We start from the raw sequence: 57,671 nt of genomic DNA on the forward strand, positions 1-57,671 counted from the left end.
TTTGCAGGGCCATGTTCTCCCCGATTGTGTAGTCCAACACAAGTCCATGTTTATGGCGATCCTGCGGAATGTGCCCGACGCCTGACTCGGTAATTTTTCTCGTCGGCATGTTTATGAGCTCTTGTCCACGGAGGCTAATGGAACCTGATTTGGATTTGCGCAACCCCGTGATCGCTTCAATCAACTCTGTTTGTCCATTGCCCTCCACACCGGCAATTCCAACGATTTCACCAGCATGAACAGTCAAACTCAATCCTCTTACTGCTTCAACGCCGCGTGTATCTTCTACAACTAACTGATCGATTACAAGCACTTCTTCTTGTGGAGTTGCTTCCTTCTTAGCAGTCCGAAAGTGAACTTCACGTCCGACCATTAGGGATGCAAGTTCATCAGGATTAGTCTCCGATACATTGACCGTTCCAATCCCTTTTCCTTTTCGAATAACCGTACAACGGTCACATACGGCCATAATCTCTTTTAATTTATGGGTAATCAGAATGATTGATTTACCTTCTTCTATTAACCTTTTCATGATGTGGATTAATTCCGTGATTTCTTGGGGTGTCAAAGCCGCTGTCGGCTCATCAAAAATCAAAATGTCTGCACCCCGATACAACGTTTTTAATATCTCGACTCTTTGCTGTATACCAACCGAAATATCTTCAATTTTTGCATAAGGATCTACGGCCAGGCCATATTTCCTTGAAAGCTCTTCAATTGTTTTAGCCGCTTCTGTAATATCAATTTTCCCTGCCTTTGTCGGCTCGCTTCCTAAAATGATATTTTCCGTGACGGTGAAGTTTTGCACCAACATAAAGTGCTGGTGCACCATTCCGATTCCAAGACGATTGGCCACATTCGGATCGGTAATCTTCACTTCTTTTCCGTTAACTTTAATTTGGCCCCTTTCAGGTTGATAAAGGCCAAATAAAATATTCATGAGTGTAGACTTTCCAGCACCATTTTCGCCAAGCAGCGCATGGATTTCTCCTTTTTTGACCTGGAGCGTAATGTTATCGTTCGCAACAATGCCCGGAAACTCCTTGCGAATATTTAACATTTCAATTACATATTCCAACCTACTCACTCCTCCGAGGCTTTTTATCCGAAATTTGTTGTACAAGAAAAACCTTCTTAACCACGGCTAGCCCGACGGTAAAATTCGCATAAAAAAGCGCCTCTTTCGCTAAAATAGTGGTTTCATCAACTAATTAAACGGAAAAGGCGATTTTTTATGGTTGCCCTCTGCGCGTTTCGAGCGCTTTAGGGAAAACCTCTTTGCTTCCAATGATTATTTTACCGAAAAGCTTGCAAATTCTTTGTCCGTTGTCGGAACTTTAACATCACCGTTTAAGATTTTTTGCTTCCATTCCTCTACTGAGCTTAAATCTTCCTTGTTTAGGTTATCGGTAGTCGGTGCAATGCCTATTCCGTTTTCTTTAAGGCCGAACACAACTTCTTTGCCGCCCGGGAAATCGCCTTCCATTGCGCGTTTTGATACGTCATAAGTTGCAACATCTACACGCTTAACCATTGATGTTAAGGTCACATTTTCCGGCATGCCTTCTTCATGTTGGTCACGGTCTACACCAATCACCCACACGCCTTCCCCATTTTTCTTACGGTTCTTCGCTTCGGTGAATACACCGTTTCCAGTTCCGCCTGCTGCATGATAAATAATATCTGCTCCTCTGTCATACATCGTTGAAGCAATGGTTGCGCCTTTGTCTGGAGCGGTGAAACTTCCTGCATATTGGACAAATACTTCCGCTTTCGGATTAACCGCTTTTACACCTGCTTTAAATCCATTTTCAAACTTTTTGATTAAAGGTGAACTCACCCCGCCAATAAAACCGATTTTGTTTGATTTTGTATGTTTTGCCGCTATGACACCTACTAAGAATGACCCTTGTTCTTCTCTAAATGTAATGTTTGCAACATTATCCATGAAGACAGGCTTGTTGTTTTCATCAAGCAATAAGCTGTCTACTAAAGCAAAATGGGAATCAGGATATTGCCCGGCGATTTTTTGGACAGCATCTTCCAAGAAGAAACCAATACCGTATATTAAGTTATAATCCGCTTCCGCGAATTTGGTTAAGTTTGGTTCATATTCCGCCTGTGAAGTTGATTGAAGATACTTATATCCTCTGCCTTCCTCTAAATTGTTTTCTTTACCAAATTTTTTAATACCTTCCCACGCAGACTGGTTGAATGATTTATCATCAATACCTCCTGCATCCGTAACCATCCCTATTTTAAAATCTGCAGCTTTTCCACCGCCTCCATTTTTATCCGATTCATCATTATTTGCTCCGCATGCACTTAAAAGTGTTCCTGCCGCCACTACAAGCGATAACATCAATCCGGCTTTTTTCTTCATTTTTAATCCTCCCTAAATGACTCAAGCTGTCTTTTAAATAACTTAAGTACCATACAAAATATTTCATTTGACATATAGCTTTTACCATATACCTGCTTTTTATCCTTTCATATCCTATCAGGCTTGCTTTCTGCCCAAACAAATCTGATATCTGATGTCTGACCTTCAAAAAAAGAAATCACTACTCCCGTAAAACCTTATAACGAGTATGTCCCATGCCTAATTGCATAAAAAATAAAAGCCCAGGTCAGGATAGGTTTCAACTTTTCGTGACTACAAAGTGAAATCTATCCGCCTGGGCTTTTTATCCCTTCGGTATCATAATGTTTTATACATGAAACATTATGTAAATCGCTTGGACCATACCTTTACTACTTCAGCAAAGGGGGAACCCGGATTTATTTTCACTCATAGTCCCGCAATTTAAGGTTGCAGGGTAGAAACTCTCAGGCCGATTCCCGAGGATATATGAGTATTAAACTATTTGATTCAGTGAAATGAAAACTTATTTTGTAGAATACTCTCGTAATATATCAATATAACAATTATGTGTCAAGAAGTTACTGAATCCCTTCGTTAAAAAATTTTGAAACTCATACACACAAAGATTCCGGGGTGAAAACATTTACTAGAAAACTACAGAAAACAGCGGATCATTCTATTGTTTATAACACTCTTAAAAACATGATCATAAAAGCATGCAGGAAACTTTAATCGGCTAAAGGGAACTTACGTTTATGTAACAGCATAACTCTTATCATCTTCAACTTTATCTAACACTTTCATTTCATAGATACAAAGCCGTGTTTATCATCAGGAATTTCATGCAACAAAAATCCTCCGGCGGCCAGAGGGCGTTTGTCCGATGCAGGCATGTGTCTACTCATTCCCGCATTTGGATAATATTCGCAGAATATTAAATACAAAGCGAATACTTTTTGCTGTATATCCTGATTTATTGAAATTGCCAATGATATAAACATCCATAGCAGGATTGTAAAGCATAAAGGAACCACTCGACCCTAAATGTCCCCATACATTATATTTCTGAATAATGGGAAGCATCCGGACCCTTATTAGTCCATAGCCATAATCTACGCCTATCCACAATTTCGTCCATTTTTGCATGGTTAAAAGCGATTCATGTTGGATGATATTATTTCCTACCAAAGCTTTCATGAATACAAGTAAATCTTCAGACGTGCTGACCGTTTGCCCTGCAGCATACAAACTCGTGAAGGTTCTTCAAGCAGAATCTCCAAAAATGATTTGCCCTTTTTAGGTCCCTTTTTAGGTTTATCCTCATAATAATCCGGTAGTCCTGATGTATTACTTACTAAATGTTCGATACGAATGTATCGTCCGGAACCCACTTGTTAATTCGTTTTAATAGTCCAATCGTTTTCACGTCATACCTCCACATCAAAATCCGACTGTACCATTAATGGTAAGAATCTCACTTTCTATCATACATATGTATTCCTGAAAATTCGAAAAATGAGAAAATTAAATCAATAACTATTCTATCTGAAATGTAAAAATTGCCTCTTTTGTCGAGAGAGGCAATTCTTTATCATGGGTAAGCAGGGTTTGTTAATCCGGTCATTAGCCTTTGACATGAAACAGGTAATTCGCCATATGAAAGATAGATTATTCGGTTTAAGTCTTTTTTCAATTTAATGAAACTCTTTCCAGTTAAACTTCAATAATTATAGGCAGGATCATTGGCTTTCTCTTAGTGTGAGTATATAAATATTGTCCTATCGATTTTTTTATATTTTGTTTCATGACATTCCATTGGTGTATATTCGCTTCTTGCAAGTCGTTAACGGTTGTTTTAACAAGACGATTAACGTCTCTTAGGAGATCCTCGGAGTCTGGTGCATACACGAATCCACGGGAAATGGTGTCAGGTCCAGAAACAATTTTTCTTTCCGTTTTACTAAGGGTTATAACAATCACTAGCATTCCGTCCTCAGAAAGCTGTTTGCGGTCTCGCAGCACAACGTCCCCAATATCTCCGACACCCACCCCGTCTACATAAATATTCCCTGCCGGTATCTTCCGGGTCTGACGGGCAACCGAGTTGTTGATGTCAACAACATCCCCATTATTAATGATAAACGTATGATCTTTCCCCACTCCAACGGATTCGGCTAACAAACGGTGCTGGTGCAGCATTCTAAATTCACCGTGAATCGGGATAAAATATTTCGGTTTCATTAATGTGAGCATCAGTTTTAAATCTTCCTGATAGCCATGTCCGGAAACATGCATTCCTGTTACACTTCCCGATCCATAAATCACTTTGGCTCCAAGTGAAAATAAGTTGTCTACGATACGCGAAACATTTCGTTCATTCCCGGGTATTGGGCCTGCTGCGATAATAACTGTATCTTCAGGTAGAATGTCCACATCACGATAGTTTGAGCTAGCCAGGCGGGAAAGGGCGGCCATCGGCTCTCCCTGACTTCCCGTACATAAAATAGCTACTTTTTCAGGCGGCAATTGGTTGATTTCCTTGGCATCGATTAACAGCCCGTCAGGAACGTTCAAATAACCGTGCTCCATCGCAACAGAAACCACGTTAACCATACTTCGCCCAAGCAGCGCCAATTTTCGATTCGTCTTTATGGCGGAATCAACTACTTGCTGAACGCGATTAACATTGGAAGCGAAGGTAGAAATAATGACTTTCCGTTTGGCTTTCATGAAAGCATCTTCAATATGATCGCCTACAATTTGCTCTGATGGGGTCGAACCTGGACGTTCTGCATTGGTACTTTCAGATAATAGAACCAAGACATCCCCCCTTCCAATTTCAGCCATTTTATGAATGTCCGAATATTGATTATTAACAGGAGTTAAATCAAACTTGAAGTCCCCGGTATGGACAACATTCCCTTCCGGTGTATGAAAAACAATGCCTAGGCAATCTGGAATGCTGTGGCTTGTTTTGAAAAACGATACACTTATTTCCCCTAAATCAAATTTCGAATCTGAATCAATAAGTATCAATTCGGTCTCTCTAAGAATCCTATGCTCTTTTAATTTTAATTCAATCAAACCTAGCGTGAAGCGTGTCGCATAGATGGGTACATTTAATTTTTTTAAGATGTAGGGAATACCCCCTATATGGTCTTCGTGTCCATGTGTAACAATTAACGCTCGGATTTTATCTTTATTTTCTAGTAAGTAGGTAATGTCAGGGATAATCAAATCAATTCCTAATAAACTTTCATCCGGAAACTTAGCACCACAGTCGATGATAACGATATCGTTTGAATATTGGATTGCATACATGTTTTTGCCGATTTCATTTATGCCGCCTAAGGCAAAAATGGATAATGTATTCTCTCTTATGGTCAAATTAATACCCTCCGACTTTAGAATAGGTATTATTATCATTCCATTTTGAGGTTTTTTTATGAATGGTGTTGCCCTTACAACATATCAACACCAGTTCGGTTAATAGGTATTACCCGTTCAACATGGTCAACTGTAATATTTGGGCAAAAACAAAAGGCAACCAGCCGTTTGGTTACCTTTAATGCCTTCAGCTTATCACGTTTTCTTGACTTGAGGTTTCATTGAAGCCAATACCCGAAGTTGTTGTTTAGCCTTCTTCAAGCCAGTCTTGAAGTAATGTTGCAGCAGCATGAGAGTTGTATCGTCAAAATGGTGTTGTTCCAATACATTCTCCCATGTCTTACTCTTTATAAATGTCTCCCATGTCAGCTGGGAATGTCTCCTTTTCTTCAACTCTTTGAATATCCATCCCTTCATTTTTTTTCTCCCTTTTTCGGTTAGGGAACCATCTTTGACAAACACGAGTTCTGTGCTTCTCCTATACGGCTTGTGGATATCTTTTTGCCTGGCGGCTGTCAGGAAAATGTTAGCGGTGTTCTTGGCATCAGCGAAAGCCCGATGCTGTTCTCCTTCCCATTCCAGCCCAAGCTGTTCCACTGCGAATTTCAAACCTGGTTGGTGCGGGAATAATTGTTCATATGCATTAAATACAAATCGCTGTAAATCAAATCTCCTTTCTTTTCCAAGATCAGGGCACTCTACACCATGCCGTGTACAGTCTTCCGTCAGGAACGCATAATCCTCCTTCCCCCATGTAACAAATATATAGTCTTTCCCGACAAATTCATGGAATCGTTTGATGACGCGGGGGAATTTTTCTTCACCTTTTAGCTCCTGCTTTGAGATTCCCGTCAACTTCGTTGCATGACGGGATAGGGATGCGGTCGGTTTGACAAGTGAAGAGAATACTTCAACGATACTCATTGTGCTTGCATCAATCTTGATAGCTCCGATATCAATGATTTCCGTTGGGGCATCCGATTGGTATGGCCTAAAATTCCGTTCAATGTCAAATACAATATAATACTTGGGTTCATGCATATTATATCCCTCTTCCTTCTCTCTTCTTACTATTATGTCCCCAATTTCTTCTATGTATTGAATTTTCTTTATAAAGAATACTACTGACCCAGCGACACGAAAAGAGCTGATACTTGCTCGCACCAGCTCTTTTTCTACCGATTTCTCTATTGCTGCTTTACCTTGGTTTTAGCTTCAATAATCAAACTATTTTCACTTTCATTCCCAAAAGCATCTAACGCCGTAACCTCAATCACATACGCTGTATCAGCTTTTAGCCCTTGAACCGGCAGTGTTAGTAATGCTAGTACAGGATCATGATAATATTCAGAGAAAGCCTTATATTCTTTCACCGTTTCACCGGTTTCTTTTTCCTTAGCGGTTACTTTATAAGAATGCAGCAGTAAATTGTCAACAGCCTGTGTAAACTTGATTTCCAGACTGCTCGCTGTTGTCTTTTCCTCAGCTATTGAAATACTTGCATCCTTCGGAAAAAATGGTTTGATTTGATCTCTTGTTTCTGTATAGTCAAATTCGTCATCCTTTACCGGGTAGTTAATCTCCCACGGTTCGCCTGTCCAATCATGTTTGTGGAAGTCGCGGCGTTTGATGACGACTTTGTTTTTATAAACCTCTACAATTAGGCCCTGGCTGATGTTTTGATAGCCCGGGGGCAGTTCTCCTTGAAGATAGCCGGGCCCTGTCCATATATAGCTTACGGAAGAAGTTCCAACAGAGGTGAAATCTTTTTGATGAATCGTTCTCAGGTCATCCAGCGGGAAGTGAGTATGACCGGAAAAAGCAATAACTTGCGGATAATTTTTGATCGTATGATAAAGAAGTTCCCCGTTTATTTCGGTACTTCCTCCACTGCCGAATACCGTATTTTTTATTGGTTGGTGCAAGAAGACAAAAATCGGTTTTTTCGGGTTATCTTCTTCGGCCTGCTTTAGCTGCTCGCCGAGCCAGTTGATTTGTTCGTTGGAATAATAACCTTCTGTTAATCCGCTCTCCGGGCCAAGGATGATGAAATGGCAGCCTTTGATGACCTTATGATAATAAATGGACTCCATTCGAGTTTCAGCTAGAAACCTTTTTTGGGCATCGGCTTCGGATAAGCCGTTCCGGTAATCATGATTTCCGATTGCGAACAGGGAAACAGCTTGGGGTTGTTTTTTCACATCATAAAGAGAAAAGAAACGGTCATATTCTTCCTGTAACCCGTTATCTGTTAAATCACCAACTACCACAAAAGCATCTTGTTTTGGGGCTTGCTCATTTAACTGCTGCAGGGCATCCTGAAACTTTTGCATATCAATGGTCCCGCTTTTCTTGATATGCACATCACTAATAACAGGAAACACAAGTTCAGGTTCCTTTCCGTGCCTGCTTTTTCCGTTCTTTTCCTCTGCTTGTACATTCCACAACAAACTGCCTGCAACAAAACTAATTACGATGAGAGCTAACCAACATCCTTTCAGTTTTTTTAGGAATTTTCCTCTCATAACCATTCCCTCCTGTTTGGTAGATTCGCTCTCATCACTGCGAATGGGTTTTAAGATCATTCAGCTGCTTTTTAGTCCTTCCTTTTTCTATAAGTTGTTGTTCATTTATGTTTATTTTACGTCATTTTTTACTATCTAATCGAATGAATATTGATAAAGCCATCAGCCATAATGGTCAACCCGGCAGGAAATCCTTTTCCGTCAGGAAACCATTCAACGTTTGTTTACTCATGAATAATGTTTATTTTGGAAGCAGCTTCTTCTGCACGTTGGCGTGCCGTTTCTATTGATGCTGCCGAGTTCAGAACAACAGCCATCCGACGGCCAACCTTTGTTTCTGGTTTTCCAAAAACCCTCACCTGTGTATTTGGAATGGATAAGCTCTCTTCCAATCCAGAAATTTGGTACGATTTACTTTCCTCCCATGCTTTAATCGTACGACTGGCACCCGGAGTAATGAGCTGAATATCCGGAATAGGAAATCCTAAAATCGCCCTTACGTGAAGCGCAAATTCTGAAAGATCTTGAGTTGCTAAAGTCACCATGCCTGTATCATGCGGCCTTGGTGATACTTCACTAAAATAAATGCGATCTGGTGCAAGAAATAATTCTACGCCAAAAAGGCCGTATCCACCAAGAGCATCGGTGATTTTTTTTGCAATTTGCTGGGCCTCTTTTACTTGCTCTTCTGTCATCTCGTGCGGCTGCCATGATTCAATATAATCGCCGTCTTTTTGAACATGTCCAATCGGGGCACAATACGCTGTTCCTGAAATGGAACGCACTGTTAACAACGTAATTTCTGAATCAAATTGAATAAATTCTTCTACGATGACTCTTGCTTTCTTGCCTCTTCCTCCTTGAATCGCCTCATTCCATGAGTTTTCTGCATCTTCAAATGAACGGCAAACCGTTTGTCCTTTTCCAGAGGAACTCATAATTGGTTTAATCACACAAGGGATGCCGATTTCTTGAACAGCTTCTTTCAACTCTTCTAACGTATTGGCAAATGCATACTTTGCGGTCGGTAGCCCGAGTTCTTCACTGGCCAGCCTGCGAATTCCTTCGCGGTCCATCGTTAAGTTCGCTGCAGTTGCTGTAGGTACAACTCGAAATCCTTCTTTTTCAAGCTCTATTAGCGTTTCCGTTGCAATCGCTTCAATTTCCGGCACAATAAAATCAGGTTGTTCCTGTTCAATAATATTGCGAAGTTCTTTTCCATCCAGCATGTCTATTACATAAGAACGGTGTGCAGCCTGCATGGCCGGAGCATGTTCATAACGGTCCACAGCAATCGTTTCAACTCCTAAACGCTGTGCCTCAATCACAACTTCCTTTCCTAACTCTCCCGAACCAAGCAGCATCATTTTCTTAGCCTGTTTGCCATAAGGTGCCCCAAACATATGTAACTCCTCCTCATTATCCGTTATTTCAACATATTAACTTAGAATAAGCATTGTTTCAAGATTAATATTCATTTAATAACGAATGTTCAATTAATCAAAATAAATAATAATTCGCTTTTGCGATAAAAGGATTGCTGCAAGAATACAGGATTTCTTCCGGGAACCTTGTCTCCGCTTCTCAAGTTTATTTCTTTGAGAAGAACAGCAAAGTTTAGTAAAATATAGAAAAAATCAAAGAGGTGTAGCCATCTTGAATGAAGTGATCAAAACATTAACAAGCCATCGTTCTTTTCGTCATTATCTGGATAAACCGGTAGGTGAAAAAGAACTTGAGACAATCGTTCATGCTGCCCAATCCGGACCGTCCTGGATACATGGACAGCAAGTTTCCATCATTGTCGTAAAAGATCCTCATCGAAAAAAGAAGCTGGCGGAACTTTGCGGAAATCAGGACCATATTAATCAAACTCCTGTCTTTCTTGTCTTTTGTGCCGATTTTTACCGTGCAAAACTGGCCAGTAAAATGGAAGACGAATCTTTTGAAGCCGCAGATGATGTAGATAGTCTATTAGTTGGGGCAACAGATGTTGGGATAGCTTTGGGAAACGCCATTGCTGCAGCAGAATCTTTTGGGTTCGGGACAGTGCCGATCGGTGGGATTCGCCGTACACCATTAGCGGTCATTGATCTCTTAGAATTGCCGAAGTATGTGATTCCGATTTCAGGATTATGTATCGGTTACGGAACAAATGATCCAGGCCTGAATCCTCGTCTGCCGAAAGAAGCATTTTACCATGAAGAAACATACAACCACGATCAGATAGAGATCCTTCATCAATATAATGATGTGATGAAGGAACATCGAAAGAAAACAACGAATGGAAGAAGCGACGCAAACTGGACGGAACGCATTGCGAGCTTTTACCGCAAGTCTCACTATAATAATGCATATCCGGATGTACCAAGTATGCTGAAGCAGCAAGGGTTTACGTGTGAAGATATGAAGGACTGAAAAATAGGTTGTAAGTTTATGACCCATTACAGGAAATGATAGTATGGCCGCCTAAAAAACAGGCGGCTTACTGTTTTCTGATTGAATTGAACAGCCTCCAAGCCATTCATTTTGATTAAGTTAATGGCAATCCGATCACGACCAATGTATATGGTTTAAGAACAGGTATCCGCTATGATCAAACGGATACGTGCTAATTGAGAAAATGAGAATAAAATTGAGAATGGATATTGAGAAATAAAACTTAATTTCACGATCACTTTAATGTTTTTTAATCTCCCTTACACTTCTGGCGGTACGGATAAACCAAGTCCCTTTGCGACACGTGTTCCATACTCTGGATCTGCTTTATAGAAGTGCTGAATTTGTCGAAGTTTAATTTCTTCTGTTGTAACGGGTTTCATAGAGTCAACAATATTTTGAACAAGACGTGTACGTTCTTCTTCACTTAATAGACGATATAAGTCACCAGCCTGAGTATAATGGTCATGATGATCATATGAAACGCTATCGGCCACACCGGATATCGCGTAAGCAGCCGGCTTATTTTCAGGTGATTCTGTCGGTCCGCCGAAGCTGTTTGGTTCGTAATATACGGAACCTCCGCCATTATTGTCAAATCGCATGTGTCCGTCACGCTGGTAGTTATGAACTTCTGCCTTTGGACGATTGATCGGCAGAAGATTATGGTTCACGCCAACACGATAACGGTGTGCATCTGCATATGCGAATAGACGGCCCTGCAGCATTTTATCCGGAGAAACGTCGACACCAGGTACTAGTGTTCCGGGAGAGAATGTCGCTTGCTCCACTTCAGCAAAATAGTTTTCTGGATTTTTATTTAATACCATACGGCCTACTTCGATTAAAGGATAGTCTTTTTGAGACCATACTTTCGTTACATCGAACGGGTCAAAACGATACGTATTCGCATCTTCTAAAGGCATGATTTGAACATATAGTTTCCACGCAGGGAAATCTCCATTTTCAATCGCATTAAATAAATCTTCTGTATGATAATCAGGATTTTCACCAGCAATCTTTGCCGCAACATCTGAAGTCAGGTTTTTAACGCCTTGTTCTGTTTTAAAGTGGTACTTGATCCATACGCCTTCACCTTCCGCATTCACCCATTTGAATGTGTGGCTTCCGAAACCATGCATGTGGCGTAAAGTAGCAGGAATACCGCGGTCAGACATTAAGATCGTTACTTGATGCAATGATTCAGGTGATAGAGACCAGAAATCCCAAACTGCAGTTGGGTTTTTCAAGTGTGTTTTTGGATCTCTTTTTTGTGTGTGAATAAAATCAGGGAATTTGATTGCATCGCGAATAAAGAAAACAGGTGTATTATTACCGACTATATCGTAATTCCCATCTTCCGTATAAAATTTGACTGCGAATCCGCGAGGGTCACGAACTGTATCAGCAGAGCCAAGTTCACCCGCTACTGTAGAGAAGCGAATGAATAACGGTGTGCGTTTCCCTACCTCTGATAAAAATTTCGCTTTCGTGTATTTCGTTACATCATTTGTTACTTCAAAATAACCATGTGCTCCGGCACCTTTAGCGTGAACCACACGTTCAGGAACTCGTTCTCTATTGAAATGTGCCAACTTTTCTAGAAGGTGGACATCTTGAATTAATGTTGGACCGCGTGAACCGGCTGTCATTGAGTTTTGGTTATCCCCAACCGGAGCACCCCAGCTAGTAGTAAGATTGTTCTTGTTTTTACTCATAATAGAATCACCTCATAAAATTTTTTGTTATAAAAATAATAACATTTATCAATAAAAAATCAATCTTTATTTATAATTATTATAAATAAAGATTATAATAAAAAATAATAGACAGATTTGAAGATGTGAATCAACCTCCTTATCTAAATTTATGAGGAAATTTCCGCCAAATCCCTTTTTATGATAAAATTCTCTTATACAACGCACAATTACTACTCACCTTGATGCTGTAAAAATAAAAAGTATGGAGAATTATAATGATGGACTACAAAATTTTATTCCTTGACATTGATGGAACGATTTTAAGGCCTGATGATACAATTGAGGATTCCACTAAAAGAGCTATTGCCCAAGTACAGCAGAAAGATGTGGAGGTTTTTCTCGCAACAGGCAGGCCGCTGCATGAAATATCCCATATCGGGGATGAGCTGAACATCCGCTCTTTCATCGGTTATAACGGCGCTTATGCCATCCATAAGGGGAAAGATGTATTTAAAGAACCGATGGACACCAGTATTGTAGAGCACTTTGTCAACATCGCCAAACAGCATGGCCATGAAGTGATCATGTATACAAACGAAAAAAATGTGTTCACTTCTTTGGATGTTCCCATCATGAAGGAGTTCATCAAGCGATTTCATTTACGCAAAAACGCGCTGTTGACTCCGGGTATCGTCAACGACATTTTAGGGATGACTCTTGTCAACTTGAGTGAGAACGAACCTGCACTATATGAAAAGTACGATAACATCCATTTATCACAAGTAAATTTAGAGGGATTCCGTCATAGCTATGATGTCATAAGAGACAACGTCAACAAAGGATTCGCCGTGGAAATGATATTGGAACTTCTCAACATTCCAAAAGAAAGCGCCATTGCCTTTGGCGATGGAATGAATGACAAAGAAATGCTTAAGGCTGTAGGGGAGGGCTTTGCGATGGGAAACGGGCATCCCGACCTTTTCGCTTACGCCAAACATAAAACAACAGAAGTAACGAATTCGGGCATCTATAACGGATTAAAATCACTCGGACTGGTTCATTAAGAAAAGCGGAGACGACTGCCCAAAAGAAACAAGGTCTTCTCTCGTTTTGGAGAAGACCTTGTTTATCACTTATTTTTATCTATCATTTTAAAAATTTAAGCTTGTATTCTTATCTAGACAGCATCGTTAAAACCGTATCCAAGAGTATGTTTACTCCCTTTTCACAATCTTCCCAAGTGGTAAGCTCTTCTTCACAATGGCTTTTTCCGTTTATACTTGGAACAAAAACCATGGCGGATGGTATATAGCTGGCTATGAATTGGGCGTCATGCCCGGCCCCGCTCACCATTCTTTTATGCGAATACCCTAATGACTCCGCAGATTGCTCCAGCAGATTGCAAATGTCTTCTTTGAACCAAACGGTATCCCGCCCCCATAGCTTTGTCGTTTTTACCTCGCAGCCCTCATTCAATGATGATTGCGGAAGCCCTTGTATGATTTCCTCAACCAGGCTGATAATCTCCGGGTTTTTATGTCTTGCTTCCAGCGAAAACACAACTTTATTTGGAATAACCGTGTGGATATTCGGGAGAACGTTCACCCTTCCGATTGTGTACACTAATTCATGATCAATCGCACCCAATCGTTTACGAATCTCAGTTATTAAGTTATTTGCCGTAAAAAGGGCATCTTTTCTCATATCCATAGGGGTTGTCCCTGCATGATCGGATTCCCCTGTTATTTCAATCTCATAGCATACCATCCCGACTACACATTCAACGACACCAATCGAAAGAGACTCTCTTTCAAGAATGGGTCCTTGTTCAATATGTAATTCCAAGAAGGCTGCAGCCTCTTTCAGGCGATTCTCTGCTTCCCCTGCGTACCCGATGGAGTTCAGGGCTTCCTCGAATGTGACTCCAGTTGAATCCGTTTTTCTCAACATGGCCGCCTTTTCAAATTTCCCCGAGAGGACACCCGATGCCATCATGGAAGGTTCAAATCTGGCACCCTCTTCATTTGTAAAGTTAACAATCGTGATGGGAATCTGCGGTTTAATATTGTTCTCTACGAGTGTTCTGACCACCTCTAGGCCAGCCACAACCCCCAACACTCCATCAAAGCGGCCGCCTTTTTTGACCGTATCCAAATGTGAACCAAGGACAATAGGAGATTTATCCTCGACACCTTCAAGAGTGACATAAATACATCCCATATCATCAACCTTGACTGACATACCTAATTCTTCACAACAAGCACAAAAGTAATCCCTGACTAAACGATCCTCATCCGATAACGATAGCCTCGTTACTCCATTGTTTTCTGTACGGCCATAGTTTGCAAATCGTTCAAGCTCATTTTTTAGTCTTACACCATTAATCAATAACTTTTGTCGTTGCATTCAACCACTCCTTTTCAATAGTTAGGGGTTCATTAGATATGCCTTTCTTTGATGGCTATTTAATTAATATTACATGAAAAATGATTTAATCCTGCTTGTTTGTCACTTTACCTATTAAACTTTTTTTAATGTAGTAGTTTTCCCTATCCCAAAAATCGATAAGTAAGGTTTTCTTTCTATATGAATTCACATAAAGAATCGGACATGAGCAAAAAAAAACGCCCATGTCCCATTCTTTACGCATAAGAGGCTGCCAAGCTCCCCGGATGCTGCTTGCATCATGAACAAAGCTTACAAAGCCTGAGTTTCTGTCTTGGGAATAAAAACGGAAAATTGCGTTCCTTTCCCTTTTGTACTTTTCACTTCGATCTTTCCTTTATTTTTCTCTACAATATTGTAGCAGACCATTAATCCGATACCCGTCCCTCGATCCTTTAGTGAATAGAAAGGGGTTCCTAGTCTTTTCATCTCTTCTTCCGTCATCCCTATTCCAGTATCAATCACGTCAATAATAACAAACTTGTCGTTCTGCTTTGAATTTATTGTTATCGTTCCTTCTTCTTCTATTGCATCCATTGCTTCAATCGCATTTTTAATCAAGTTTATTAATACTTGCTTTAACTCAATCATATTGGTCTTAACATAAAGAGAGTCTTCTAACGCAGTTTGAAATTTAATATTATTCAATAAAGCATACGATGAGAGCAAGTCGATGATTTGCTGGATTTGCTGTTTTAAATCAAGCATTTCAACATGGTAAACATCGGGCTTAGCTAAGGACAAGAAGTCACTGATGATCGCTTGTGTATGGTCTACCTCCAGAATCATTTGCCGTAGATATTCTCTTTCGTTCTCAGTAAATGAGGGCTTTTCTTGAAACAGCTGTAAAAACCCCCTTACTACCGTGAGCGGATTCCGTATTTCATGCGCTATAGATGCAGCTAATTGCCCGATTGAATGCAGTCGTTCCGTACGTTGAATTTCCTGATGATATCGCCCTAATTTTTCCATTCTTTTTAACGTTAGAAAAAACATAAAGGCAAGGATAATTTGACAAGCCCAAAAATTGACCAAGTTTCCAATTACATCTTCAGATAAATACGCATACTTCTGCTTAAGGGGTGGATATTCGGTAACCCACAGTAATAAAATAGTTCCTCCGACCATATTAAACGTGGCTAGAAACCAAAACATTTTTTTACTGAATATGATAATGGCAGCAGCGGGAAGAATGGAAATTAGAGTAATCATAGATGACGTTTGAGGGAATAAAAAAAAGAGAGCATAAAAATAAATGGTGACTGAAGAAATTAACACTCCCTTTAGTAACTCAGATTCCCTTTTAGGATATAAAATTAAGATTACAAAAACGATTCCTGCAAAAAATGCATGAATAATAAACGGGGTCTTATTTTTGTCTGTTTCAAAAAATGTGATTAATAAGCCTATTAACATTAAAAGCCCGGCCACTATAATAAAACTCTTATAGACTTTTAAGTTTTTTTCATTTTTAACACTAAATTCTTTCATGGTTTGTATCCATCTCCACCTCTATCAATACACCCTGTTACTCTTCATCAAATAGGGAAGATCCTAAATGCCCTCTAAAGTTTCCCACCAATTATTACCGTTTTTAGTATAGATTATGTTTTACCTTCTGGCAATAATGAGCTATTTAGACATAACGGGAAAACACTAGTCACTCATCCCACTCGCAGTAGATGACAATGCTTGCAGCTGTTATTTGCGCCCGTCTTGGAAATCGATTACATGGTTTCAGTCCCTTTGGACATACTGTGTATGTATCTTCTATAACGATGCTAACATTGACGAGGAGGAATTCATATGCCAAACCAAAATCAATTCACGAACTCTACAACTGCTCCTTCTGTGCAGGAGACAATGGAAGATATTTGGCGCACAACTTGTCGGACATGGCAAAACTGTAATGCCTCTACCGTTCAGTCTTTCTTATCCCAGTGCCAGGAGCAGAACATTGACCCACAGTTTTGTATGAGCTGGGTTGAAAAACATCGTGATAAGATTCCAAACTGGTCAACTGTTTCTGATGTAACTCTTAAATGGGTGAATCAACATACTTCTACTGGTTCTCCTATTCTTAAGCCAGAGCAGAACATTCACTAAAAATAAATAGGGGCCCGTTTGGCTCTCCTGCATGCGCGGGAAACATCAAAACCAATGGCCCATGTCGTAATGAGTGACTGGGAATCAAACTAAATTCGAAAGATCAGCGGGAACGATGTCAATTGGTTAAAAACCATCAATGTTAGGAAAAAAGAACACCGGTGTTTCACCAATGTTCTTTTTTCTTTATATAAAATAAGAATCAAGCTTATGCATCCGATGCTTCAAGTCATATTACGGAAACGGAAATCTTTAATGAAAGGACCCGTCAATAAAATTCTTGATTTTACTGGATTCCCATAACGGGCCTTTTCAATCGATTCTTATGATGCTAAAATCAGAAGTTACGATCCATATGCCTTTGTCAAAAGGATGATTTTTTAAATCTAATGAATTCTTAACCTGCTCAACATTTAGATTCCACGATTTAGAGGACATATGCCTGACAACTAATGCTACGTTTTTGCCATACTTTTTTAAAAGCTTTTTATTAATGACATCTATTAAAATAATAAGAGATTCGTCTTCACCATTCTTTACAGTCCCCTTTCTTGGTTGGGCTGTAGGCTTTTTCTTTGTTCTGCCTAATAAAAAGGGGATTTCTCCTTTTATGTCTTCATGCAATGTGATTTCCAGATAAAGTTCTGCATTCGTTAGACGATCCTTGCATTTTATATCAGGAATATCGGATAACTCCATTATTTGATAATCAGTTTTAAATTGGTTATTGTATAGACTTAAAAAAACGAAAGCACAATCATACTCAATGGCCTGTTTCCTGTTTTTTGGCTTCAACGAATCCCCCTCTCTCTCCATATTGCTTTTTTACCTGTTACTTCTATAATTATGATTCATGATTAAACCGGCTCATTTCTCACCAACACTTAATAACATTTTCCCTCTTTGCCTTTCAGCATATTTCATTGCACCTTTAGTGAGATCGGATACAGCAATAAACATTCCTTAACTGTTACTGTATGAACTTCCAGCTTCTTATATGTCCCATTGAACTACCCACCACTTCTTTTAACCATACGAACTCTTTCCTGAGTGATGGATATTAAACAGGTTCCTACTCCCAAAACAGACCCTATGGGGATGAAGGACCTTTGGTAAAGCAGTGGAAGAAGAAGTAATAATAAATACCCCCGGCCATTCATTCATATCTCCCTCTCGAAACACAAATATATGTGGTTTGGAAGCGTAGCCCCTGTTGCGGCTTTAATCTGATTTTGGTATCCCTTCGAAATAAAAAGTGACTTCAATTCGCGAAGTCACTTTTTATATTACCTATTAAATTATTGAGCTTGTAAAACTGGTGCAGCCTGTTCAGTTGCTGCAGCAGGGGCTGTTACTTTCTGGATACGGCCCTCTGCTTTGTATTCAAATGGTGTTGGAAGAGATTTTACAAAGTTAACTGTTGCCTGCAAATCTTCCGGACCTACTTCCAAGTCCGTAGAAAGGCTTGCAATGCCGTATTTGGCATTTCCGTACATATAGTTGTTTACCACAACTGTATATTCTTTTGTTTTATCAATCTTGCTTCCATCCGGTAAGAAGATGTCTACAACCTTACCTGTTTTAGCCGTGCTGTCATAAGTGTACGTGTACTTAAAACCGGCAATATGGAAGTCAAGACCTCTATCCGTAATTTGGTTATTTAAGACCGTCTCTAAATCGGCACCGCTCAGTTTTACTTTGTTTAACACGTTACCAAAAGGCTGGATCGAGAATAAATCGCCGAATGTTACTTCACCGGCATCAAGCCGGGCACGGACACCTCCGCCATTCATTAAGGCGAAGTCGGCATTCATGGCAGCCTTCATACCGTCAGCGATTAAGTTGCCAAGTGCTGTGTCGCCAAATTCCTCGGTCTTAGGATAACCAGTCGGTAAAGTTGCTGCAGAGTTACCGACTACTTCTGCTTTAATTGGAGCTGCTTTATCTTCGTACTTTTTCATGATGGCTGAAACAGCAGGGTCTGGAGTGTAATCTTTTTGATAAACTGTTACAACTTGCGCGTCTTTCTTCACGACTTCCCCTGTTACAGGATCAAGCTCAAGGTCCACATCAGAAAATGCGGAACCATATGAATATGCCTGAACAATCAATTTATTATCCACTTCTTTATCAACAAAAACATGGTTATGGGCAGCAAAGATTACATCTACCTCATCATCCACATTTTCAGCAATTTTGGATGCATCGAATGCATCGGAGTTACCATTTTGTGTCGCAGGATTATGGGCAAGTACAACAATCGCTTCAATACCTTTATTCTTTAATTCTTTCGTGTATTTGTTTATAGCTTCTGCTTCATCCGTAATTTTAAGCGTTTCATTTCCTTTTCTTACGATCATGTTCGAAGTTTCTTGGGTCACAACGCCAATGAAACCTATTTTCTTGCCGCCAACCTCTTTGATGGCAAAAGGCTCGGTAATTAACTCGCCTGTAGCTGTATCATAGGCATTTGCTGCCACAACAGGGAAGTTCATGCCGTCATAGCCTGCAGTACCCTTTGGATGTTCGCCGCCGTTGATCATGCGACGCAACTCCTCAATCCCTTCATCGAACTCATGGTTTCCAAGTGTACCTACATCAAAGCCCATTGCTTCCATCACTTCAACCGTCGGCTCGTCCTGGAATAAAGCTGAAATAAGCGGGCTTCCGCCAATCATATCACCGGCATGGACAAGAAGTGTATTAGGATTTTCTGCTTCACGCTGTTTCATGGCTGCGGCTGTGTATTCCATGCTCCCTGCTAGTTGAGTGCCTAATTTAGTATCTGTATCAAGTTGGCCATGCAAGTCGTTCATGCCCAGCAATTGCACCTTTACGTTTTCTTTCGGAGCAGCGTTTAAATTTAATTTAAAAATACCGAAGCCGCCGCTATCTGTTTGGTTCGTGAAGGAAATGTTGCTTCCTTCTTTAATATAAGCTCCCGCTTTTGGTGATGTTGTAAAGGTGACATTTGTTGTTCCTTCAATAGGCGCGATTGACCAGTTGTTATCCGCTGTTGGAGTAATCTCTTTCATTTCAGAGATATAGTCCATTAAGACTTGACGGTTTTCATCAGCTGAATCGACAACAAGCTCGCTTCCTTTTACTCCAGGGAAGTTTCCACCGCCGCCTGCACGATAGTTGTTTGTGACAACGATGAAGTCCTGGTTAGGATCTACCGGCTTGCCGTTATATGTTAAGTTCACAACACGGCTTGAGTCAGGATGAATCACATTTCCGTTTACATCCTATTTTGCAGGTTTTGTGACATCGATCTGGTATTGAACACCGTCAATGACATCAAAGTTATATACCGGGAATGCCGGGTTCAATAATGGCTGCTCTTCCGTTTTATTCGGAGTGATTTGATTGAATTTGCCTGCAGACATTTCAATCCACTCTTTAACAACAGAGCCTTTCACTTTGATCGCTTTTAATGTGTTGTCATATAAATATAAATCGCCTGCACTGCGGATTGTTAAATCCCCTTTTTTGATTTCTGTATACTCGGCTACACCATTGCGCCCTGCTTTAAATGGTGCGCCAACAGACAGGATCGGCAGGTCTTTATATTCCGGTTTCTTTTCGGCCACATATTTTTCAACAAACCATTTCTGGGCATTTGTCACCACTTGGATAGATGGATCATCCTGTACCAATGAAAAGTAGCTGTGAATGTCATCGGTTGTTGTGCCGATTGGTGTGTTTACATATTTAACCGTTGCGTCATGGTCTGCTTTCACCGCTTCGACGATCGTTTGGTCAGGAACGACTGTGCTTTCAGTCGTTGTCTTACCAGTAACAGGATCCTTTACGTCTTTCCACGTTTCACGAGTGGAAGATTGAGAGTTTACAACAGACCATTTCCCTTTTTCTTTCTTGAGTGTTAAGTCAATAAGCCCTAGAGAGCCGCCGCCGTAACCAGCCTGTACAGCCGGAACCCCGTTGATCGTTCCTTTTGCATTGTCAACGCCCGGAAGCGGTTTTTTGTCCGGACCAAGGAATAAGCCGTCAAGCCCTGCCTCCGTTTTGGCAGGGAACAATTTATGTGTATGTGAGAACGTGATTGCATCAATCCCTGGTACTTCACTTAAAGAGTAAATCACATCTTCTGTATTTCCTTTATTACCGCTGAAGCCGGAGTGAGTTAAGGCAACAACCATATCCGCTCCCTCTTCTCTCATTTGAGGAACGAATTTCTTCGCTGTTTCCACGATGTTTTTCGTGATGACTTTACCGTCAAGGTTGGCTTTGTCCCATTCGCTGATTTGCGGCGGCACAAAACCGATGAAACCGACTTTAACGACATGTTTCTTTCCCTGCTCATCGACTACTTTTTTCTCTACAATTTTGTATGGAGTGAACTTATTTCGATCGTTATTAGGGTTATTGTCATGATCGTCTACATATACATTTGCGTTGATATAAGGGAAGTCGGCATCATCATATGCTTCTTCTAGAAACTCTAATCCATAGTTGAACTCATGGTTACCTAATGTTGCGATATCGTAATCCATTTGGTTCATTGCTTTGAATACAGGGTGAACCTCACCGTCTTTTAACGGTTCGATTTTAGCTTTATACGTTCCAAGCGGAGTACCTTGAATTAAGTCTCCATTATCTACTAAAACACTGTTTTTTACTTCTTGACGTGCTTGTTTTACGAGCGCAGCCGTTTTCGCTAACCCAACCTTCTCGTAAGGGGCATTTTTATAATAATCATAGCTTAATAGATTTGTATGGATGTCAGTTGTTTCCATAATCCGAAGCTTTAATAGAGGTGTTTTATCATCCGGCTTCTTCGCGGGGACGTTTGCAGCCGAGGCATTTTGCGCGGCATTTTGTGTTGCTGCATCCGCTTGTGTTGAAATGAAAGGCATTGAAATGAGGGTTAATGCAAGTGAAGTGGATAATAGTTTCTTTGTCTTACCTTGTTTTCTCTTTTTTATCTATCATTCACCTTTCTGGTAATATATAGCCATAGCTAGTAACCTAGTAACGACTATCCAGAAAGAGTATATCAAAAGCAATGCGTTTTTTATGTAAACCTTTTGTATTATTTTTGTAAACGACAACTATATAAATCCACATAAATAATCGGACATAAAGAAAAAGCATTTATGTCCAATTATTTACGCGTAAGCGGCTGATCCAGAAACATAAAAAACATGCTTTCGGATCAGCCTCCTTCTTCAACTTGATTCCATTGCTCCCTCCATGTTTTTAAACTGATTAGAAAACATATTGTAGTATATTCCCTTTTGATCTATTAATGTATCATGACTGCCTTTCTCGACAATTTCACCATGGTCGATGACCATAATGGTACCGGCGTCACGAATCGTATTCAGTCTATGAGCGATGATAAAGCTGGTACGCCCCTTCATCACATTTAATAGGGCATCTTGAATATGGAGCTCTGTTCGAGTATCTATGCTGCTTGTCGCCTCATCCAAAATGAGGAAAGAGGGTTTGGCCAAAATCACTCTTGCAATGGCCAGCAGCTGTCTTTGTCCTTGACTGAGGTTTCCACCATTCTCAGTCAACATGGTGTCATATTGTTTAGGCAAACGTTTAATGAAGACGTCAGCATTCGCCATTGCTGCAGCGGCTTCCACTTCCGCATCGGCAGCATCCGGCTTGCCGTATTTTATATTTTCCCTGATTGTTCCCGAAAACAAATACGTGTCCTGCAGAACGATGCCAAAGCATCTTCTTAAACTATCCCTTGTATATTCTCTTATATCTCTACCATCAATCAATATTCTTCCGCTCGTGACATCATAAAATCGTGTAAGAAGATTCACAATGGTTGTTTTTCCTGCTCCGGTAGGACCTACCAATGCTGTACTGCTGCCTTCCCCTGATTCAAAGCTTAGATTTTTCAATATAGGAACATCCGGACGATAGCCAAAACTGACATTTTCAAATACCACATGGCCTTTAGGATTGTCTAATGGTATGGCACCTGGTAAATCAGAAGGTTCCTCTTGTTCGTCGAGAACTTCGAACACCCTCTCAGCACCAGCTACACCTGACTGTAAAATATTAAATATATTAGCCAAATCATTAAGAGGCCTTACAAATTGCCTTGAATAGGTTAAAAAGCTGGCAATGACTCCAACGGTAATCAAACCTTTTACGGCGAGAACCCCTCCTACAGCGGCAATTATCGCAAATCCAAGGTTATTAATGACGTTCATGATCGGCATTAAAAAACCTGACCAAATTTGAGCCTTTAATCCTACCTTACGCAATTTTGCATTTACTTCTTCAAACTCTTCGATTACCTTCTCCTCATGATTGAATGCTTTTACCACTTGGATTCCGGAAATCGTCTCTTCAATGTGACCATTCAGCTTTCCAAGCTGTATCTGTTGATTTTTAAATAATACACTTGTTTTTTTGGCAATCGTCCGGGTGAGCAAAAACACAAGGGGTATCGTAATCAAACTTGCTAAAGTGAGAGCCGGGCTCAACACAATCATCATGACTAGAGAACCGAGAATCATGAGGGAACCAGACATTAACTGGGTCGTTGACTGTGAGATGGTGCTGCTCACATTATCGATATCATTCGATAATCTGCTCATCAATTCACCGTGAGTACGTGTATCAAAAAACGGGACAGGGAGCTTTTGAAGCTTTTCAAACAGGGAATGTCTAAGATTTTTAACAATTCGCTGCGACACACCCGCCATGATCCACCCTTGTAAAAAGGTAAGGAGTCCATCCGCGATATAGGCAACTAAAAGAGTGATGACCGTGACTTCCAATAAGTCAAAATTAACGTTTCCGCTTGGTGTTGTCATTGCATCAATGGATCTGCCGATAAGATAGGGAGCTGAAAGGGTAAGGGCCGAATCAATTAAAATAAAAATAAAGATGATGGTTAACCATTTTCTTTCCTTGCCAAAGTAAAGCCATAGCCTTTTAAGCGTCCCTTTAAAGTTTTTTGGTTTAACAACAGGTCCTCTTCCATGAGCTCCAAAACGTCCCCCCGATCTCATGAGCCCAACCATCAACGGACTTCCTTGCCGACCTCTATTCTGTTCCGTTAGTTGCTTTTGCCGTGACATTCTCGTGCACCTCCTTGCCCACTTGTGACTGGAATATCTCTTGATAAACCTTACAATTTTTCATTAATTCTTCATGTTTCCCCACACCAGCGATTTCACCATCATCCAATACAATGATTTTATCAGCATCGATGACAGAGGTAATCCGCTGGGCAATGAGAAGGCATGTGAGACCATTTGCATACTTTTTAAGGGATTCCTTTATCTTCGCTTCTGTAGCCGCGTCCACTGCACTTGTACTATCATCCAAAATTAGAATTTCAGGTTTCCTTACCAGTGCTCTTGCAATGGATACGCGCTGTTTTTGCCCTCCGGAAAAATTGACGCCGCCCTGTCCTAATCTTGTGTGATAACCTTCAGGGGATTTTGAAATAAAATCGTGAGCCTCAGCCATGATTGCAGCTCTCTCAATCTCTTCCATTGCGGCAGCTTCTTTTCCCCACTTTATGTTATCCATGACAGTACCGCTAAATAGTATCGTTTTTTGCGGAACGATGGCTATTTTCTCTCTTAATCTTTTAGGCTCGATATTCCTGATATCTTCGCCGTCTACCTTTATCAAACCGGAGCTAACATCGTAGAAACGCGGTATTAATTCTACAAGACTGCTTTTTCCTGATCCTGTGGAGCCTATAATCCCAACCATTTCTCCGGGCAAACAGGTAAATGAAATATTCTTGAGTACGGATTGGCCGGATGTTCCCTCATAAGAGAAAAATACATGTTCAAAATCGATTCTCCCTTTCCTATTTGAAACCTCTTCAGAAGAATCTTTCCATGTTATATCGTTTTCCTGAGAAAACACTTCATCTATACGCTCCGCTGAAGCTTTTGCCCTCACAAACATATTGAAAACCATGGAAATCATCATCAGCGAAAAAAGAATTTGAGTCATATAATTGGTAAAAGCAATAATATGTCCTACTTGCATTTGTCCATGACTCACCCCTAATCCGCCCAGCCAAAGTACTGCCACAATCCCGAAGTTCATCGTCAGCATGATAACCGGACTAAACACAGCCATTACCCGGGTGGCCCGAATGGATGTTGATTGGAACTCTTCATTCGCTTTATTGAACTTTTCCACTTCATAATCAAACCGGTTAAACGCCTTAACAACCCTAACCCCGGATAAATACTCCCGCATTACGCCGTTTACCCGGTCAAGCGCCTTCTGAACTCTCGTAAAAAACGGAAACCCGATTCTCATGTTAAGGACGATCAGCACTCCAACAATGGGGACGACTACAGCCAGGACCACCGCCAAATGAGGATTCAACCGTGTAGCCATAATCAGGCCTCCTACACACAAAAGAGGTGCCTTTACAAAAATCCTCATCAGCCCGTTCACAAACACCTGAACTTGGTTCACATCATTTGTCAGTCTGGTCACTAGTGAAGCCCTATCAAACTTATCAATATTTTTAAAGGAAAGCGTTTGAATTTTTCTGAACAAATCCGATCTCAGCTCAGCTCCAAAGTTCTGCGAGACAATACTGGACACGACATTGCGCGCAGAAGCCGAAATCGCTCCCAGTGCCGTAATAAGCAGCATGAGTCCCCCCATCTTTAAAACATACTCCATGTCCCTCTGAGCAACACCGACATCTATGATTTTTGACATAATCGTCGGCTGTAAAAGATCACAAAGGGCTTCAAACGTTAAAAAAATCACGGCAGCACTAAAAAGCTTCCCATATTTCCTTATATATTTCTTCAAAAATTTCATGGTTTTATTCCACCCTTGAACATCCCATTTTAAATAAAGTAAAAAATATAGAAACACTAATATTCTATATAAAACATACTCCTAACCCCTGTAAAAATCACTCGTTTTGTTCGCTTCTCGAAATTTCCAGTGAATGTTTTTGCACTAAACGCCTGTTATCCTCACAATCTATTACTTAAAACAAGGGCTAAACCTCATTATCGTACAATTTAACGATACACAGGATGATGAGCATATTGATCGCCGGACCGTACAGCTTATGGAAAGAGTGCTTGATGAAGAGAAGCCGGACTTTGTTGTGCTTAATGGAGATAATATTACCGGCGGGTACGATACGCCTACCGAGATGAAGCAAGCCATAAATAATGTCGCTCAGCCAATGGAGCAAAGGGGCATCAAGTGGGCCATCACCTTCGGAAACCACGATGAAGATTCTACTCCAAAGAGCGGCCTTGATGAAGAAGACATGCTTGGGATTTATAGGTCTTACAAATATACTATGAACAAATCGGGAGTGAAAGGCATTACCGGAACTGGTAACATGAACCTGCTCATTAAGAATTCAAAATCAGCGGATTCCGTGCCGGATCCTTTTAATTTTATATGGCAGCTCCTTATAAATCCTTATATACAATTTACTTGTATACAAGATAAATGCTATGTGTTATATTCTGAATATAAAGAAAATTTATCAATATAAGGTGGTGATATGTTGAAGACTATTGAAGAATGCCTGACGTTTTTGCTTGGAAAAGCCCAACAGCATGCTCAGCAAATCGCTAAAGCGCGGTTGCAGCCATATGGAGTCACACCTGTACAATATGCCCTTTTACACCTCCTTTTTGAAAAAGATGGACAGCAAAGTTCAGAACTTGGAGACCGATTGCGCCTGGATTCAGCGACAATGACAGGATTGCTGGACCGTCTTGTACAAAATGGATTTATTGAGCGGCATTCCAACCCAAAAGATCGCCGGGTCAACCGCATTTACCTAACAAATCGCAGTATCGAACTACAGGGTATTCTATATGAAAAGATGCAAGAGGCCCATTCGGAAGCATTGAAAGGTTTTACTGAGGAAGAGACCGTGCTTTTAAAGAGTATGCTGGCTCGAATAGGTCTTGAAAAAGCAAAAATATGACCGCTTGTAATAACGGAATCTTGTACCCCAAATAACTCCATCGAATCTAACCACCATGAACGGTTTTTGCTTATGCCAAACGAGTAATGCGAATTTATATATTTTTCGAAAGGATGGGAGAAAATGCAAGGAAATTTACCTCCACAAATTGAAAACCATATCGTATTGCCTGCTATTGTTGCCCCGATGTTTCTTATTTCTGGTCCAGAATTAGTTATCGAAAGTTGTAAAGCAGGCATTATCGGCTCATTTCCTCTTTTGAATGCACGTACAGTCGATATTTTAGAGGAATGGATGAAACAAATTACGGAAGAACTAGAAGAGATCAGCGCAAAAGAACCTGAGCGACGTATTGCTCCCTGGGCGGTTAATCTTATCGTCCACCGGACAAACGAGCGGTATGAAGCAGATTTGGAGCTTATCAAGAAATACCAGCCGCCCATTGTCATTACATCTCTTGGTGATCCATCACCGGTTATTAGTATCGTGCATAACTATGGCGGACTTGTTTTTTCAGATGTCAGCAACCTTGTTCATGCCAGAAAAGCCGCTCAAAAAGGAGTAGACGGGTTAATCCTTGTTTGCAACGGGGCGGGCGGACATGCTGGAACGATTAATCCGTTTGCCTTCATGGGAGAGGTAAAAAAATTCTGGAACGGAACAACGATTCTGGCCGGCTGCATCTCCCACGGGCAAGATATTCTTGCCGCTGAAATTCTTGGGGCGGACCTCGCTTATATGGGCACCCGATTTATTGCAACTTGTGAGAGTTTCGCAAAAGAAGAATATCAAAATATGCTGATTGAATCGACTCTTGACGACCTGATCTATACAGATGCATTTAGCGGCGTGAATGCTAATTACCTGGTCCCGAGCATCCGGAAAGCCGGTCTGGATCCGGATCAGCTCGCGAAAAAAGAAAGCATGGATTTCTCTTTCGCCCAACTCGATCGATCGGATGCCAAGGCATGGAAAGACATCTGGTCTGCAGGACAAGCTGTCGGTACAATTGAACATGTCCTTCCCGTCTCTGAATTGGTCGAAGAGCTTTTGCAGGAATATGATCATGCATTAACTTCTTTATGCGCAAAGCATTCAAAAACAAATAAAAAAGCTGTGCGATAGAAATAAAGAGCCTCTGGTTGAACACTGGAAGGAGAAATAACGATGAATAACCCCCGCTTGATAGCAGGGGTTATTTTTTATGCGGATAATCTCTCTATTGTACATTTTTACTATAGAGACAAGCGTACATATTGGAAGTATTTGGTTTTTTATCCAGTTCCTTTTTGATAAGGATGAATACAAATATAAGGAATGGGACATGTAGGGACAAATGGCTTAAGGCCCTTAAAAGAAGGGAGTATGAAAATGAATTTCGAAATTGAAATGACTATTTTGGTATTCATCATGACAATGTTAGTCATATTTTGGAGACCAAGAGGCATAAATGAAGCATGGCCGGCGTCGATTGGTGCAGGGATTATTTTACTAACAGGCATTGTATCACGTGGAGATATTTTGGATATTATCCATAAAATCGGCGGCGCATCTATTACCATTATGGCAACGATTGTCATGGCTGTCATATTGGAAAGTTTTGGCTTTTTCCACTGGGCAGCTACCCGGCTGGTAAGTTTAGCAAAGGGTTCAGGCTATCTACTATATTGGTACATTCAGTTGTTATGTTTTTTGATGACCCTTTTATTTAATAACGATGGCAGCATCTTAATTACGACTCCGATTTTAATTTTACTCTTAAAAAATCTTCAGCTAAAACCGCATCAACAAATTCCCTATCTTTTAACTGGCGCACTTACTGCAACAGCTTCCAGCGCACCCATTGGGGTAAGTAATATTGTTAATTTAATTGCATTGAATATTGTTCACATGACGCTTTATATGCATACAGCCATGATGTTTGTACCAGCTACGTTAGGCTTGTTGTTTATGTCATGGTTGATGTACGTAGTGGTAAAAAATAAATTACCAAAAACATTGCCAAATTCCTCATATGATATAGAGGAAATTTTTTTCACTAAACATTTCCATCCATTAAAGGAAACCATTTCTGTTGAAACAAAACGTAAACGTACTCAATTTATGCTAAAGGTCTTACTGTTTGTCTTTGTGATGCGTTGTCTACTCTTTGTTGCATCTTATCTTTCTATTCCAATTGAAATCGTTGCGGTACTCGGGTCACTCGTCTTACTTTTATGGAGATGGTATCATTTGCGCACAAATCCCATGGATATCTTGAAAAAGACTCCTTGGCATATTCTTGTTTTCGCCTTCTCTATGTATGTCATTATTTACGGACTGCACAATGCCGGACTAACAGCGATACTTGTAGAAATATGTGAACCCATTGTAAACCAAGGATTGTTTCAGGCGAGCTTTATCATGGGCGGATTAGTTTCTATTCTATCTAACTTCTTTAATAATCATCCTGCTTTAATGATTGGAACCATTACCTTAACAGAAATGGGACTTGACCCCATCACACTAAAAACCATCTATCTCGCGAATATTATCGGCAGTGATATGGGATCATTGTTATTGCCTATTGGAACACTTGCCTCCCTTATTTGGATGCATATCCTAAAACAAAACAAGATTAAAATAAAATGGAAAGATTATTTAAGCGTGTCGTTGCTTGTCATACCATTCACAACGATTGTAACATTGCTTTTATTATTCTATTGGATACAAATGGTTTTCACCTAAAAAACCCCATTCTGTATCCATCCTTAGGAGGAGATTTTTTTGACTGATATAACGACATTACCTGGGAAACAAGTTGATGTAAAATTATTAAAAAGAAACCCCTTTAAAGGAGTAATGACCAATCTAGGTCTTAGTAACGAGAACCTGCCTGTTAATCCTTCTAACGTTCCTTTACTCCGTTCCTTGGAAGGAGAATTAAAAAAGTTAGAGGAAGAGCTAGTAGTTTGATGGCGGAGAAGATCCTTTGAAAAGCCAATCTTTAATAACCTGCCTTCTTAATGGACGAGACGCGCGATACGCTTCTTCTTCCATGACCATCGATAGTACGAATATTGTAAAGCAAGGCTGACGATGAAAGCGGCCGGATACCCGACCCATATCCCTTTTATGCCAAAACTGCTAAAATTTGGAAGTTAGTAAGCTGCAGGAACTTCAACACACCAGATTGATATAATGCTGAACACCGTTGGCCACAATACCGTTCCACTCGCACGCATTGCAGCGGTAATGATCATCGCATGACCAAAAATCAAATAACTCCACAGTGTGATTTTTAATAAACTAAGTGTAATTTTAACAATTCCCAATCCATCCGAAGGTGCTGGCGAACGGATGGATCGAATTGCAATGGGTGCTTTATTTGGCGGAGGTAGATGAGCATGATGACAAATGTTAATACGGTGTCTTGGAATCACCTATACCGCGAATAATAGTGGTGTAGGCAATATATAAAAACATAATCGGCATAGCCCAAAATAGGATTCAAGCATAGTGAACACTAACGGCAATGATATTTTCAGGTGTACCCATTAGGCGCAGTATATCCCAGGTGAATAGATTGCCCATCACTGCCAGCACCAATCCGAGAATAGAGGGATCAGAAACATAATCATAGAACGCCATATCGGCTGGCTGCCCATTCCCTTACCTTGCGAATTCGTATTTTCTTTATTTATATCCTGTGTTGCTTTCAAATTTCATTTCCCCTTTTCATCGGGACTTTTCCCGATTGTATCCGTTGTTCTCCATATGGCTGAAGTTTATCCAACCATTTTTCCTCAATTTTTTTCAACGCATTTTTCGTTTCAAAATATCCACCCTCTTTCTCTTTTAGAATCTCTAATACTTCAAAAATAAAGGCTTCTTTTCCAAATTTCTTCCACTCGTCTTGAAGCATTTTGTTTGTATTTGTCCCCGCTTCCAATTCGAATCGTTTCCCATTCAAAGTCTTCAGGTTCATCGTGCTTCCTATAAAAATCTTTTCGTTTTGGGTGTTTTTAATCTGATAAATACCGGCTTTACTTTTTGTTTCCTTATATAGCCGCTTCAATTCTTTTTTTCGATTCATCGTTCGTTTCCCCTTTCTCTATCATCAAAATTGGCATATCTCCGAGTTCGCGGAGCTTCGTGCATAAAGCCCAGCCATCCAATTGCGGCATCATAATGTCCAAAATGTCCAGATCAAATCTATGATTCTCTGCATAATCCAACGCATCCGCTCCGTTCGATTTCTCCACGATATCAAAACCTTCGTCTTCCAAGTACAAACGAACCCACTCACGGATGTGAGCTTCATCATCCACAACTAATATCGTCGGCAACCCAATACGCTCCTTTCTATTCATGGTCGAAGAAAACAGCACACTCGCAAGCATCATAACTGAAATTCGATTGAGCTTCCTTGGACCTGTTATGTTTCTTCTTGTTTCTCATCTCGAATCAGCGAAAAAGGTCTTCTTTATGTGGATTGATATATATTACGATTGTACAAAACCCTATATGAACTCGATTTGTATTGAAATATTTTATTCCCATAAAACATAGAACCTAAATTCAGTATCAATTTGACACTGCCTTTAAATAATCGCACATACACCTTCAGTTCCCAAAAATGGATATCGACCAAGACGCCTGGTAATGACCAGTTATTGTGGTAACGTCATCCGTCAGGAAAACAAGAACAAAAGGGAACCACCTATTATTAGGTGATCAGATCAGCGAAAAACTCAAAGGGTCTTCCGACAACTTAAAGGCTACCTGCATTAGCAGGTAGCCTAAGCCATATTGGAATATTTTATTTTACTTGTTATGTTTAAACATTCGTTAGCGAGATGTACCAGCTGCACCAACTTGTCCCGATAATTGGGATTGAGCTGTCGCAACAAGACGTTTTGTGATCTCGCCACCTACTGAACCGTTTGCACGAGCTGTTTGGTCTGCTCCAAGCTGTACACCAAATTCAGTCGCGATTTCATATTTTAATTGGTCAATTGCTAGTTCTGCACCTTGTACTAATAAGCGGTTACGGCCGCCACTGCGGTTTGACATCTGTCTTCACCTCCTTGTACATCCTTAAGATTCCTTTCATCTAAAAGGCCGATACCTTGAAAATTTTGGCTGAATAGTAAAGTGGAAACCCTTCATAATAAGACCGTTGAAAGGAACAGAGTGAACAAGCAATTGTGGGACTCTTTCCCTTCATCTCCTTGTATTTTTAAATTTAAGTTTGCCATGTGTTTTTGAATGAAAAAGGGGTTTTGACAATCTGGTCAAATCCCTTTTTTCATTCAAAAACAGCAGTCCTTTCTCTGTATAAGTAGAGGGTGTCCCAAGTATAAAAAACGTACTTGGGACACCCTCCTGCAATGAACCGTCGGACACCATTCACCCTTTTGCTAATCGATTTCGATCATTTGTTTGTGGCGGCTCTTCCATCCATGTTTAATCATGATGAATCTTTGTTTTATCTTCCATTGAAACACCCTCTTTACTAAAGTCGAAAGGTAGTCAAGGTAGTCAAGGTAATCAATGTTATCATTTCACTCCCAATCAAAAATATGAATAACCTTAAAATTGAATACAATCTTTTGCATATCATATACAAGTCTAGATGACATCATGATTCTTATATAAATCCGCTCTTTATCCATGTCCATTTATTTATGTGGATTTATATAGAAGAGGTTACCATAAACGATAGAAAAGATCCCATTCATGCTCACATTTGTTCGCAAAATGGGATCTTTCCGCGGGACCGAACTATAAGCGGTTGGCCCTTTTATTTTTAAACAGAAATCCTTCCACAAAAGTGGTCCCCCCAACCATAAATATCCTAAAACAAAGGCGGCTTCCAGATGGCTTTGTTATTTACATACACGAATTATTATTTCCCATATCATCAAGCTTCCTTAGGATGATTCGAGAGTTGCTCATAGAAGCTCGCCAATGAAGCTGTTACATATGGAATCAGCCATAAGAATCCGATTCCAAGGGTTAAAATACTCAAGATTCCCCAGCCAATAAAGCTTAACATTAGAAGGAAGTATGACCATTTGTACCCGTCCATCAGCTTTCTGCTTTCAGTGATCGCACGATTTATGGAATAGTCCGGATGATCCTTCAAGACAAAGTAGGCTTGTGAATAGGCCATTCCTTTAATAATTCCAGGAATGATAAGTAACAAAGTCCACAGCAATGTATAAATCGCTACTAAAATATAGAGACCAATAGCTTTTACATATAACCCAAAGTTTAAAAAAGGATCAAATAAGTCCCCTATTTTCACAGGCTCTTTCCTCACGATACCAAGGAACACCCAGTAATTGCTCATGATAATTGGCGCAAGAATCACTGAAAGGATATAACCAACCATTGTTGCAGAAGTACTTTCATCATCTACCCATGCCTCGAATCCACCGCTTATCAACATCTCAACTAAAACTTGGATCCCGCCATAAATTCCAAACGTAACAATCGTCAGCAATAATGCAAATCCCCATCGATTTTTTAGCGATTGCCTGGCATACCTCTTTACTTCTCTGATTTTCATATGGTTAAATCCCCCTCTAGATGAAAAAATTAAACAACCATCAATTGTGCAAGAAATCTCACTAAAATGCAGGATTGCTTTTGATTTTTTTTGCCTTGTTGTACATCATATACAAATTCAACCGGCATCATGACTATTGTAAAAAAATTAGATTTTGTTCATAAAAAGGCTTGATTTGATTTACGCTAGCGAAATCAATATAACGTTCATTAAGACAAAATGCATAAAAAATTAGGGAATCTCCCAACTCTTTGCCCATCTTCAATAATATATATATTCCACTTAATAACTCGACACATCTTCATTCAATCAAGAGGCATCACAATCGGTGATCCAGACAACTTGAATTCGCCCTCAAGGGTTCACCTATGCGGTTGGCGCCAACCCCGCAAGGGGGGGGCCAGCCGCTTAGGTCTAGAAAATTTGGCATGGCCGTTCTTTGGTCAGGTCGAATTTTCTAAATCGATCTATATAGATAGGTTTGGTAAGATAAGGTAAATGGGTAGGTTTTCAGAGATAATGGGGGCACGATTCATTATAATGACAAATCGTTCCATATTATAAGGAGTGAAACAAAATGAAGAGAAATCATACAATGATGCAATTTTTCGAGTGGCATATAGAAGCAGATGGAACCCATTGGAATCGGCTAAAAGAGTTAGCACCAGAACTAAAAAATAAAGGGATTGATTCGGTATGGATTCCGCCGGTAACAAAAGCCCTATCACCGGAAGATGCAGGATACGGTGTTTATGATCTATATGATCTTGGGGAATTTGATCAAAAAGGATTAGTTCGTACAAAATATGGAACGAAACAAGAATTACTGGATGCTATTGCTGCCTGTCATGAACATGGCATCAACGTTTATGTGGATTTAGTCATGAATCATAAAGCCGGAGCTGACGAAACGGAAGTGTTTCAAGTGGTTGAAGTGAATCCGCATAATCGGGAAGAAGAAATCTCATACGCCCGTTACCATAGAGGTATGGGTTGATTTAACTCAAACAAGAGATGATCATATCTGCATCGAAGCCGATGGATTTGCCACGTTCCCGGTAAACGGAGGAAGCGTATCTGTATGGGCACTTCCTGAATAGGAATAGAGAAGATGAACGGAAAACAGCACCTGGAAGGAGGGAGTCTGCCTTTACTCCCCCATCTCCTGCTTTTTATAAATAGTTAACATTAAGACTGAATGGGTTCATTTAATTTCTCTAACCTTACGTTTATTCTTTGCCTAAAGAAGACCCGGACAAGAATGATATGGATGACAATAAATAAGAGATGCAAAATGAAAAAATGTATATCACTTGGTCTTCCATCTATTTGTAAAATACTAATATCACTATTCCCCAGTAATTGGTTATCTAAAAAATCATAAATAAAATGCGGAAAGGAAGCGGCTAGTAGAGAACCGCTCTTTAAATAAATATACAACATTGTCATTCCCGAGCTTACCAAAACAAAGATAAAAGGAATGCTGAAACCTTTATAAACATGAGAGGCCGTAAACAAGACACTTGAAATAAAAAATAATTTTCCTGTACTCAAATGTTTAAAGTTGGCTACAAAATATCCCCTATATGCTACTTCTTCATTCAATCCAACCAAAAACCAAGCAAGGGCTGTAATGATGAACATTGGAATTACATGTGCATTAGAGAAATAATCGCCGGAAAATTGTGCCGTAACAATACCATTTTTTGAAAGCGCCATATAATAAAGTAAATACATTCCTACAGTTGATAGGATGGATGATAATGAAAATAGAACATGTTTGCGTTTAAATCCAAATCCCAATGTATATAATGGCTGTTTATCTACAAATTTATAAAATAGAAGCGTACTGCTTAAACATATTACGCTCCCGCCAATCCCTGCAATTCCAAAGATATAAAGATTGGTTGACTGAATATATTGATCGAATCCTAATACAAACATAAGACCGAGAATGAATATTTGAATAATATTAATGGTAATAACACGTACGTAAGGATTTTTCAATTTTATTTCCTTCTTTCTTTTGAAATGTGAGTCCGATTGCCGTTTGCTTTTTCATCTCCTTTAACTATAGGAAGAAAAAGTCATACTGAGTAGTTACCACAGGTCATTTTGAACATATAAAAGTCATAAATCTTTTTTCAACATTTTATTCTTTTCCTTATATCGTCCAACACCCTAAAAACGTGTTTTTCATCTTTAAGACATACCTTCTGAATGGGACAGCAACTTATAAATATTTTTACTTGATAACTAAGTAACCTTGTTATGTTACTATTAAATTAATAATGGGAAATTTTACATCTCTGGCATACAACCAATCCGGGGTTGGACTTATTTTGGAAATTTAACAATATGATGGGAAATGGATGATATGGATAAACTCAAATCTATTGAAAAGACTTCTCTTTATTTTGAAATAACGGTTTGTTGTTTTCGTACCTTGTTATTTATTTATATAATAGTAGATTTATGGAGTGAAAAAGGCACGGTTCCTCATTTTTATCTCCATTTCATTTGGATTATGGCAGCTCTAATCGTTCCACATTTCTTTTGGCTGCCTGGGCGAGTGAATAAAAGAATGCATTTCTGTTTTGCCGAGCTTCTTTTAAGCGGATCATTGGCCATTTACCTACAGACCATCAACAGTGAATCATATCTTTTCGCGCTTCCAGCGTTAATCATCTCTTCTTTAGTAGAGAGGCGTTTTTATTGGATGATTATCTTTCTCGTTTTGTTTCCATTTGCCGGATCCGTCACAAAAGGAATGAACATGGAAACTGTGTTAGGATCACTGTTCGACTCTTTATTTTTCCCATGTATCGGATTTGGATTTAACATATTAACGAAAGCTTATAAAAAAACACAGGAATTAAATAAAGTGATTGAAGAACAAAACCATACATTAGTTCAACATGCCAAACAAATTGAAAAACTTACCCTAGTTGAAGAAAGAAATCGGATGTCTAGAGAATTGCATGATACTCTTGGCCATTCTTTCATTTCTTATATCATCGGTTTGGATGCCGTTATGTATTTGGTTGATTCAAATCCGGAGTTAGCGAAGAAAAAGCTTGAAGAACTTCGTATGTTAACTACAAAAAACCTGGAGGAAATCCGCAGCACCATTCACGAAATAGGAGATCAAACAGACATTCAATTAGCCGACAGTTTTGCAGCCATCATCCATGAATTTGGGCATCATACGAACACAAAGGTGACGTTCAACATTAGCGGAGAAGAATATTTTTTAACCCATCAAGTGAGGATCACATTACTTCGCTGTTTACAGGAATCCCTCACAAATGCAAAGAGACATGGAAACGCAGCAGAAGTGTTGGTCTGTCTCGTATTTTTAGAGGGTGAGGTACAATTGAAAATTCAAGATGGCGGCATCGGTACTGAAAATATCCAATACGGCTTTGGATTAAAGACAATGAAGGAACGTATCGAATCATTGAATGGAACATTTCTTTTTTCCTCTACGGTCGGTAAAGGGACAACTATACAATGCTGCATTCCATATAGGGGGTAAAATGATGGAAAAGATTAAAGTAATCATTGCAGACGATCAGGAATTGATTCGAGAAAGTCTGCAAATCGTGTTAAATATGGAAGAAGGTATAAAGGTTATCGGGCTTGCAAAAGATGGAAAACATGCCTTGGAGTTATGCGAGAGTCTGTCACCTGATGTGGTATTAATGGATATTAATATGCCTGAAATGGATGGCGTTAGTGCGACTGAACTCATTAAAAAGCGCTGGGCCTCTATTAAAGTAATTGTTTTGACTTCTTATCAAGAGGTTGACTACGTTGTTAGTGCGCTAGCAAATGGAGCTGAAGGGTATTTATTAAAAGCTATACATCCTCATAGTTTGGCAAATAGTATTCGTTTAGTACATTCAGGAGGAACTTTTGTGACAAAAGAAATGGCAGCAAGTCTGATTGGCAACATGGCCCGAAAAGCCGGATTTCAAGAAACAAGTACGCAGCAGCCCTCATCGATCCAACAGCAATATGGATTAGGCAGACGGGAAATAGAGATTTTACAATTGCTTGCCAAGGGATTAAAGAATACTCAAATTTCGGAGCGGTTGTATTTAAGTGAAGGAACCGTCAAAAACTACATTTCAACTATCTATTCAAAGCTTGAAGTAAAGGGACGATTGGAAGCGACAAAAAAGGCAAAGGATGAAGGGCTTATATGAATCCACATATGACTTCTGATAAAGCCTTCGTTCTGAATCGGCATCTCTTCGCTTGCTTTCATGTTCTCCCCCCTCCTAAGATAAGCTCATTCATCATCATCTATTGCAGTTTATGATAGAACCAAAATCTTTTATCTAAAATAATCGAAGCTAATTCATTACCAAGTTGGCTGTAATTCCATGCTTCTCCCATATTACTAAAAATGATGATGGTTAAGTCGTCATCTCACATCAACTTTACCGTTGTTTTCTTCATCCACCACAAACGTATGGTTCATGCCCGCTTTTTGAAAAATTAGCCGCCATCTTCCCCCTTCAACATTTCAACACCTATTCAGGCAACAGGCAAAAAAAAAGGGTGCCCCAAGTACAAAAACGTACTTGGGACACCCTCCCAGCGTACCGTTACCATCTCTATATAGTATGATAATCTGAAAGGTTTTAGAGAGAAATTTTGATTTCGGCATTCATACCAGGCAACACTTTGTCTGACGGATTTTCAATTGAAATTTTCACCGGCACTTTCTGCGTTACTTTTGTATAGTTGTCACTTGTATTTTGTTGTGGCAGCATAGAGAATACCGAATTTGTTGCATAGCCAATTTCCTCGACCGTTCCTTTAAATGTTGTGTCGGAATCTCCATCAACCATAATATCCACACTAGCTCCTTCTTCGATATCTTTTAATTCTGTTTCTTTAATATTTGCCGTGATATATAAATGGTCCAGGTCCGCAGTCTGAGCTAATACTTGACCTGCTTGAACCATTTGATTGTTATTTGCTGCATTTTTAATAATGGTTCCACTCATCATGGAGGTAACAGAAACAGTATGTCCGCCATCTGATATTTTTCCTACTACAGCGTCTTGGGAAACCTTATTACCTTCATGTCCATTCCAATCCGTTAATGTTCCGGCAGCCGGAGCGACGACCTGCATGATATTCGCGGACACTTTCGCTTCATCTGTTTTCACATAGTTCTTACTTTCGTAGTAATAGTATGCACCTCCTGCTATTAAAGCAAGCACTACAACCATACCTATCATATTTGCAATAATTAAACGTCCTTTACTCATTCGTCTTTTTCTCCCTTCGTATCTTGGATCTGTTAAAGGAATATTTCATGTTTGACATCTTCATTTATCCATTCGAATGAAGATAGTCTCGGATTTAAGCAGTGGTGTCCATTTTGGGTTTCTCCGATGGTGCAGGCAGGAGAACGCGCGCCTCTTTTTGTACAAGAGACCTTCCTTTTCCGGTTACGGCCTTCCCAATCGAAGCCACCATCATGATTACGCCTAACACAAGCAAAATCGTAAACAAGTCATGATAAGCGCCAAGAATAGATGCTTTTCGGGCATTCACTACGACTGAATAAATAGCCATATTTTTCGCATCCGCAGCAGTAAGTCCGCTATCCATAAAACGATGGGTCAATTCAGCCAATTCCCTGTTAATCTCTGGATTGATTAAGCTTACTTGCCCTCTTATGTTTTCGTAATGAACGGCATTTGCTCTATATACAAACCAGCCAAGCAACGGTGCAGAAACTGCGCCGATAAAGTTACGCATAGAATGAAGAGAAGCGGAACGCATCGTTGCTTTATGAATGTCACCAGCCAGTGCCGTGCCTAGGGCTCCTGATATCAGTACCATACTTACTCCCCCGCCGAGACAAGCGATTTGCACATATAATGCGTTTAAAGAAGCTTCTGCTCCAATGTTTTTCCATTGAATACCGACAACAATAACCGCAAGAGATCCTATGACCCCCAGTATGCCTGCGCCCAATCTATCATACAGCAAGGTGCTGAGAATGGCGGCTGCCATAATTCCTGCGAAGAACCAAATATAAAAGTAGGAGAGGTACATAAATGGAGGGTTTATAATGTTTCGCAAAAATCCGTTAATCCCCGCAATGGCCACAACAAGGGCAACATGGGACGATATAGCCATAATCGTGCCGGAAACGGGTTTAGCTGCCCATAATGAACGGAGCGGCACCAAAGGATTCTCTGCATGCAAATCGACATTTATAAACATTGCCGACAGAATCATTGCAATCAGCAGGAGTGGCCAAACATAAACGGATCCAAAACCCTTTTCTTGTAAATTGCTCAGCGGGAACGCCAGAACCATTACAATGAGACATAGCAAAAACACTCCTCTTCTATCAACGGGATGATTGTCATGCTGTTTCGGTTGATGTTTGGGCAGAACTGCATACCCGATAAGCAAACAAAGGAGTGAAGAAAAAAGATTGAATATAAATAACCAGCGCCATGTATTTGTGCTTAAGGACAAGGAACCAAAAAATGCTCCAACCGCACTTGAACCAAATAGGCCGCCAATCGCAAAAAACAAAAACAGATTTCGCACTTTGTTAGGGTAGGACTTCAAACTGACGGGCAGAATGGTCAAAAACAATACTCCTGCACTAAAGCCTTGAATCGTTCTCCCTATAATGAGCGAAATTAATTCCGAAGAAAAGCTATTGATAATGGATCCGCAAAAAAAGATGAAAATGAAAGTAAGATAGTTTCTTCTAATGCCATATTTCATGGAAAGAACGCGCCCCAGCGGTACACCAAGTGCAAAAGCTAAATTTGACATAACGGAAGGCAGCAGCATGTCGTGTGCACTAAGATTAAGCCCGTTCTGAATGACAGTTTGATTCAGAATATATGAAAGATTAAGAAAATATTGCGGCCCAAACGAAAATAAGGTTAAAAGCGAAATGACTAAATATTTAGGAATCATGATACTTTTCGAATCGGATGTTGTTGCATAATTAGGTTGACTCATCTAGATTCCTCCTTTCTTTTTGAATCGAGTCTTAGTTTATTAATACCTGAAAATAATGAACTAATGTGTGGAAATATAAGAATATTACCTTCACTCCCTCATCCATCAAAAATCGATCTTGTTTGTTTGTGATTAAAAATACAATACCAGCCCTTTAAGAACACACTGATAATATAAGCTCCAACTCCTTTGTGAAATTCAATCATGTATATAATGGCCCAGTTAAACAAAACCTTGCAAAAATAAAGTTGTGTAACACAAGTTGTATTATGCAAGTTGTATGATGCAAGTTATATTATACAGTCTTCCATAAATAAATCAATATAAAATTTATTTGAATAATGTATTTATAGAAGAGGTGAAATTGAATGTTTTCACCGTAAGCAGGCAATTTGCAACATTAGAAATGAAAAAAGACTATTGACCTTTGTCAACAGCCTGAGTCCATATCCAATCTAAGAAAGTACGAATATGAACAAACTCCATTTCGAACTTTATCAATTTAAAATGGGGTATTAGAATTAACTATTCTTCTGCTGATTCTGCATTGCTGCTCCATACACTTGATTATTATTTCCTCCACCTTTTGAAATCTTGATTCAGTCGAGTTAAATTGGCCTCCAATATTTTCAGTTCTTCATTTGACCAGTCATGGAGTATTTCGGCATATACAGCATAGCGTGCTTTTTGAACTTTATGAAGTATATCTTGCCCTTCTAAGGTTATCTGAACAAGACTAATCCGTCCATTTTGAGGATCCGGAAAGCGTTGAATAAATTTCTTCGTTTCCAAAGTCGTGACTTGCCTGCTTGCAGTAGAAAGGTTCAACTTTAGTTTTTCGGCCAGCTCGTTGATCGCTAAAGGACTATGCTTATCCAGTTCACTTAGCAACAGATACTCGGAACGATCCAAGCTTCCAAGCCGAGGACTATGGGCGGTTGTAAGGCGTACCAGCAACGCGATTTCGTGCTCAATCAACCGCAGTGAGTCGTGATCCATTTTTATTCCCCCTCCTTTTAAGCAATTTAAATGTCCGGATGGCCATGCTTCTTTTTACGAGAACAAACTTTTTGTTCCCATCTCATGAATCATTTTTATATAAGTATAATAAAAGTCCATTAAATAATAAATGGAATTGCTTATAATTGTATATAAACAGAGATTGCTTTTAAAATGGGAACCTCCTCCACAAGTTTGATTCCCTTCCTTACTTTTATGTTACTATTCAACATCTGTTTGGATAATCGATATTGTCCATTCCACATCAGCAAATGTCAGGATCCTATTTGTGCTTTACATAAAAAAGCTGGCCAAAAAGCCAGCTCCTTTAAAATACGACAGTTTAATTAGGGTATTATTGAATAATACGTCCCTCGATCTGAGCAGTAAACGGCTGAGGTAACTGCTTCACATAATCGACAAGTGCATCAAGGTCTACAGGGCCGACTTCCCGATTTTCCCCTTTATTGAATACGCTAAAGCCATCGCCTCCACCTGCAAGGAAGCTGTTAGCAGTAACCGTATATTCTGCTTCCGGGTCAATTGGTGTTCCATTCGGAAGGGTAATATCGCCCACCTTCTCCCCGATTGCCTTCGCAGGATCCCAAGTATATTTAAGTCCTGAAATTTGAAGCATACGCGTTTGAGCAGGCTGCCATTGTTGATTCAACAAGTCACGCACTTGCTGTCCTGTTAACGTCATTTTCACTAAATCATTGTTGAACGGCTGTACAGTATAGAGGTCTCCCCATGTTACTTCTCCCTGCTCGATATCAGCCCGAATACCGCCCGGGTTCATAAACGCGAAATCTGTGTTCATCGCCTTGCGCTGGGCGTCTGCAATCAGATTGCCTAATGCTGATTCGCCGGCGGCATTTTGGCCGGCTGTAAGAGTTGTTTCAGCTGTGCCGAGAACTTGGTTGACAATTGGAGCTACTTTTGCCTCATATTTTTCAACCATCTCTTTGATTTCAGCATCAGGTTCAATTCCATCATGGAATGTTGTCACAATTTCTGCTTTCTTGGAAACAATGTCCTTTGTGTGTGGATCTATTTGTAAATCCACATCAGAAAAAGCTGTTCCATAGGAGTAAGATTGAACAAGCAACTTTCCATCCACTTCCGTATTTAAATAAGCATGATTATGACCGCCGAACATCACATCTACTTCATCATCGACGTTTTTAGCGATCTCCACAATTTCCCCGTTCGCATTGGACCCATCCGGTTTGGAATTTCCCGGGTTATGGGCCAGCACGACAATTGCTTCGACTCCCTGTTGTTTCAGCTCTGCAGCGGCTTTATTAATGGCTTCTGTTTCATCTGTGAATTCAACACCCGCTACCCCGCTTGGAATAACAATACTTGGTGTATCAGACAGAGCAACACCGATGAAACCAATCGGCATACCGTTTACTTTTTTGATCACGTAAGGCGGCAGGATCGGTTTTCCTGTTTCCTTGTCGATCACATTAGCGGCCACATATGGGAAATCCGCTCCGGCAAAGTCGCCAGTCTTCGGATGTGTACCGCCATAGATAAGCCTCATCATTTCATGGACACCTTCGTCGAACTCGTGATTCCCTACCGTTCCAACATCAAATCCCATTTTATTCAAAAACTCAATCGTTGGCTCGTCCTGCAGCAGCGCAGATACAGGAGAGCTGGCCCCTACCGCATCCCCTGCATGGACAAGTAACGTATTCATATTTTCCGATTCACGCTGCTTTAAATAAGCTGCCAGATAATCCGCTCGGCCGACCTCTTTGCCCCCCACTTTACGCGTTACATCCAATTGTCCATGAAGATCGTTGATTCCTAGAAGCTGTACATCGATATAACGGTGTTGGTACGAATCAGTAGACGCAGGAATTCCCGGTGACTGGGGCTGTCCAGAGGCAAACGCGCTTCCTGCAGAAAAAGTAACAGACAATGCAAGAGCCGGTATTGTCATTTTCATCCATTTAGATGGGATTTTCACGTTCATTGCTCCTCTCAATATGTATATTTTCTCTAAAAGTCAGTGTAAGTTGATGGAATCAATGAACATTATACGGAGAAAATCTTTACCTTCTGCTAAACTACTGTAAAGTTTATGTAAAAATACTCAAAAACTATATGAATCCACATAAAGAATGTAACATGAGCACAAAACGCCCATGCCAAATTCTTTACGCATAAGGCTTCGCCAATTTCCCTTACGGGCCCTTGCCGGAGTACCTTTTGAGTCTATTCAAGATGCTCAAACAAAGGAACATAAACAGAATAACAAGCGATAGATGTGATGTTAAAAAATTAATTTAACCTTTTTCATCGAGCCTTCTTCTATTTGCGCTTTTCTGTTTTTTTCATCTTGCACGAGCTTAAAAAGGTCTTCGTATCAGCGGCTGACAAGAACCCGTGAGGGAGATTGGCAGCCGCTTACGCGTAAATAATTGGACATAAATGCTTTTTATTTATGTCCAATTATTTATGTGGATTTATATAATTCAAAAGAGAGGCATGTTGTTCTTTAACCGAAAGGGCTGATGCTTCATTGCACCAGCCCTTTCTTGACTTAGGAATGTCATTAATTTTATCATTTTAGGCGAGAAGACTCCCACTTCAAATTTTCGTTAGAAAATTAAGTGGTAGGTAGTTCAAATCTCTATTAAAATGGCAATCCCTTACTTTAATGCTTATTTAGTAAACCGCTTTTCCTCTCCCGTTTTACATATTCCTTCAATTCATTGATTATTTTTTGTTTTAATGCTTCATCATTTTGTAACTGCAATCCAGCTATACATGTTTTTGAATATGTTTTCTTCCATTGTATATCTCCTGTTACTCTTATAGAGTTAGAATTTAAACCAAATGTTAGATGTATACTTGTTGTTGCAAGAGGAAGATCAATAGAAGTCTCTAATCTTAAACCATTCGGGCTTAAATCTAAAATTTTCCCATCTTTTAATTGTTCTTCTTTATTCCCGATCGAATAAAAACAATATAGAGGTGTTATAAACTTATACCTAAATGACTCTTCTCTCCTATATCTCATTAGTCCACCTCCTTACTTAAAGGGTTCCTTCCATTACTCCTTTTGTCCATTTCATCGATTCCTTATATATATCAAAGAGCTTTTGTTTCCCAATTCCAACCCTATCGGCAAGCTTACCGATTTCGCTCCATTCAGCCCTTTCTACCACAATTACTAAATCGAGGACATCCCTGTATGGTGATGGAGATCCCAGTAATGCATCTTTTATTTCTTTATCCAAAGGTAATTGTTTCATTAATTTTTCAAGCGGCTGCTTCAAGAGAGTATCAATTAATGAAAGCATTCCTGTTAAAAAATAGCTTGGGCATTCCAAACGTTTTCCAATGTTCAACGCAATTAATTCACTTACTTTTGCCCTTGTAAAACACATTTTAATCACTTCATTTGGAACCTGACTTGCATTATTAACCGTTTCTCGAAGAGATAAAACATAAATCCATTTTTTTAATTCTTTCAACCCCAGTAAAACAATTGCTTGCTTTATTGATTTGATTTCATAAACGCGGCCAAAAATTGGTGAATTCATTAATTTAAGCAATTTAAAAGAGAGTGATAGATTCGCCTCGATTATTTCCGTAACTCTATCAATTTTTGGCTCTAATTGAGATAATTCTTCCATGATAATCAAAAAACTACGACTTTGAATTGGTACATCACTTGTTGAAAGAACTACAGGTTTGCTAAAAAAATAACCTTGAAAATATTTATATCCATCTTTTAAGCATTGTTCATATTCTTCTCTAGTTTCTACTTTTTCAGCTAAAAAATCTACATTATACCTTTTAAGTACATTTAAAATTTTTAATTGCTCATCCCGAGGGGTATTTTGAATATCTATTTTTATCATATCTGCCAATTCCAGAAGTTTATAAAAATTTAAATTCCCAACCTTCATTTCAAAATCATCTAATGCAATCTTATATCCCTGTGCCTTCAACTTTCTGCAAATGTCTATAACTTTATCAGTAGGGGTCACTGTCTCTAATATCTCAACAACGATCATTTCTGGTTGGAAGTATGTTGGGATTGCATTTTCAAGTAATTTTTCAGTAAAATTTATAAAGCAAGGCCTTCCTTCTGATAATTCATCAATCCCAATTTGTAAAAAACTATTTATTACATCTAACGTGGCCTGATCGCCGTCTATATTTAAAAACCTATTTTGTTCATTGCTACGATACAATAATTCATAGGCATCAACCTCTTGATTAGCATTTAAAATAGGTTGCCTTGCTACATATACTTCCATTATTTCCACCTCTTTAGAAAATTTGAGCCTTGGTTGAAATTGAAATTGTCTATGTTTGTGATTAAAGCCTCTTCTATCTAATCAGAAATCAGGTTTTTAAAATCCGGGTTGTGCCGTTTATTTACTTTATATGAAATTTATCCCACACAATTATAAGGACTATTTTACTTCATTCAACCAAAAAATAAAGGCTTTCGACAAAAAAGGTCACATTCCGATTCAAAATCATTTTGAATCAGAATGTGACCTTTCGTACATACCATTTCATCCTAAACGTCTATTTTTGGGGATGGAATTGATTCAATCGACATCGTCAAAGAACAAATTGATAAAATCGATTCAAAAACGAGTTGGCTTATTCCTTAATGAAGACAAGCTACATGCTAAATGTGTGCATTACCTGCCGGATGAAGAATCATGTAAAAAAACGCGCGGATCATTCCTCGCGTTTTTCCTTTTCTTCCTCTAAATGTAATCCGTTTAGTATCATACTGGCAAATACGCCGCTCACTTGGTGAAACGCTTCAGCGGCATCGGCTGGATTTGCCGTAAAAAATATGCTCGATGTTTCGTAGTTTTCTTTATTGGCAAAAGCAAGTAAAAATTGTGTTTTTATGCGATTGCTGATCAACATGGGGCCATATGTAAGTTCAAGGCTGCGTATGCGCTCAGCGGGATCTTGAAACAATGAGAAATGCTTTACATAGGAAGGGACAATTTGGCTGAGATTTTCTTTAATTCGAAACTTCGCTTCGTATATCGATGATTCAAGAGAAACCGAAGTTGGAATGGCTTTGTCCGCAAGAATCCTCTCAAACATTTGCTGCAGCTTATTATTTTCCTCCGTTGCATAGGCAACATTTGTCACAAGTAGATTCATGTACCCTTCTTCTGTTTTGGCATGGTTTCGTTGATCCAAAATTTTGTTTTTCACTTCACCTTGCAGTTGTACTGGATTCCATCCTTGTGTTAACTGCTGCATTAATACAGCTGCGATTTTATGAATTTCTTCTTTGGAAATATTCATTATAGATTCAAAATTCCTTTCTCTTCGTTATGAAAACAAATGGTGTTTTGATTCATTGCTTACTAATGTTTCTCGCTTTTATTTTTATTATACCTTACGAAGATTCATAATAGGGGTGTCCCACATCTCGTTTTGGGACACCCCTTAAAAATAATTTATACTTCTGGGAGAGGACTTTTGAGTCAGCTCTATCCTCCTGAAAAGACTATATTTTTCTTGTTCGATGAATGTAGTTCCTTCTTTAAATCCGTTTTACACGACCGTTAAATTTTTGCTTCCAGTAGCCTCGAGACATATCGGCAATGGCGACACCGGTTGAACTTTGCGATCCTATGAATTTGCCGTTTCCTACATAAATACCGACATGTCCATCTTTTTTATAAGTGTCAAAGAAAACGAGATCACCCGGTTGCATTTGATTGACGGGTACTTGCTTCCCTAGATGCTTTAAGCTTTCTGTGCTTACAGAACCTAATGGACCTAAATTAATTCCCACTTGTGAAAATGCCCAATGCACAAAACTGGAACAATCAAAAAGCCCGTTTGCGATATCATACTGATTTCTTCCTCCACCGAAAACATAGGCTGAATTGCCGATCCATTTGTTTCCTACGGTCACCACATCACCTCTGTTCCCGCTAATAGGACCAACAAATTCGGTTAATTTCGGCGCTTTCTCAGCCGCATGCCTTTTTGCTGCTTCTAATTCTGCATTGCGTTTTAGTTCCCGTTCTATATCTTTTTGAACGGCAGACTCTTGTAAAGAAAGAGTCCCATCTTTTGCTTGTAAGTCAGCCTTTAAGTTAGCATTTTCTTCTTCTTTCACCTTTAACTGGGCTACTAAGGCGTCTTTTTGCGTTTTTTGTTCTGTTAATTGAGCCATCATGCCGTCAAGCTCAGTTTTCAGGCTTTTTAAATCGGCTAATTTTTTCTCAATAGAAGCCTGCTTGTCTTCTAAATTCTTTTGATCTTCTTTCGTTTGTTTTAATATCCCCTGGTCGGCTTCTGCAATCCTGGTCACCGCAACCGCCCGGTCGATAAAATCTCCAAAGCTTGAAGAGCCAAGCAGCACTTCTAAATAGCTAACGTTACCGCCGCTTTCCTGGAAGGAACGCGCTCGTTCTTTTAGCAATTCAAAGCGTTTTTCAAACTTTTCTTTTAATACAGCGATTTCACTTTCTAATTCTTTGATTTCAGCTGTCTTTTGGTCGATTTGATTTTGGGTTTCTTGAACTTTGTTACTATTTTCATTGATTGCTAAACTAAGGCGCTTAATTTGCTCTAAAAATTTTGCTTGTTCATCCTGAAGGCGATTGATTTCTTCATTAGTACGTTGTATGCCCGATTGGACTTCTGCCCGCTGTTGTTGAATTTTTTCTTTTTTGATTTGCATGTCATTAATAGACTCTGCATTTACAGTCGGAATAGCAAAGATACTTCCAACACCAAGCATGATTGTCGTATTAAGTATCACCAAGTTTCTTTTCAAAACTTAAATCCCCCAATTTTCGCTTCCGTTCAAACCCTGGAGCTATCTTTATAGAATCTATAGATATATTAAAATTTGATCCAGAATAAACATACTAAATTTATTTCTGGCAAAATAGGAAAATAGAGACAGATATTTTGCACCAAAAAAAATTATACCATTAGATTCTGTCGAAAAAGAACTAAATATATTACAATTTCATTTCAATTTTATATCTTTTATATTTCAACACACCTGACAAAAAAGGAAAAATAACTATTGACAAAACAAAAATGATCATTTTATAATTATCTCATATTAAAGATAATTTAATTCGAGATAAAATAACTTCTAACTAAATTCTGGATATGTTCCAAATGAACCAGCAATTATTTCTTCCATCCTTTTGGTTTTTATGCGCTTTCAATCCTGAAAAATTTATTTGCTCAATAAGATTTTTCTTTCACATCAAAAGTGGTAAATGCATTGTTTGCAGCCGGAAACCATCAAAAAAGATACAACAGCATTTAAAAAGGAATCAATTTTTCGGAATAATATCTCGATTTAAAAATACTTTAATTATAGATAACTACTTTATTCAAAGGAGGAAAAAACACATGATGAGTATAGGTTTATTATTAATACGTTTAGTAATCGGATTGTCATTTGTGGGGCATGGAGCTCAAAAATTGTTTGGCTGGTTCGGCGGCTACGGATTAAAAGGAACCGGCGGATGGTTTGAATCAATCGGGATAAAGCCGGGAGTCACGATGGCTCTTTTAGCCGGATTGGCAGAATTTGCAGGCGGAGCTTTATTCGCATTAGGACTTTTTACTCCTCTCGCAGGCATTTTAATCGCTCTTACAATGGTAGTAGCTATTGTGAAAGTTCACCGTCCAAATGGGTACTGGTCCACACAAAACGGGTATGAATACAATCTGACGCTACTTGTAGTAGCGATCGGCGTTGCTTTGATCGGCCCCGGTCAGTACGCACTTGATACCCTTTTATTTTAATTAAGCAAATAAAAAATACTGGAAACTAATTGCCCGTGCCATTTAGTAAGCCAACTGCCGCACCGGGCGAGAAAGAATTCCAACCGCTAGAAGCACGCATTAAGGTATTTAAATAATGAACACCCTCTATATGAATCCACATAAATAAATTGACATGGATAAAGAACATCCATGTCAATTTATTTTCGCACCAGAACCCACTAAGACTTCCTCCCTGCAAATCTAACAACTCCCAGCGTACCAGTGTTCATATCTTCCCTTAAGAACCCTTGTCACTCAAGGGCTCTTTAGCACGTTTAGTTCCTCTAATCAGGATTATATAAACGGGTACTTCGCATTGGTCCTGCTTCAATTTACAAAATTGAAAGTCGGAAAACCAGTTTTATGACTTTAATGAGAGATCTATTTTACTATGAATATGCTAAAATCTTATTAGGAAATCGGTAGGAAAGAAATCTAAGAGAGCATAGAGAAGCGATTGTGATGGCTTCTGAAAAACCGAAGTTACTTTTAAATCAATGGAATAGGAGAGAAAAATCCCTATGAAAATTCTTGTGTTTTCAATGGCAACAATTATGAAGGACGTATCGATGGGCGGTTCACAGCGACACTTGCGTGAGCTTCTTTTTTATCTTGCAAAACAAGGGCATGAAGTCACAGTGCTGACGAATAAACGGAGTGATAACACGGAGTTGTTTGAGCTTTGTACGGGTGTGCGGGTGCTGCCGATTTTACGTTTTAAAGAAACGTTCCCGATTCCCTACGACACATATCCGTTTCACTTAGCCCATTCATATGAAATCATCTGTAAGTATGCCAAAAAGCACGATGTTTTTTACATACACGATGCACAAATGGATTATGGGTACTTACACGCTGGAATTCCCACTGTCGCTTCCCTAAAGAACTTTGTATATCCTGAGGCGATGATTTCTGCCTTTCATACAAACCGCGACCGCTTTATCGTCTCCTGTCATTATATGTACGAGTCCATTAAATATACTGTGGGCCGCGTGTTGCCTGGTATAGATGAAATTTTAACCGTTGTGAAAAACGGCATTGACTTAAGCGTGTATAAGCCGGTTGAAAGTGATTGGCGGGAGCGTCTCGCCATCGCAAAGGACCATATCGTTGTTCTTTTCCCTCATCGTCCGGATATAAGTAAAGGCATTATGAACACATTTGAAGTAGTAAAACGGTTAAAATCACGTGTAAAAAAGCCGATTAAACTTTTAATGCCGAAGCACTTTGACGTCAACGTATCAAAGGAAACAGAGACCTTCTACCATAAATTGCAGGAAACTGCAGAAAAATACGGCATCCATGAGTCCATCACCTATTATCCATGGCTGCCTGGCCATGAAATGCCAGAGATTTACTCCATTGCAGACGTTACACTTTGTATCGGCAACTTCATTGAAGCATTCGGTTATGTACAAATTGAATCCATCGCATGCGGAACACCTGCTGTTGTATCTAATGTAGGAGCACAGCGTACAATCGTGCCAGAGGGTTATCATGTAGCAAAAGTAGATTATGATGATATAGACGCTGCAGTGCAAGCGGTGCTTTCGCTTCTTGAGGAGCCTGTTAATCTTGAAAAAGTACACAGCTTCTTAGATAAGACGTATAACTATGAAGCCAACCTATCCGGGTATGAACAGCTCATTACATCTCGGGCCCGTTATAAAGGGGATTTAAGCAAATCCGAAGAACAACAGACAAGTCAGTATAAGCTTGCGCCTTGGTGCTATATATCTGAAAAGGGCATTTATCATGATTACTACTACAAGTATTTCGAAAAAAATAAGCTGCACAATTTTTTGGCGAGCCGAATGGACAAGCCATTCTCGGCGGAAGAATTAATAGAAGCAAGCTTTACACAACAGGATATTGAGCATGCCGTTGAAGAGGGCATTATCGTTCCAATGATTTGAACAAACAGTTTCTCTTTTCGATGCCTGCTAAATCTGGATTCTGGTGCAAAAACTTCAAGACAAGTACAATTAATTGGATCTTTTTGCACCAGAACCTTATCAACGTACTATAGTACTATAACCTTTTCATCATAAACGTATATGAATCTGAAAAACCGGCAAAGCTGATAGCATATTCCCCCTTTGTTATATAAATCCACATCAATCCTTGTAAGTCAATTCAAGCAGATACGGTAGTCTGACTATTTAGTTTGATGATACCATTTCCCTCGTCTTTTTTAGAGTACTCTAACGAAACTGTCTTTTTGATAAGATGTAGCCCACCGTACATCTATACCTTATCGTGTGGTGATCATGGTATATTCTTCTGCATATTTCAGATTCAGACTTGCGTTAAAGTCTCTGTCTAGCTCTGCACCGCAACGATCGCATTTGAATCGTCTTTCAGATAAGCTGATTCAAGGTTTCTTCTTTTTCCTCATCGAGACTCCATCCAAACGATTGCTTTATGAAAAAATTATACCTTAGAATGATGTCATTTTATGGAAATAAATTAAAAATTTTCAAATGAAAAAGAGGAAAGGTAACAAGAGCTTTCTTCTTAGAAATGCAAATATTTTAGTGCATTAAAAAGTTCCGATTCAATTAATCCGAACTTTTACCCCTGATAATGCTCATTGTACTAACTAGATTTGCATAGATTATACAAATATAAAAGGACAATTTGTAATACAAAATAACGAGAAAGAATAGATTGGGTATCCTTTAGGTACTCCACCTTTTTTTAAATGGGTACTCATTTTTAAGAGAAGGAGATCTTTTTCATCTCGAATTTTCAAAAGAAAAAGACATAGCTTTTGCTATGTCTCTGCTTACCTAAACCATTTGAATAGTCCTTTGCGCTGCTTTCTCTTTTCCTGCGTTTGTATTTCCAATTGTTTGAGTTGCTGCTGAAGTTCCCTGATTGACTGCGTGAGTTCTCCGTCACGTGTATGTAGCCCTTCTTGCATATATGTTTCCTGCTTTTCTAACCGTTCCAGTAACGCTTGGTTGAACTCCCTCTGTTCCCGCATAGACTCCAATAACACCTGGTTGAATTCCCTCTGCTCCTGTATGTATGCTTCCTGATATTGAATGATGTCCAAAGGCTTCTGAATGACCTCATTAGAACTCCCTTTTTCACCCTGTTCCTCTTCTCTTCGGGCAGGAACGCCACCCGTCCCGTTCGAGAACGCACTCTCTTTAAACTTGGATGCAATCACCATCCCGGCGTTCTCCACCGAAAAATTATTCGTCTGAACCATCGTTTGGAAAAGCTTCAAGACCACTAAGTCCTTCTCAAGGAATAATCGCTGATTTTGGTCATTCCTGGTGAAAGGGTACTCATTCTTTTCAAGGGACAAACACCATTTTCTTAACGTCGAGTCTCCAATTCCTAACGTCGTGCTCACTTCTTTTGTTGTATAAGCCTTTTCAATCGTCTCCACCCTGTTACCTCCCTCAGGGAACACCGTTAGCATTTATCAGCATCCATTTAGAGGAAACTGACACTCTATGTTTCCAGCGAGTAGTTTTTGCTCCAGAACCTAATTGTCAGTATTTATTCGGCGAATACATGGTTGCCAATAACGGCTGTTGCTTGTCGTGTTTTCAGCCAATCACTGTTTGCGATTCATGGATTCTAGAAATAAAGAGCATCATTTGTATGATTTTGACTGGTTAGTGCTTCATTCACCGCCCGTTTTGAATCATCAGATGCTTTTCCATAAAAAAAATACCTCTTAAAAAACTGGCATGGCATTATCTTAGCATAGAGAATTGGGGTTTCATTAAAAGAATAGGTAACATTTATGCTAATTCTATTAAGATTCTTACATTTTGGATAAGAATGTTACAACATTTACAGCAACCTAAAAAAACTCCATAATCATGACGTTTGTATTGCGAATTTACTTCAGAGGAGTTTTTCATTGCAAATAGAAAAACTCGGCAAATGCCAAAACCTTAAACACTGTTTTTCCGGGGCATATTTTAAAGCCTAGTCTTTATCATCATTTCTGAAATGCAATTTAGAATATTCGTCGTGATAACTAGAGTGATAGGATAGCCCTAAAGAACCAACACCCTATGACATTATGTTCATTTTTAAAGGAATAACTCCTTCTTAACCCTTAAACAAAAGGTTCCTTTCGAATAATAATAAAGAGCAGTCTGAAGGAGTGAGAAAAAATGAACATCAATATACATGATCTATTTCTACAGACACTAAGATACCAAATTTTAATTGGATATGTTTAGATATCTCAAACCATTAATAAGACTTCTAACTGCAGATAATGACCATTATGTCAAGTTCTCAAGATACTATTTATCTTTGCTTTTGAAACGAATAGAAACAATATATACGATCCATTCGAGGGAGGTTATTGTTAATGTTAATCGACACAGTGCAGCCTGTTGAATTAAGGGATTTTTCGAATATAGAGCCGGACAAAGAAGTCGATAAGATGGCCAAACAGTTCGAGACTATTTCACCGTTTCAGCTACTAATCCAACTAAGCTCCGGAGTTGAGCCGGCTGAAAGCGATATTGGTATGATCGAGCATCTTATGCGCAAGTACAAACTAACACCGGGCGTCACTAACGTGTTAATTGATTATGTCTCGGTAACAACGGACATGGGATTGCCTAAACCTTATATGGAACGGTTGGCAGCGCATTGGAATCGAAAAAGGATCAAACGTGTTAAACATGCGATGACTGTTGCGAGAGAGGAGCATCGTCAAGTCCAGCGCTGGAAAACTGCTGACATGTCGAAAGGCAAGTGGGTAGATTTGTATTTATCGTATTCGTCCATTACGCAGCTTCAAAAGCTAGCAGAGCATTTCGGCTTTGAAACTCACGATCAGACAATTATGTATTTACTTAACGAAGCATACAAAACACATGAAAGATGAAGTCAACACCATCCTCGAGATAAAAAATAATCCTTTCGTCATCACCTTGTTGAAACCCAAGTTCCTCTGTTTCTTTTATAATCTTTTCATACAAATCTGGTACTTGTATTGAATTTAGCTATTCGTTTACATTCAATATTTTCGTTGATCATTGGAAAGGTAAATCATACTTGCTAATCCAACGAACCAACACCCAAAAGCCATCCTGGAGACAGGGCGGCTTTTTTAGGAAAGAATGGTTTAAGAGTCCCTTTTAAGCACTTATTTTTAAATATGATGATTGTCTATATTGATCCACTTTGCATTTAATATACGTTTGTGTCGTCTCGAACATATCTGCTGCGAACATGGTGGCACCATAGAAAGTTTTCGCTCGGGTCATTTCTCGGCAAATGATATAATCATAAACGATTGTTTCTATATCATCGATAAACGGTAAGATGTGACGATTTTCAACAAAAATTTGATAAATTTCAATAATCAAAGATGAACTCCTACCGAGTTTTTTCTGTAACTGTTCTACTAGATATTCGTTAAGGATAAATCCATTTTCAACCACATACTTTAACTCTTCTAAAAATAATTGATTCTTGTTCATCACATCATCACTCCTTTTTGATAACCATATTTTACCGCAAACAGCCTAAAAATGGAAACGTTTACATCACATTAACATTCTTAAAAAAGATTGCTTCCCTTCTTTATTTATATAAATCCAATTTAAGTTTTTACCATCATCTATCGATTTTTATCTTATTTATGTTCGTCTGTTCTTGCATCCTGAATAGACTCAAAAGGTTCTCGTATAAGGCTTCGGCAAGGGCCCGTAAGGGAAATGGGCGAAGCCTTATGCGTAAATCATGTAGCATGGACCGCTTTTGTCCATGTTACATGATTTATGTGGATTCATATACATCTAATTTTCATATTGTAGTTATATGTAGTATAGAGGGGTTTAACCAAGCATAACCACCATCATATTCCAGAACCCAATACGCTGCGTTTGCGGCACAGCTTGTAAGGAAAAAATTGAATCTCTTCCCTCATCAGATTAGAAAAACATTGTTGTTATAGATTATAATTTAACGGGAAAGGGTGATATTGTAATGTATGAAAACATGGTAAAGTCAATTGATGTTTCTATTCTTCCTGATGTTGATATCGTCGTACATCATTTACGCCAAAAGCTTCCAACAGTGTATATAGAAAAGGAACTTATCCCATATTGTGATGCATTGAATTTAGTATTGAAAATCGGTGTGAAACTGGATTACACTCCTATGATGCTCTATTTGCCGGCACGCCCGAAATTAACTGATAGCTTAGTTGTCCAATTTCAAAACATTAATAAAGTAATTGCCACAAGGAATCAAAATAAAGAATGGTTTCATGATTTATTCGCTCTTTTTGTTGCGTTGCCGTCTTATTTGTCACTTTCCTGGAATGAAATCGAAAAAACGGTCATAGCGATGAATCAATAAATTTTTTTTATTTCCCCTTTTTTGAAAAAGCATCTATCTCTTGTAAGGAGATAGATGCTCATTTTTGGGGACGTATTTCTTCTTATTATGAATTTGACGTTCTTTATTCTAATCTTTATTAAGAACTCGTGCTTAATTTTTTATCCTGCTTTTTTTGTATAAACTAGTTCCTTAAATGGATGTTTTGATCGCACTAGTGCGAAAACGATTACAAACAAGAATACACTAACACCTAATATTAGGTAGGTTTTAGAAAAACCAATTGTATCGTACCAATGGCCAAGTAATGGAGATAAAATGGCTTGCCCTACCTGAGAGACAAAATAATACCCTACGATATACATGGTAGCAGAGAATCTTGCATCAAAATTTGAAGCGATAAACTTTAAAATGGCTACTAACATGATAGGTAATTCAATAGAATGCAACATTTTCATTGCTGAAATACCTATCGGCTCTACTGCCAGTCCAGACCCCGTTATTCTAATAGCCATAAGCACACCTGCTAGTACCAATGCTTTCTTAGAACCTATCTTATTTACAATTAGAGGGGCAATAAACATCATCCCTGCCTCTAAGAAAATCTGAATAGAATTTAAGTAACCAAACATTTGATTGCCTAGTTCTCTTGTAGGAAATAAAGATGCATAATAAACAGGAAATTGTTGATCATACACTGAGTAAATGCATGCTACTCCTAGTACATATAACATAAATAACCAGAAGTTTTTATTCTTTAATAAAACTAATCCATCCCTTAGCTTTAATGAATCCGTTTTCTTTTGTTCTTCTTCTGAAACCGTTACTTTCATTAATAGAAGAAAAAAGATTAATAAGACACTACATGCTGATGTTATCCAAAAATTAATATATGGATTAATATTAAATAGTTTTCCAGAAAATAAGGCGGCAGCTGCAGCCCCTAATGAACCCCACATTCTTACTCGACCGTATTCAAAATTATATTTCTTGCCCGTTCTTTCAGCATATGATTCAATTGCTGCTAACCCCGCTAAAAGTGTTGCGCCCAGATATATACCGCCTACAATTGCACCTACAAATATATTGTATTGCAATAAAGGACTGTAAACATAAACAAAAAATGGACCTATAAACATAAGTAAAATGGTAATGCCCCATAATAGATGTTTTCTTAATCCAATTTTATCAGAAATAAATCCATATAATGGTTGAAAGCAAAGGGTAGCAATCGAATTAATGGAAAAAACAATACCAACTTCGGCTCCGCTTAACTTTAACGTTTGTCCCAACCAAATTGAAAATAAAGACATTGTTGATATTAAAGCAAAAAAATAGAAAAAGACAAAACCACTTAATGACCAATAATTTGAATTCTTCTTCATTTTGATAACTCCCTACGTTCAAGATGTTACTTCCCTTACTTTTTCGTTGTTGTGATTTTAAAATTTTATTAAATTTCTCTTAAGCAAAAACAGCCAGCCTCTGAAACACCTTTAACATATAGTATTGTAAAGTCTTTTTTAAGCGCTTTCATTGAAAGGTATTTTATCGAGCAGTCCTATGCTGCTCGATAAAATAGTCATTAAATAATATCAACGTTCAATGACATGACAGTCTGTCTTGATTGTATAACCTGTAGTGTTTTCATCCACGTAAACCATGATGTTTTTTTGTTCCTTTTTAACAGTAATAGACAGCAGTCCCTCGCCAATGGCAATTTGCTGTACTTGCAACTCATTCATATCCTCTAACAAATGAGGATTTAAGTGAATTTCTTTAGACCCGCTATTAGGAAACAGTCCTAATAGGGCTTGTATAAACGTTAATGGTGTTGCAGCTGCCCACGCTTGCGGTGAACATGCAACTGGATATTTGACCGGTTTTTCAATTTTGCTTGAATACCCGCAGAATAATTCTGGCAAACGATCATACTCAAAATGTTCAGCAGCGTTCATTAACCCCGTCATAATTTTATTTGCCTCAGCTTGTTTACCAACTTTACTTAATCCTAATAAGATGAGGCTGTTAT

44 protein-coding genes, 6 pseudogenes and 1 riboswitch (1 of these 51 running past the window's edge) are annotated in these 57,671 nt (G+C 39.1%); of the genes and pseudogenes, 16 read left to right on the forward strand and 34 right to left on the reverse strand.

Annotated elements, in window-relative coordinates; all coding sequences use genetic code 11:
- The 7 genes from ACFOU2_RS16545 to purT form a co-directional block, all read right to left on the reverse strand.
- Positions 1-1,078, reverse strand: a 1,078-nt coding sequence (locus ACFOU2_RS16545; protein ID WP_377917036.1) for an ABC transporter ATP-binding protein, incomplete at its 3' end; no start/stop codon positions are given.
- Positions 1,079-1,291: 213 nt separating this feature from the next.
- Positions 1,292-2,383 (reverse strand): BMP family lipoprotein, encoded by a 1,092-nt coding sequence (locus ACFOU2_RS16550; protein WP_377917038.1) that lies wholly within the window; start codon positions 2,381-2,383, stop codon positions 1,292-1,294.
- Positions 2,384-2,774: 391 nt separating this feature from the next.
- A riboswitch (purine riboswitch) is annotated at positions 2,775-2,875 on the reverse strand.
- Between the two features lie 290 nt (positions 2,876-3,165).
- On the reverse strand, positions 3,166-3,354 hold the full coding sequence (locus ACFOU2_RS16555) for a hypothetical protein (RefSeq protein ID WP_377917040.1): 189 nt from the start codon (positions 3,352-3,354) through the stop codon (positions 3,166-3,168).
- Positions 3,355-4,078: 724 nt separating this feature from the next.
- Positions 4,079-5,752 carry a ribonuclease J gene (locus ACFOU2_RS16560; protein ID WP_377917042.1) on the reverse strand — a complete coding sequence of 558 codons (1,674 nt, stop codon included), beginning with the start codon at positions 5,750-5,752 and terminating at the stop codon, positions 4,079-4,081.
- A gap of 195 nt (positions 5,753-5,947) precedes the next feature.
- A complete protein-coding gene (locus tag ACFOU2_RS16565; protein ID WP_377917044.1) occupies positions 5,948-6,793 on the reverse strand; it encodes an exonuclease in 846 nt (281 codons plus the stop codon).
- Between the two features lie 146 nt (positions 6,794-6,939).
- On the reverse strand, positions 6,940-8,277 hold the full coding sequence (locus ACFOU2_RS16570; protein WP_377917046.1) for a metallophosphoesterase family protein: 1,338 nt from the start codon (positions 8,275-8,277) through the stop codon (positions 6,940-6,942).
- 224 nt (positions 8,278-8,501) lie between these two features.
- Positions 8,502-9,680, reverse strand: a complete 1,179-nt coding sequence (gene purT / locus ACFOU2_RS16575) for a formate-dependent phosphoribosylglycinamide formyltransferase (protein WP_377917048.1) — start codon at positions 9,678-9,680, stop codon at positions 8,502-8,504.
- Positions 9,681-9,933: 253 nt separating this feature from the next.
- Here purT and ACFOU2_RS16580 point away from each other — a divergent pair, with 253 nt between their 5' ends.
- Entirely contained in the window at positions 9,934-10,695 is a 762-nt protein-coding gene (locus ACFOU2_RS16580; protein WP_377917050.1) for an NADPH-dependent oxidoreductase, read from the forward strand.
- A gap of 281 nt (positions 10,696-10,976) precedes the next feature.
- Here ACFOU2_RS16580 and katA read toward each other — a convergent pair whose 3' ends face one another.
- The gene (katA, locus tag ACFOU2_RS16585) at positions 10,977-12,434 is read right to left on the reverse strand and encodes a catalase KatA (protein ID WP_377917052.1); all 1,458 of its coding nucleotides are present in this window, start codon (positions 12,432-12,434) and stop codon (positions 10,977-10,979) included.
- 257 nt (positions 12,435-12,691) lie between these two features.
- Here katA and ACFOU2_RS16590 point away from each other — a divergent pair, with 257 nt between their 5' ends.
- Positions 12,692-13,480 carry an HAD family hydrolase gene (locus ACFOU2_RS16590; RefSeq protein WP_377917054.1) on the forward strand — a complete coding sequence of 263 codons (789 nt, stop codon included), beginning with the start codon at positions 12,692-12,694 and terminating at the stop codon, positions 13,478-13,480.
- Between the two features lie 109 nt (positions 13,481-13,589).
- Here ACFOU2_RS16590 and ACFOU2_RS16595 read toward each other — a convergent pair whose 3' ends face one another.
- Together ACFOU2_RS16595 and ACFOU2_RS16600 are read right to left on the reverse strand one after the other, a co-directional pair.
- Positions 13,590-14,822, reverse strand: coding sequence for a Zn-dependent hydrolase (locus ACFOU2_RS16595; protein ID WP_377917056.1), 1,233 nt, complete (start codon positions 14,820-14,822; stop codon positions 13,590-13,592).
- 291 nt (positions 14,823-15,113) lie between these two features.
- Positions 15,114-16,352, reverse strand: coding sequence for an ATP-binding protein (locus ACFOU2_RS16600; RefSeq protein ID WP_377917058.1), 1,239 nt, complete (start codon positions 16,350-16,352; stop codon positions 15,114-15,116).
- 315 nt (positions 16,353-16,667) lie between these two features.
- Between ACFOU2_RS16600 and ACFOU2_RS16605 the strand changes: the two genes are divergently transcribed.
- Positions 16,668-16,967 carry a hypothetical protein gene (locus ACFOU2_RS16605; RefSeq protein WP_377917060.1) on the forward strand — a complete coding sequence of 100 codons (300 nt, stop codon included), beginning with the start codon at positions 16,668-16,670 and terminating at the stop codon, positions 16,965-16,967.
- A 312-nt stretch (positions 16,968-17,279) separates the two neighbouring features.
- Here the strand turns inward: ACFOU2_RS16605 and ACFOU2_RS16610 are convergent, their stop codons facing one another.
- The 4 genes and pseudogenes from ACFOU2_RS16610 to ACFOU2_RS16625 form a co-directional block, all read right to left on the reverse strand.
- The gene (locus ACFOU2_RS16610) at positions 17,280-17,762 is read right to left on the reverse strand and encodes a hypothetical protein (protein ID WP_377917062.1); all 483 of its coding nucleotides are present in this window, start codon (positions 17,760-17,762) and stop codon (positions 17,280-17,282) included.
- 503 nt (positions 17,763-18,265) lie between these two features.
- A pseudogene (locus tag ACFOU2_RS16615) lies at positions 18,266-21,847 on the reverse strand (bifunctional 2',3'-cyclic-nucleotide 2'-phosphodiesterase/3'-nucleotidase).
- Between the two features lie 312 nt (positions 21,848-22,159).
- Positions 22,160-23,989: an ABC transporter ATP-binding protein gene (locus ACFOU2_RS16620; RefSeq protein ID WP_377917477.1), complete on the reverse strand. Its 1,830-nt coding sequence runs from the start codon at positions 23,987-23,989 to the stop codon at positions 22,160-22,162.
- Positions 23,990-24,011: 22 nt separating this feature from the next.
- A complete protein-coding gene (locus tag ACFOU2_RS16625) occupies positions 24,012-25,775 on the reverse strand; it encodes an ABC transporter ATP-binding protein (RefSeq protein ID WP_377917064.1) in 1,764 nt (587 codons plus the stop codon).
- A gap of 199 nt (positions 25,776-25,974) precedes the next feature.
- Between ACFOU2_RS16625 and ACFOU2_RS16630 the strand changes: the two genes are divergently transcribed.
- The 5 genes from ACFOU2_RS16630 to ACFOU2_RS16650 all read left to right on the forward strand — a co-directional run bounded on the left by ACFOU2_RS16630 (position 25,975) and on the right by ACFOU2_RS16650 (position 29,871).
- On the forward strand, positions 25,975-26,475 hold the full coding sequence (locus tag ACFOU2_RS16630) for a metallophosphoesterase (RefSeq protein WP_377917479.1): 501 nt from the start codon (positions 25,975-25,977) through the stop codon (positions 26,473-26,475).
- Between the two features lie 12 nt (positions 26,476-26,487).
- Positions 26,488-26,916: a MarR family winged helix-turn-helix transcriptional regulator gene (locus ACFOU2_RS16635; RefSeq protein WP_377917066.1), complete on the forward strand. Its 429-nt coding sequence runs from the start codon at positions 26,488-26,490 to the stop codon at positions 26,914-26,916.
- Between the two features lie 123 nt (positions 26,917-27,039).
- Entirely contained in the window at positions 27,040-28,041 is a 1,002-nt protein-coding gene (locus ACFOU2_RS16640; RefSeq protein WP_377917068.1) for an NAD(P)H-dependent flavin oxidoreductase, read from the forward strand.
- Positions 28,042-28,287: 246 nt separating this feature from the next.
- Complete coding sequence (locus ACFOU2_RS16645) at positions 28,288-29,643, forward strand: arsenic transporter (RefSeq protein ID WP_377917070.1); 1,356 nt, start codon at positions 28,288-28,290, stop codon at positions 29,641-29,643.
- A gap of 39 nt (positions 29,644-29,682) precedes the next feature.
- Complete coding sequence (locus ACFOU2_RS16650) at positions 29,683-29,871, forward strand: hypothetical protein (protein ID WP_377917072.1); 189 nt, start codon at positions 29,683-29,685, stop codon at positions 29,869-29,871.
- A gap of 47 nt (positions 29,872-29,918) precedes the next feature.
- Here the strand turns inward: ACFOU2_RS16650 and ACFOU2_RS16655 are convergent.
- The 5 genes and pseudogenes from ACFOU2_RS16655 to ACFOU2_RS16675 form a co-directional block, all read right to left on the reverse strand.
- A pseudogene (locus ACFOU2_RS16655) lies at positions 29,919-30,513 on the reverse strand (MATE family efflux transporter); the annotation flags it as partial.
- Between the two features lie 120 nt (positions 30,514-30,633).
- Positions 30,634-30,991, reverse strand: a pseudogene (locus ACFOU2_RS16660) (GIY-YIG nuclease family protein).
- Positions 30,957-31,244 carry a response regulator transcription factor gene (locus ACFOU2_RS16665; RefSeq protein WP_377917074.1) on the reverse strand — a complete coding sequence of 96 codons (288 nt, stop codon included), beginning with the start codon at positions 31,242-31,244 and terminating at the stop codon, positions 30,957-30,959. Before ACFOU2_RS16665 ends, ACFOU2_RS16660 begins: the two are co-directional and overlap by 35 nt.
- A gap of 502 nt (positions 31,245-31,746) precedes the next feature.
- The gene (locus tag ACFOU2_RS16670; protein ID WP_377917076.1) at positions 31,747-31,971 is read right to left on the reverse strand and encodes a small, acid-soluble spore protein, alpha/beta type; all 225 of its coding nucleotides are present in this window, start codon (positions 31,969-31,971) and stop codon (positions 31,747-31,749) included.
- A gap of 850 nt (positions 31,972-32,821) precedes the next feature.
- Positions 32,822-33,472: a DUF975 family protein gene (locus ACFOU2_RS16675; RefSeq protein WP_377917078.1), complete on the reverse strand. Its 651-nt coding sequence runs from the start codon at positions 33,470-33,472 to the stop codon at positions 32,822-32,824.
- Positions 33,473-34,049: 577 nt separating this feature from the next.
- Here ACFOU2_RS16675 and ACFOU2_RS16680 point away from each other — a divergent pair.
- Positions 34,050-34,476 (forward strand): annotated as a pseudogene (locus ACFOU2_RS16680) (alpha-amylase family glycosyl hydrolase); the annotation flags it as partial.
- 184 nt (positions 34,477-34,660) lie between these two features.
- On the opposite strand, the gene ACFOU2_RS16685 reads toward ACFOU2_RS16680, so the two are convergent.
- Positions 34,661-35,479, reverse strand: coding sequence for a CPBP family intramembrane glutamic endopeptidase (locus ACFOU2_RS16685; protein ID WP_377917080.1), 819 nt, complete (start codon positions 35,477-35,479; stop codon positions 34,661-34,663).
- A 370-nt stretch (positions 35,480-35,849) separates the two neighbouring features.
- Between ACFOU2_RS16685 and ACFOU2_RS16690 the strand changes: the two genes are divergently transcribed.
- Complete coding sequence (locus tag ACFOU2_RS16690) at positions 35,850-37,010, forward strand: sensor histidine kinase (RefSeq protein ID WP_377917082.1); 1,161 nt, start codon at positions 35,850-35,852, stop codon at positions 37,008-37,010.
- Between the two features lie 4 nt (positions 37,011-37,014).
- Positions 37,015-37,683: a response regulator gene (locus ACFOU2_RS16695; protein ID WP_377917084.1), complete on the forward strand. Its 669-nt coding sequence runs from the start codon at positions 37,015-37,017 to the stop codon at positions 37,681-37,683.
- A 441-nt stretch (positions 37,684-38,124) separates the two neighbouring features.
- Here ACFOU2_RS16695 and ACFOU2_RS16700 read toward each other — a convergent pair whose 3' ends face one another.
- The 9 genes and pseudogenes from ACFOU2_RS16700 to ACFOU2_RS16740 form a co-directional block, all read right to left on the reverse strand.
- Complete coding sequence (locus ACFOU2_RS16700; protein ID WP_377917086.1) at positions 38,125-38,760, reverse strand: HlyD family secretion protein; 636 nt, start codon at positions 38,758-38,760, stop codon at positions 38,125-38,127.
- Between the two features lie 94 nt (positions 38,761-38,854).
- Entirely contained in the window at positions 38,855-40,489 is a 1,635-nt protein-coding gene (locus ACFOU2_RS16705) for an MFS transporter (RefSeq protein ID WP_377917088.1), read from the reverse strand.
- A gap of 570 nt (positions 40,490-41,059) precedes the next feature.
- Positions 41,060-41,488, reverse strand: coding sequence for a MarR family winged helix-turn-helix transcriptional regulator (locus tag ACFOU2_RS16710; protein ID WP_377917090.1), 429 nt, complete (start codon positions 41,486-41,488; stop codon positions 41,060-41,062).
- Positions 41,489-41,843: 355 nt separating this feature from the next.
- Positions 41,844-43,448, reverse strand: a complete 1,605-nt coding sequence (locus ACFOU2_RS16715; RefSeq protein WP_377917481.1) for a bifunctional metallophosphatase/5'-nucleotidase — start codon at positions 43,446-43,448, stop codon at positions 41,844-41,846.
- A 711-nt stretch (positions 43,449-44,159) separates the two neighbouring features.
- Positions 44,160-44,525, reverse strand: coding sequence for a PilZ domain-containing protein (locus ACFOU2_RS16720; RefSeq protein ID WP_377917092.1), 366 nt, complete (start codon positions 44,523-44,525; stop codon positions 44,160-44,162).
- A 16-nt stretch (positions 44,526-44,541) separates the two neighbouring features.
- The gene (locus tag ACFOU2_RS16725) at positions 44,542-45,153 is read right to left on the reverse strand and encodes an EAL and HDOD domain-containing protein (RefSeq protein WP_377917483.1); all 612 of its coding nucleotides are present in this window, start codon (positions 45,151-45,153) and stop codon (positions 44,542-44,544) included.
- A gap of 57 nt (positions 45,154-45,210) precedes the next feature.
- Positions 45,211-45,828, reverse strand: a pseudogene (locus ACFOU2_RS16730) (EAL and HDOD domain-containing protein); the annotation flags it as partial.
- A 382-nt stretch (positions 45,829-46,210) separates the two neighbouring features.
- Positions 46,211-46,801 (reverse strand): hypothetical protein, encoded by a 591-nt coding sequence (locus ACFOU2_RS16735; RefSeq protein ID WP_377917094.1) that lies wholly within the window; start codon positions 46,799-46,801, stop codon positions 46,211-46,213.
- A gap of 241 nt (positions 46,802-47,042) precedes the next feature.
- Entirely contained in the window at positions 47,043-48,290 is a 1,248-nt protein-coding gene (locus ACFOU2_RS16740; protein WP_377917096.1) for a coiled-coil domain-containing protein, read from the reverse strand.
- A 596-nt stretch (positions 48,291-48,886) separates the two neighbouring features.
- On the opposite strand from ACFOU2_RS16740, the gene ACFOU2_RS16745 reads away from it, so the two are divergent.
- The 3 genes and pseudogenes from ACFOU2_RS16745 to ACFOU2_RS16755 all read left to right on the forward strand — a co-directional run bounded on the left by ACFOU2_RS16745 (position 48,887) and on the right by ACFOU2_RS16755 (position 51,222).
- Entirely contained in the window at positions 48,887-49,285 is a 399-nt protein-coding gene (locus tag ACFOU2_RS16745) for a DoxX family protein (protein ID WP_377917098.1), read from the forward strand.
- Between the two features lie 19 nt (positions 49,286-49,304).
- Positions 49,305-49,401 (forward strand): annotated as a pseudogene (locus ACFOU2_RS16750) (nitroreductase family protein); the annotation flags it as partial.
- Between the two features lie 426 nt (positions 49,402-49,827).
- The gene (locus ACFOU2_RS16755; RefSeq protein WP_377917100.1) at positions 49,828-51,222 is read left to right on the forward strand and encodes a glycosyltransferase family 4 protein; all 1,395 of its coding nucleotides are present in this window, start codon (positions 49,828-49,830) and stop codon (positions 51,220-51,222) included.
- A gap of 338 nt (positions 51,223-51,560) precedes the next feature.
- On the opposite strand, the gene ACFOU2_RS16760 is transcribed toward ACFOU2_RS16755, so the two are convergent.
- A complete protein-coding gene (locus ACFOU2_RS16760; protein ID WP_377917485.1) occupies positions 51,561-51,680 on the reverse strand; it encodes a zinc ribbon domain-containing protein in 120 nt (39 codons plus the stop codon).
- Between the two features lie 414 nt (positions 51,681-52,094).
- Positions 52,095-52,709 (reverse strand): MerR family transcriptional regulator, encoded by a 615-nt coding sequence (locus tag ACFOU2_RS16765; protein WP_377917102.1) that lies wholly within the window; start codon positions 52,707-52,709, stop codon positions 52,095-52,097.
- A gap of 945 nt (positions 52,710-53,654) precedes the next feature.
- On the opposite strand from ACFOU2_RS16765, the gene ACFOU2_RS16770 reads away from it, so the two are divergent.
- Entirely contained in the window at positions 53,655-54,179 is a 525-nt protein-coding gene (locus ACFOU2_RS16770) for a DnaD domain protein (RefSeq protein ID WP_377917104.1), read from the forward strand.
- Between the two features lie 253 nt (positions 54,180-54,432).
- Here the strand turns inward: ACFOU2_RS16770 and ACFOU2_RS16775 are convergent, their stop codons facing one another.
- Entirely contained in the window at positions 54,433-54,777 is a 345-nt protein-coding gene (locus tag ACFOU2_RS16775; RefSeq protein WP_377917106.1) for a hypothetical protein, read from the reverse strand.
- A gap of 508 nt (positions 54,778-55,285) precedes the next feature.
- On the opposite strand from ACFOU2_RS16775, the gene ACFOU2_RS16780 reads away from it, so the two are divergent.
- Positions 55,286-55,660 (forward strand): hypothetical protein, encoded by a 375-nt coding sequence (locus ACFOU2_RS16780; RefSeq protein WP_377917108.1) that lies wholly within the window; start codon positions 55,286-55,288, stop codon positions 55,658-55,660.
- Positions 55,661-55,800: 140 nt separating this feature from the next.
- Here the strand turns inward: ACFOU2_RS16780 and ACFOU2_RS16785 are convergent, their stop codons facing one another.
- Together ACFOU2_RS16785 and ACFOU2_RS16790 are read right to left on the reverse strand one after the other, a co-directional pair.
- Positions 55,801-57,024 carry an MFS transporter gene (locus ACFOU2_RS16785; protein WP_377917110.1) on the reverse strand — a complete coding sequence of 408 codons (1,224 nt, stop codon included), beginning with the start codon at positions 57,022-57,024 and terminating at the stop codon, positions 55,801-55,803.
- Positions 57,025-57,234: 210 nt separating this feature from the next.
- On the reverse strand, positions 57,235-57,671 hold the end of the coding sequence (locus ACFOU2_RS16790) for an amylo-alpha-1,6-glucosidase (RefSeq protein ID WP_377917112.1). 1,678 nt of this gene lie beyond the right edge of the window; 437 of the gene's 2,115 nt are visible here — the last part of the coding sequence; its start codon lies beyond the right edge, outside the window; the stop codon is at positions 57,235-57,237.

It is taken from the genome of Bacillus songklensis, assembly GCF_042649685.1.
GTDB lineage: Bacteria > Bacillota > Bacilli > Bacillales > Bacillaceae_H > Bacillus_BA > Bacillus_BA songklensis.

Coding starts and splice junctions, on each gene's coding strand:
- ACFOU2_RS16785 (WP_377917110.1), bottom strand. CDS start 57,024: ATGAAGAAGAATTCAAATTATTGGTCATTAAGTGGTTTTGTCTTTTTC.
- katA (WP_377917052.1), bottom strand. CDS start 12,434: ATGAGTAAAAACAAGAACAATCTTACTACTAGCTGGGGTGCTCCGGTT.
- ACFOU2_RS16645 (WP_377917070.1), top strand. CDS start 28,288: ATGAATTTCGAAATTGAAATGACTATTTTGGTATTCATCATGACAATG.
- ACFOU2_RS16570 (WP_377917046.1), bottom strand. CDS start 8,277: ATGAGAGGAAAATTCCTAAAAAAACTGAAAGGATGTTGGTTAGCTCTC.
- ACFOU2_RS16780 (WP_377917108.1), top strand. CDS start 55,286: ATGTATGAAAACATGGTAAAGTCAATTGATGTTTCTATTCTTCCTGAT.
- ACFOU2_RS16605 (WP_377917060.1), top strand. CDS start 16,668: ATGCCAAACCAAAATCAATTCACGAACTCTACAACTGCTCCTTCTGTG.
- ACFOU2_RS16550 (WP_377917038.1), bottom strand. CDS start 2,383: ATGAAGAAAAAAGCCGGATTGATGTTATCGCTTGTAGTGGCGGCAGGA.
- ACFOU2_RS16770 (WP_377917104.1), top strand. CDS start 53,655: ATGTTAATCGACACAGTGCAGCCTGTTGAATTAAGGGATTTTTCGAAT.
- ACFOU2_RS16595 (WP_377917056.1), bottom strand. CDS start 14,822: ATGCAACGACAAAAGTTATTGATTAATGGTGTAAGACTAAAAAATGAG.
- ACFOU2_RS16735 (WP_377917094.1), bottom strand. CDS start 46,801: ATGAATATTTCCAAAGAAGAAATTCATAAAATCGCAGCTGTATTAATG.
- ACFOU2_RS16755 (WP_377917100.1), top strand. CDS start 49,828: ATGAAAATTCTTGTGTTTTCAATGGCAACAATTATGAAGGACGTATCG.
- ACFOU2_RS16695 (WP_377917084.1), top strand. CDS start 37,015: ATGGAAAAGATTAAAGTAATCATTGCAGACGATCAGGAATTGATTCGA.
- ACFOU2_RS16715 (WP_377917481.1), bottom strand. CDS start 43,448: ATGAAAATGACAATACCGGCTCTTGCATTGTCTGTTACTTTTTCTGCA.
- purT (WP_377917048.1), bottom strand. CDS start 9,680: ATGTTTGGGGCACCTTATGGCAAACAGGCTAAGAAAATGATGCTGCTT.
- ACFOU2_RS16700 (WP_377917086.1), bottom strand. CDS start 38,760: ATGAGTAAAGGACGTTTAATTATTGCAAATATGATAGGTATGGTTGTA.
- ACFOU2_RS16590 (WP_377917054.1), top strand. CDS start 12,692: ATGATGGACTACAAAATTTTATTCCTTGACATTGATGGAACGATTTTA.
- ACFOU2_RS16705 (WP_377917088.1), bottom strand. CDS start 40,489: ATGAGTCAACCTAATTATGCAACAACATCCGATTCGAAAAGTATCATG.
- ACFOU2_RS16565 (WP_377917044.1), bottom strand. CDS start 6,793: ATGCATGAACCCAAGTATTATATTGTATTTGACATTGAACGGAATTTT.
- ACFOU2_RS16675 (WP_377917078.1), bottom strand. CDS start 33,472: ATGAAAATCAGAGAAGTAAAGAGGTATGCCAGGCAATCGCTAAAAAAT.
- ACFOU2_RS16600 (WP_377917058.1), bottom strand. CDS start 16,352: ATGAAAGAATTTAGTGTTAAAAATGAAAAAAACTTAAAAGTCTATAAG.
- ACFOU2_RS16640 (WP_377917068.1), top strand. CDS start 27,040: ATGCAAGGAAATTTACCTCCACAAATTGAAAACCATATCGTATTGCCT.
- ACFOU2_RS16625 (WP_377917064.1), bottom strand. CDS start 25,775: ATGAAATTTTTGAAGAAATATATAAGGAAATATGGGAAGCTTTTTAGT.
- ACFOU2_RS16775 (WP_377917106.1), bottom strand. CDS start 54,777: ATGAACAAGAATCAATTATTTTTAGAAGAGTTAAAGTATGTGGTTGAA.
- ACFOU2_RS16670 (WP_377917076.1), bottom strand. CDS start 31,971: ATGTCAAACCGCAGTGGCGGCCGTAACCGCTTATTAGTACAAGGTGCA.
- ACFOU2_RS16690 (WP_377917082.1), top strand. CDS start 35,850: ATGGATAAACTCAAATCTATTGAAAAGACTTCTCTTTATTTTGAAATA.
- ACFOU2_RS16620 (WP_377917477.1), bottom strand. CDS start 23,989: ATGGTTGGGCTCATGAGATCGGGGGGACGTTTTGGAGCTCATGGAAGA.
- ACFOU2_RS16745 (WP_377917098.1), top strand. CDS start 48,887: ATGATGAGTATAGGTTTATTATTAATACGTTTAGTAATCGGATTGTCA.
- ACFOU2_RS16710 (WP_377917090.1), bottom strand. CDS start 41,488: ATGGATCACGACTCACTGCGGTTGATTGAGCACGAAATCGCGTTGCTG.
- ACFOU2_RS16720 (WP_377917092.1), bottom strand. CDS start 44,525: ATGAGATATAGGAGAGAAGAGTCATTTAGGTATAAGTTTATAACACCT.